Source organism: Faecalibacterium gallinarum (genome assembly GCF_022180365.1).
GTDB classification, from domain to species: domain Bacteria; phylum Bacillota; class Clostridia; order Oscillospirales; family Ruminococcaceae; genus Faecalibacterium; species Faecalibacterium gallinarum.
Window position 1 is genome coordinate 1 of the sequence record NZ_BQKV01000115.1, and the last position, 57,671, is coordinate 57,671.

Sequence of the window (57,671 nt, forward strand, 5' to 3'; positions counted from 1 at the left end):
GGGCCGCGAGTTACGGAAGTATCATTGTCTGGAAGTACCAGGAGGCTGCTTATTCAATTTTCAAGGTCCGCCAGCTTCGGGCTTGTCCTCCCTTTGGGGGGAGTCCCTTGCTGTGACTATATGATACATTAGAAATTTCCGCTGCGGGAGTGACTGGTAGTACACCTTTTGGTGTACTCTTAGTACACCTTCTTACAACATACGCTTTGCCTGCTCAGCCATAGCTACCGCTTCCGCAATTTTCGCTTTGGCAATATCTATCTGAGATCTTTTTCCAAGAATGAGAAAATCCAATGATTCATCGTATGTAAGGGCAATCTGAGCAATCAGATCGAGTGAACAGGCACGACGCCCACGCTCAATAGACTTTAAATGATCCAAACTAATATTCAGCTGCTCTGCGAATTGTGTTTGAGTATAATGTAAATCTTCTCTTAGCGTACGAATTCTAATGCCACATTCGACAACATCAAAGCGCATAAGGATATCCTCCAGATTTTGAAGCGTGTTTTGACGGTCAAAATCCGAAGGTTAGGGGTACTTGGCGATATACGTCTCCCAGCACTGGCGCATACGTCACTCCTGTGTGGCGAGACGGAAGCACCTCCCTGTGCTGTCTGGTAAGATAGGAGAAAATAAAAAAGGCCGACAGACAGCCGCAATTCCGCTGGGGAATTGCTTCCGTCTGCCGGCTCGTCCGGCCTATAGCCGGTTCAGTCCTATCGAACAAACTTTTGACTCCTGATTTGTGTTCTTAAGGGCTTAAACCCAGTTCAACACCTCTACAGTATGTCTCAATACAATATTCACTTGTTGGGTTATGTAATACTTTAATACAATGTTATTTATGCGAGATTAACCGCCAGATCCTCAAAAAATTTGGATGCACGGGTCACAATCACTTTATTATGTTCCATTTCAATTACCCAATGACGTTTGCATTTGGGGCATTGATGATAGCCAATGACTATAATTTTCCCACACATAAGCCGGGTTCCACACTTGGGACAGTTGGACACGCTCAAGTTGATTCGCTGGTCTGAAGTCATTAAAATGCCCCCTTTTCTTTGTGAATTTGATTTTGAGTTTACAGTAGATAGTGCTGATAGCAGGTTAAATTAAGGCTCATTATAGCGGAATATATTTTTTTGTTCAAGGTTTATTCTGTCGAAGTCCGTCGAGACAAAAAATTTTCTTTTTCCATGAAACCTAACCGTGTGTTTGATAATTGCCTACAAGCTCTACTGAACGGAACTCCTCAATTTGTTATACATTGAAGTTCCTTTCATCCACCCAAGTGCTGGAAAAACTGCCTATATCTCATAGAATCAAACCCAGAGATACCCTTAACATACGCTTTTTCAGCATGAAGATTGTTAGACTAAAGCGCGTTTGATTCTCCCAAGGTCATCCTTGGCTGATTTCAGCAGCAACTTATTTTTTGAATTAACTTGCTTTTCCATCCAGCTTAGATATAATATCAATAAAGACTATTTTTAAATTTTGAGATTTATTAGAGTGGTGACGACTTATGGCACGAAAATCCTATTCAGAACAGGAACGGGAACAAGTAAAAGAGGCTTTGATGGCCACTGTACTCCAGTGTATTGTGGACCGGGGTCTAATCCACAGCAGCATTGAGACTTTGTGCCAAAAAGTGGGCATCTCCAAAACCTTTTTCTACAGCCTCTTTGCCTCCAAAGAAGAACTGGTCTGTCAAGCCCTGCGATACCAACAGCCCCGGCTGCTGAATTATGCGCGGCAGCTGATGAAAGATCCCTCCCTCAGTTGGCGGGCAGGAGTGGAGACATTCCTGAAAAACTGCTGCTATGGAGCCAAAAACGGGGTTGCCGTTTTGTCCATTGAGGAAGAACAACAAGTGTACCACTGCCTTTCTGAGGCGAATTTCCAGGCATTCCGGCGGGATCAGATTGTTTTTTATGTCAAGCTGCTCTCTATCTTTGGTCTGCCGGTGGACAGCATAGACCCTCGCCTATTTGGCAATCTGGCTCTGGCTATGATGATGGTTCACAAGGCCATCCCTGACACCATGCCCTTCCTTTTCCCGGAAGTGGCGGAAGATATGGTGGACTTTCAGGTAAAGGCCCTGGTGGATGAGATGCAGCGTATCAAAGAAAATACGCCCCGGGTGGAACAAGATGATTAGAGTTCAATCTCCATGTCCAAGCGGACATAAAACAACAGAATCTCCTCAGGCACACAAGGAACACTGTCCTCGGACAAACGTCCTTGGTTTTGTGCGGCCTTTTCGCGCCCTGTGTCAGTCTGCCCCAGTGACAGGCTGATGCGGGGCATTTTTTATTGTTCAAAAAGAGGTGGCCTGATATGAGTTTGCCAAAGCGCAACAGTGCGGATGGGCGCTGTTACTGGATGAAGCCCGAGGTACAGGAGGAGCTGCAGCCGCTCTTTGACCAGTGCATCCAGGACGCCATTGACGGCAGGATCACACGTCTCGATTCTCTCTGGCCGCCGGTGGTGGTCAGCAGCGAAGGCGCGCCCTTTGATGTGCACGATCTGGTGAGGAAATGGACCGAAACACAGCGGGCTGAGACCCTGGATGCGGAAAAGGCCATTGCCTTCAGCGAAAACCTGCGCCGCCAAAGCCGGTGGGGTGAAATTGACTACTATTTACGTGGTCTGTTGGAACAGGAGCTGCAAGAGAAGTATTTTGTTGTGACAGGCCGTGAAGATGACCACCGCTGGGATCGGGAGTATTCCCTGAAACCAGGCATCCGTGCAGAGCAGGTCCCAGAACCGCTGCTGCGCTTTGCCTGCTATGTGGCAGTGAGCTATAAGGTATATGGTATGGACTTTGAGTATCTGGACACCAATTATCTCTTGGGCTTGGTGGAGAAAGTCCGTCCTGATATGGTGAAAAAGCTCCGGGAAAATGGAACCGGCAAGTTGCCGATCTCTCTGCAAAAGCGGAAAACAGAGCACTTCACCGCATCGGCCAACGATGCCTTTGCCGTTATCCGAATCACTGCCAGGGACAACACGGAGGAATGCTGCCGTGAAGTGCTGAACTACCTGTGCGAGCTTCTGGAACAGGAGGATTTTCCCCGCAGCTATGCAGTGGAGTTCAAAGGACCGGAAAAGAGGTATCTTCCCATCACAGGTCTGCCCAAAAAGGGAGTAAACCAGCTCTTTGCCTGTGCCGTGCAGTACCCCGGCCTCCACCCCCTGATGGAACGGTACGCCCGGCTTGCTATGCGGCAATATGAGCAGTACACCAATCTCAGCGATGAGCAGTGCGCGCTCCCCGGAAGTTTTGCCGTGTTCGCCCTGGGAATGCTGGGGCAAGAGTGGCGGCAGCTGGTATGGGATTATCTTGATTTCTGTGATGATGAGCACTCTCACTTACAGGAAAAATTCCTCCGGGAGTATGCAAAACAGTTCGGCTTTACCGCCGCTACCGTCCCTGTATTTGTCCGTGGGATGCTGTCCATGCAGAACATGAAGTATTCCAAGGACTATGCCGCGTGGATGGCAAATGCAGAAAGCCTGGACGCTCTACTGGAGGCAAAAATCCATCTGTCCGAGATCGTTCCCAGCGGTTTTTCCTCCGACGAGGATGACGAGGACGAGGAACCCACCGAGGAAACAGAAGCCAGCCCGGAGGAAGTGCTACAATACGCTTGGGAAACGGTCTGCTATGTGATCTGGGGCAAAGCCAGCGCCAAGGGTGGTCAGAAGGTGGTGGAAGCCGCTCCGGAGGAGCTGAAGGAGCGCTACCGGCAGATTTTTATTCCGGTAACGGAGAACACGGAAGGATGAGGTGACTGGCAGTGAGTTTACCAAAACGTGACGGCGTGCATGGCCGTTATTATCTGATCCATAAACCGGACACGGACCCCGAAGTGCTGAAACACGCCGATCAGTGCATTCAGGATGTGTTGGATGGAACCGCAAAGGAAAACCACTCCGGCTATCCGGCCGTGGTTCGGAACCAGAGCGGAACCCCCTTTCTCCCCAGCCAGCTGCTGGAGCGGTATCTGTCCAAGCTGCCTTTGAGGGGATTCCCCTATGAGGACGCGGTCGCCTTTTGCGATGCCCTGCGGCGTCTGGTGGGCTGGAAAGAGATTGATCACACACTGGGACAATACATCGAACACCAGGTGCGGGACCGGTACTTTGTGGTCGGAGAGCGGGAGGATGGTTTTACGGTTTTCCCTCCTTGCACCATGCGGCCCGAACTGCACCCGGAGGATGTGGATGATGGGCTGCTGCGCTTTGCCTGCTATGTGGCGGTCTGCTATACCGTGTATGGGCTGAGTTTTGAGTACCTCACCACCGAGCATATCCTCAGCCTGGTTTCCCAGCTCCGCCCGGATATGGTGAAGGAGCTGAAAACGGGCGGCAGCGGCAAACTGCCGCCCAACATCCAAAAGCGGAAAACAAAGCACCTGACTGCATCGGCTAACGACGCCTTTGCCACCATCCGCATCACCGCCAGGGACTCCACCGAGGAGTGCTATGGGGAAATTCTGGACTACCTGTGCGCGGTGCTGGAGCAGCCGGAGTTCCCCCGCAGCTACTCCATCGAGTTCCGCGGGCCGGAGAAGCTCTACTTGCCCATCCCCGGTCTGCCCAAAAAGGGCGTCCACCAGCTCTTTGCCTGCGCCGTGCAGCACCCCAATCTGCATCCAGTTATGGAGCGATACGCTCGCCTGGCTATGCGGGAGTTTGAGTGGTACCAAAACCTCGCGGATGAAGCCTGTGCGATGCCCGGCACCTTTGCCGTGTTTGCTCTGGGGCTGGAGGGAGAACCGTGGGCACCGCTGGTGACGGAGTATCTGGATCTCTGCGATGACGAGCACTCCTCCCTGCAAGGGAAATTCCTTCATGCCTTGATCCGAAAGTTTGGGTTCCAACCATGGACGCTGGGGGTATTGGTGCGGGGCGCATTATCTATGCAGTGGCTGGAGCCTGCCAGAGAATTCCGCAGCCTGATAGCCAATGGGGAAAGCCTGGATGCACTGCTGGCAGTCAAGCGCCGCTTTTCCGCTTATCTCCTGCCGGAAGAAAACGAAGACCCGAAATTCCGGGCCATCGCTTGGCAGAGCCTGCTCTGGGCCATCTGGGGGCAAGCCTCTGAAAACGGCGGCAGCAAGGTCATTAAGACGGCTCCGAAGGAACTGAGAGAAAGGTATCAGGAAATTTTTCAATAGACTATAAGGAGGACTCGGATGAGTGAAGTAAGCTATTCAAATGTACCTCCCATGATGGCTGCCATCAAAAGTGGTGACATAGAGGCGATTCGTTCCCTGCTTCACGCAGGGCATTCTCCCAATGAGCCACAATGCTATCATGTAATGATTGGAGATTGGCCGCGGGATGACGAAGCCTCTCCGCTGGAATTGGCTGTACTGGAAAATCGGATGGACATGGTACAGCTCCTGATCGAATGCGGAGCAGATTTGACCCATAACCCGGAAGAATTGCTTTGTGGTTCCCTGCGCAGTCAAGACCTGACCCTGTTTTCCTTTTTGGTAGATGTGGGAGTCAGAATCCCCGCAACGCAAAGGGATATATGCAGGCTGTTTCTCCACTTGGTGGATCGGGATGAGCCTAATGTACTCCCCATTTTGAAAAGGATGGGCATGGATTTGAAACAATACGGCGGTGAAGCCCTGCGCAGTATGGCGAGCCATGGAAATCAGCTACTGGTGGAGTATCTGATTCAAAACGGGGCGGACATCAACTATCACAAGCCAGATATGGTGTTTCCCTACGCTTCGACTCCTGTCACTGAAGCTGCACGGCACAACGATTTTTCTATGGTGCGCTGGCTTGTGGAACAGGGTGCAGACATCACCATCCCGGATAAATACGGTGACCGGCCCTACACCGTGGCAGTACAGAACAAAAATCAGGAAATGGCCGCCTACTTAAAAGCTCTGGAGCCGGAGGAATGGCATAACGAACAGGAAAAGGCGCGTCAACTCACGCCTTACAAGCTGCCTGCCAAGCTGGTGGAATACTTAAAGACCGGCCCCTTGCGTCTGGAATTTCCAGAGCGGGAACTGGTGAAATGGGCGGAACTGTACCCCTACATGGATGTACAGGAGATGACCTGGAAACGAAAAAAGCTGCTCTCCCTTATGGCGAAAATGGACAATTACAGCGACTATTTGCTGCTGTGGAGTCCCAGAGATAAGAAACTCTGGTATCTGGACATTGAGCATAAGGAGTTTCATCCGTTAGCCAAATGGGAGGAATTTATTGCTGATCCCGGAAAATATCTTAATGGAATGATTGAGGGCGAGTTTGAGGAATAAGGAGAGAAGCAAAATGGAACAGGCATACTGCACCGCAGTTTTCTGGCGCGGCGGAGAAAAGATTGATCTAAATGGACTGAAACCAGATGCAGTACAGTGTCTGTCTGTGACGGGAGAGCGGAAGGTGAATCTGTCCTTCCTACGAGATTACCCCAATCTGGAGGAACTGACCCTAATGGAAAAATGTGAGAGTGTAGAAGTTCTCTCCGAGCTAAAGCAGCTTCATACACTGTCCCTATGGCTGTCGGCCCCTGTTTCCTGGGACACTGTTTCTCTCCCCGGCCTGCGTATCCTCCACCTGCGTGGGGAAAAGAATGGCGACATCACCCCGCTTCTCTCCAGCATTACCTATCTCCATTTGGAGGAAATGCGGAAAACGGAAGATCTCTCCCCTTTTCTGACACCAGCAACACAACTTCAAAAACTCTATCTTCAGTCACTGCCAGCTGTGCAGAAACTACCGGCTCTGGATGGGCTTTCTTCCCTTTATGCCCTGAAACTCTATGAGCTGCATAAACTCAGCGATTTGTCCGCCCTCTCTCACAGCCATTTGCGCTACTTTGCCGCCTCTCTGATTGCGGATCAGCTCTCCGCCCAGGCGCTGGCAGATGCTGTGATGGCGATTCCCAATCTGGAGGCAGCCGCGCTCCAGCTGGCGGATCGCTCCGAGCGGCGCTATAGCGGCGTCCAAAAAACCTTTGCCGCCGCTGGCAAGTCCCCACTGCTGCGGGAGGAACTCAGTGTTTTAACTACATGGCTGTCGCTGTAACCTGGGGATTGGGGGAAGAATGATATGGAACAGTTTTTTGAACATTCCGATTTGGGATTGGGAGCAATGACCTTTCAGAAAGGACCAGGGACCGTCCACTGCTGGACTGGAAGAATCGCAGACACAGAGATCCTGTTTTCCATTATTTTGAACACATCTGAACTCCGGTCGGCAAACCTGGATTTTATCCGTTCTGTGCTTCAAAACTGGCGGGAGTATCTTTCAAAAGCGGAGCATGAGATTCAGGCGCAGATTGGTAAAAGCCCTGAGAAGTTTGGATTGCAGCGCGCTCCATTCCCTGAAACGGAGATTCCCGCCGAGCAGCCGCAATTTCTGTTTTATGATGAGACAGAATGGGGCCTGCACTTTGAGATTTGTACCCTTCCTGTGGGGGAGCCATTTGGACTTATGGTTGAGTTTTCAGGGGATACGCCAACGGATGTATATGGCTTGTCGGAAGCGGAAGAAATAGAAGCGGACATGGAATAATATAAAGGAGCCGATCAGATTGTGTGAGAATGCGAAAATTCTTTGTCCTTACTGTTTGACGAGAGAAATTGACCCGGCACAGGCGATATGCTCTGCTTGTTATTCAAAAGAGGATAAATGGGAGCGAGGCAGTTGGGATGACCTACGCAAGCGCAAGAATGCCGATGAAATCCAGATGTTTACCATAGCCAAAAAAGTAGATGAAGCGTTCCAGATACCAGAAAATGAAGCTTATGCCTGTATAGAGAAACACGAAATGATTCAGGCTGAGGCCTTGGAACGGGAAATGGAGGCTTTTCACCGGCGGCGCATCCTTTGTATGGTGGAGATATTTTCCAAGATTGATTGCGGCGTCCTCTTTTCTGGCTATGTAGAACTGGATACCTATTTCAAGAATGTGTGGGATTATGCCCATCAGCGCATTGCCGCAGAACAGCTCAGAGAGGTTCAGGAGTATCTGCGGTCACAGATTCCATGGAAATCCCTATCCAGTCAGCGGATGGATCTGGGGGCAGAACTTCTCAACTTTTGGTGCGGAGAAGATGAGTTGGATTGGGGCTATTCTCAATATTTTGAGATTGCAGCAGGTAATCTCAAGCCGTTTCTTGCAATGACCTTATTCACAGAGATTCTGTGTAAGCATTTTCCAGATGTAATGTCTGCGCCAGTCAAGCGGCTGAGCAGCAAACTTTGAGGCACTAAAAAGGGGGTACTTTCATGCCAGACTGGGCACAAATCATATCCGATGCGCTGGACATTCTAAAATTTGACGGAGCCGTACAGGACACTCTGGCGGAACTTCGAGAAAAATGGGGCGCACAGGTCCCGGCGCTGCTGGATGAACGCTTTGATGCCGTTGGCGTTCAGTATATGAAACTATCCCATGAAAAAGGAGCGGCGGCCTTGGGGCAGGAGCTGTCTGCCTTCGGCTGGGGACTGTATAACCTGGACGATGAGGACGAGTATCTCTTTGTCCTGATCCCGGAGGAAGAACGCAGCGAATGGGAACGCTACTGCAAAAAGCAGGGGCAATATTGCCACCTGATGAAACAGCAAGGACGAAAATGGGGCGACCATGCCAAGGAGCAGGACCCTGGAAAGCTAATGCCCTGCGAGGAATACATACTTCAGGATGAGTACGATTATTTCTTCAACTCCCTGGCGGGTGATTTTGCGGCGGGCGAATGGAAAAACCAGGATGCAGAAGAATGGAAAAACGGCTGTGTGGCCGATCTGCGCCAGCGTCCGCCCCAGGTGACCCGCGCCCACAGTTTGCCGCATCTTGGGTGCCTCACTTATTCCGCAGAAAATGGACTCTATGCCGCGTCCAGGGCCGCTGGCAGCGGGACTATTGGCCGAGCATTATTGAGCAAGAATCCAGCCACGCTTAACTGGGCCGAACCGTCCCCCATTGGATATGACGGTCCACCCCAGACCCTGTGCTGGGCTGACCATTCCCTCTGGGTGGGTGATCCCACCAACGCTACACGGATTGAACTGACAGACCGGGGCACCTGTCAGGATGTGAAAAACTGGACTCTGCCGGAAGATGGATGGAGCACCAAATACCATTGCGGCATTACGACAGACGGTCTGGGCCGGGTCTACTTTTCCAACGAGTGGTACAAGGGGCAGATTTACCGCTGGGAAAACGGCAAGGTAACAAAACACACCTTCTCACTGGATGGATACGACCATCTCTCCGAGGCCGTTCCCGTTCCCGGCACAGGCCGCATTACCATGATCCACGCAGTCAGTGGCAAGGGGCGGATGGAAGAATGCCTGCTGGAACTGGACATGGACACCGGGCGGTGCCGCATCGCCTCCCTGCCCGGCATGGGCGAGGGGCTGAAACTTCGCTGGTTTACCGGGGACTGGCTGCTGGTGCAGGGAAACGGTGAAATCCTCTCCGATGACTTTGCCCAGCTCATCAATAGGAACACCCGTGAGGTGCTGCGGATCCGTCCGGGCATGTTCGGCGGGGAGAACATGCAGCACATTGGGATGCTCACCGATGGCACGGTGGTCATCGTCACCCGGCGGGACAGGGTTGGGCCGGTATTTCGTTATCCCACCGACTTCTGGGGCTTTTTGCGCTCGGCAAACAAGCCCAAAAAGCTGGAATGGCGGGACTACAAAGAAGTGTACCCGAATCCGCCAATCTATCTTCCGCCCAAGACCACGGAGCGAAAAATCGTGCTCAAAAAAGACAGACTGACCATCCTGGGGTCGGTATTTACGCCGCCGTTTACCCTTTCGCAGATGGCGGAAAAGCTGGGGCCTGCCCGCATAGTCCTGCAAAATGGAACACGGAAAAGCCCCATGACTGGCCGGGAGAGTCCCTATACCCAGGCCCTTGCTTTGTGGGACGAGCTTGGACTCCAGTGCTGGCTGGATGAAGATGAGCAGACCATCAAAACCCTTGGCGTCCGGGTAGCTGAGCAGGGAGAGTATGCGGTTCGGCTGACATTTGACGGAACGGTTTGGATCGGGTCCAAGGACTACCGGGAGGCCAGTTGGAAGGATTTCGCCGGATTTGCCCATACCCTCAAATTAGGCGGCTTTACCGTTTATACCCGCTTGCCGGGTCCTGTTTCAGAGGAGCAGTCAGCGCAGAAAGCAAAGCTGGAGGCCCTCTCCGCCATGGTGCAGATCAGCTGGAAAGAGCCAGAGCAAAAGGCGGCGAAAGCGCAGAAATACAAGTTATCCAAGCCGACTGAACCAGTGCTCACCTTTACCAGTTTCAACTTCAAGCTGGCGGTCATGGAAGTCCTGATGTATGAGAAAGGCTTACTGGCTCCTAAACTGGATGCCCATGAGTTTGCCAGAGATTATCGCCGCCGCAAGATCGACATCGATGCGGAAGGGTATGAACCCATCCCGGAGATTCGGAAGTGGCTGGAACAATACCCGGTTCCGGCGCGGCTGGCCCGGTCGGTCACAGAAATCGAGATGGATGGCGGCAGCGAGATCTATACCCAGCTCTGTCCGTTCTGGGATGGCGAGGATGGAGCCTTTGATCTTAATACCATTACGGAGGCGGAACTGCGCCAGTTCCCCAATCTCAAACATATTACCCTCATGTCCTCCAAGCCGGAACAGGTGCTGCCGATTCTGGAACGGTGCAGTATCAAGGCAGACTTGCTGTGAGGTGAAAGTATGAAAGCGAAACTAAAAGTGCTAAAGAACTGGGAGTTCGAGGAATTTGAACTGACGGGAACTTCCTTCAAATACAGCCCGACTGGATGCAAGGGTATGGTAGCCCGCAACGAGGATGAAATTGTGTTTTGGACCTATCATCTCTTGCAAAAGTGCAGCGGCGTTTTGTGGGTCAAAGGCGAAATTTCCAGGTGGATTCCCAGCCCGGAGCCGAAAGAGCAGCAAGATGTTTGGGAAGTTCCTGTCTTACTCTCATGCGACAGAGGAATCCTGTTGGTTTGCCCGGCCAGTAAATCCCTTTGGTGGATGCCGCAGATGGATGGAGAGTGGATTCCGATCCCCATGAATAACTGGTGTGCCCAGGGCATCCCCATGCCGGTGGCAGTCACCGGAAGCCAGGGCGTTTTCCCTATTGTGTGTCGAGTGGACAACTCCGCTGATGCGACCAACAGTTTTACCCGCCTGACGGTAGACTTTGAAACCATGACCGCACACTGGGCAGAAAGTGGCTCTTGCGTATACAGCAAAGCAGGAACCCGACAGACCCATTTGGCGGCGGTAGAGCGAGCTGGCGGCAATTTTGCCCAGTCAGACTTTCACTACAACTATCCTATGATTGGCTCCATACTGGAACAGAACGGACAGTTTTATGCCTTTTTGGAAAGCAGCACCATCAATCCGGCGGGTCTTTCTCTCATGGGCTACTATTGGTATCTGGAACTGGAGGAAAACGGACTATTCAAAAAGAAACTGTGGGGCAAGGATAATTTAAGCCGCCTGCCCGGAAAACACGGGATGCGTGGAAAATTCTCCGGTGACAGGACTTGCCTGATCCTATCTCCCATTTTTAAGAACGATGACTGGAAGGGTAAACAAAAGCTGCTGCGCCTTTCGGATTTGGTGCTGATCGACCTTGCCATGCCCCGTGGATACGCTTCCTTCCATGTGCTGGATGTATGGGGGAACCGGGCATTTCTCAGTGATGAGAAAGACAAGCTGGTTCTTTGTGAAATGACCTTGGAGTAGTTATGAGGGCTGAGTATGCTTTTCAAGAAAAAGATTGTATTTACAGAAGGAATGAATGAAACCCTTTGTTCTTTCGATGAAATACCCTGGTTTTCCTGTTGTGGAGTTTCGTATGATAAACCATCGTATTACCCATATCTTCAGGAAAAGGACCCAAAACGAGCAGAAAAACTACTGCTGCATACAAAGAACTACTCAGGAACCGTCTGCCTTACAAATTTGTTCAAAGAAGGCATTTGTCGTGCAGATACCTTTATTCTGCAAACGGCTGGGTGGAAGTTTTACCAGAATGAATTTATGCCATGTGTGGAGGCCAGTTGGCGCACTTATGAAAAAAGAGCATCGAAGGCAAATGGCCTCGATCTGAACTCGGCGGAAAAAAGATTCCTGCGTGATTGTGGCTTTCCTGACAGCATAGATCTTCAGTTGTGCCGAATGGTGCAATATTTACTGGTTGAACAATACTTCCTTGAAAGGTTTCCTCAGTTCCCTCTATTTTTCAGCCGGATCATTGATATTTACAAGGATGGGCATATCGTGCTCGGCTGGAATGGAAGATTTGCATCGCATGAGACGAATCTGGAAAATGAAAACGGAACCCCAATCTTACCAACAGACGGAAGTTTGATTATATGGTAAGAAAAGAAGAATTTAATTGCTGTGAGACGAGGGAAAATGATATGGCATTACAGGAAAAGAAAATAATGCCTCCCCCTTGGCTGGCTCACCGGGAGATCGAGCGATACTCTATTGGCTGGCGCATGGGCTATGGGGAGGAAACCATATCCCGCTTTGGCCATTGGCTGGACACCCTCTCCCCGGATGAGCGGACGGAATACCGCACCCTCTTTCCCGAGCCGGTAACCTGGAAGGGCTGGTGGGATGACGAAGATAGCAGCGAAGTGCTGGAACAGGGGGACTTCTGGGTGAATGCGTGGCAGCTGGAAGGAAGCCCTAAGTACACTCGCCAGTGGCTCCAGCAGGAGTTTGCTGCTGGGAGAAAGCGGGAATTTTGCTTATTCTGGGGCCATCAGCCTGCCGAGGACGGCCAGCTGACAAAAAGCTGCCTCAGCCAGTGGTGGATGGAGGATTTCTGGTCCGTTGCCAATACCTATCTTTGCATGGAGCAGTATATGATGGCGGGCAAGGCGGAACTCTTTGGTGATAGTGAAATCCGGGAGCAGATATTGAAGTGTAGCGACCCGAAACAGATCAAGGCCCTGGGCCGCAAGGTGCGGGGGTTTGACCAGAAGGTATGGGACAAGTTCAAATACGCCATTGTATTGAATGGCAACTGGTGCAAATTCAGCCAGAACCGCGACCTGCGTGAATTTCTTCTCTCCACCGGAGATAGTGTGCTGGTGGAGGCCAGTCCATACGATAACATCTGGGGCATTCGTCTCGCAGTCGGCTCCCCGGAGGCCCGGGACCCCATAAAGTGGCGGGGACAAAACCTGCTGGGCTTTGCGCTGATGGAGGTACGGGACGAGCTGCGCCGGGTCACGCAGAATGAAATGTTGTGCGACTGGAACGCAGTCTGAGGTAAAATGATGGAATTATTTGCAAAAAGAATGACTTGGGAGCTGGACAATGAGGAAGGGCTGTCCTGCCTGTTCTTTGAATGGGAGGATGGTTACTTTACACTCTCCCGCAAGACCGGCGCGGAAGCACTCCGCTTGGAAATGAATGATCCAGCCAATGGTCAGTTGATTGACCCGGACTGTTTTGAATATGCCCTTGATAATACCAGGTTTCGTCTAAATATCGTGCGGAACAACCGAAAGGTTCTGCGGTATCTGGAAGAACACCACATCAACACGGAGTTGTATGGAGAAATCGTCCTTCACTACACTCCTCTCAGCAAGCCACAGCTTGAAACATTATCTGCCGTGGTTCTTAGACTATTTTTTGGGGAACTGCTTTTTTAGGCGGAAACAGAAGTGTCGTTGGCAGAAATCATGCGAGGGGATAACTATGGTTAAAATTTATCGTATTTGGTTCAATACGGAGAGAATGGACAGAGAGGATCACTACAAGATTACATTATTCAGTCGCCCTCGTGTATCTATTCATGTGGACGAGTACATTTGGAGTTTCATCGAAGAAAACATTGTGAAGCCACACAAGCTTATGCGCAGTGAGAAGCATGGGTATCTGTTGAACATTTCGTTTGACCAGTTTGACCCGGCAAAACACCGATATTTTCCGCTTTCCCCATACAACGGCTTGCTTCGGGAAGGGGTTGAGATGGACAGCGCAAACAGAAGCTATTTCCGCGAGGATTTTGCAGGCGGCAAGGATCGGACTACCTGGTTCTCTCCCAATAAAATATGGACAAACTGCGGCGACAAGGTTCTGAATGTGGACATCAAAGCTGCCAACGTGAGCGAGAATATTACCCCCAGAGAATACACAGATTTGCTTTTCGATGGAATTGGAGCGGCCTTGGTGTTCAATTTCAAAAGGCTCAAGCGCGAGGAGTTTGATGGGCTGAAGCCCAAGATTGACTGGAGCATCGTAGAAAGCTTCCCCTTTCCCGCACCCTTTGAGGAACAGCGGTACATTGGGGATGGTGGCAAAATTCATGTATATTCCTGGGATGGCCGACAGAAAAAGACTCTTGTAGGCCCCTATTCCGTGCGAGAGTTATATCAGGAGCATTTCGGAGAATCGTGAGGAGGAATTTTGCTGTGCAAAGCTGGTCCAGAATGGATTTTGGCACTGGAAAGATCATCTTTCTGGATATCACACAAAAAGAAGATATGCTGCAAGTGGAATATCCGAACGGCTTTCTGCTGGATATGGGCTGGTATCAGGACCGGTACATCATTTTTGTCATTCATAATTTTGATTGGTCGCATCCAGTCCAGCAGTATGAAACGACAGAAACAAATCAGCTTCCCGCGCTGTTGACGGAGGCGGTTCGCCTTGTGGAAAAGGAATCACAGTCTGCCGGAGCAAATTGAAAGAGGACTTGCTATGAACGAGAATTTATTTCGCCCACAATTTGATGCCTTGAAACTGTCCGATAAGCTCTGGCTGATGCAGACGCTGGCGACTCGTTATTATTTGACATTCAAGGAACTATACGCCTTTTCCCGCTGGGGGCAGAGCTGCACCACCGGCCTGTTTGAAAAAGGCGGCCGGGAGTTTGTCTTTGTCCCGGGCGATACCGTGACCCTTGGCTGGGAGGGCTTTGTCCAAGGGATGGACAAGGCCAACCGGGAGGAACTGGCGGATATTTTTACAGAAATCGAATATGAGGGTACTGCGGAAGAATTTTTCCGGCAGGGCATGACCCCTGTACGCCAAGTGACCATCGGCCCCATGTTCGTGGGCAGAAAACTGGAGGAGATCGGCTGGGAAAGCGTACCCATGAACGACCCACGCATCACCGCCCACCCCGACTGGCTGGAGAACTTGCAGAAGTGGGCGGACCAGAACAGCCAGAGTTTTGAGATACATGAAACTGTCCGTTTTGAACGCAATGGTGATAGCTGGCGAGCGTGGCTGTGCCATCCAATGACCTACCCGGAGTTTCAGCGATCCCTGTTGTGGGAGATGGCAGCCAGCCTTCCCACGCCGGATGAGTGGGCCTATCTGTGCGGAGGCGGATGCCGCACCCTGTTTCCCTGGGGAGATGGACTGGATTACTCCATGCATCTGCACCACTTTGAAAGCGAGGAAGATCAGGGCAAGCCATACGACATGGAGCAGCCCAACTTCTTTGGCCTGTCTATTGCCTACGACCCCTATAAGCGGGAACTGGTAGACGGGAAAACATTGACCACCTGCGGCGGCGACGGCGGCTGCAATGTCTGCGGTGGCATGGGTCCTTTGCTTGGATATTTACCCTGTTCCCCTCACTGTAAACCGGAGGTTCGGGAGGATAATGAGATTCACAATGACTATGACTTTTTCCGTCCTGTTATCCGGGTGCAGACATCCGGGTGGAGAATGGTATCGCCCGGAGATGAGAGGTGATATTACCAGATGATCGAACAGCCGTATAGAAAGCCAAAATAAGGAGGTACTGATATGGATTTATTGAAACAATGCCAGCAATGGTTTGAACAGGATGAAACGCAGGAGGTAATTGACACCCTGGAAGCCATCCCTGCCGAGGAGCGCACTCCGGAACTGGACAGCGAATTGGCCAAGGCATATATTGCCGTTGCAGATATAGGAGAACGGGAGCCTTTTGAAAAGGCGCTGGAACTTCTGGCTCCCCATGAGGAGTATTTTGCCGAAGATCACTGCTGGAATTATCGAATCGCTTTGGCCTATTACTGTCTGGATGAGGAAGGCCCCGCCCTGCGTTACTTTGAAAAGGCCCTGAAAGCCCGCCCCGGAGACAAAGATACTCAGGAGTACATAAACGATTGCCGCCGTCGTTTGTCCCTGCCCCGCTTTGAAAAGAACTTCCGTGAAAGGACGCAGGAAGCATGGGCAGCCTTTTCTCAGATTGAGGCAGAACTGCGTCAAATCATAGATACGGACGAAACACACCAGCGCGGCGAAGAACTGGTTGAAAAATGCGGGAATGCACTCAAGACGGCCCTGCGTGATACTTCCTTCGAGCTGGGCTTCAATGGCGAAAAGTATGAATTGATCCTTAGTCCAGAGGGCCTTCGCTCCCGCCTGTTCCCGTTGGTGTACTTCCAGAAGCAGGCCCCAGAATCGGTGCTTGAGCATTGGAATATCTGGGTAGGCCGCCAGCCCTGTGAGGGGTTCGAGCTGCGGGCTGGAGAGATCGAAGTTCGGGCTGATGATGTGCAGATGTGGGCAGAGGAAACAGAGGATCATCAGGTAAGTCTGGTCCTTTACTGTGAAAAGCTGACGCCGATCTTGAAGGAGGACACAGACAAGGTCTGGTGGGCACTCTCTATGCTGGTGGATCAAACCATCGGAGAAGTTTCCGCTATCGCCTTTGTTGCTGGGTTTGATGTTTATGCTCAGCCGAAAGACGAACCGGCCAAGCTCCTTTCCGAACTGCCGGAGCTACTGCAATCCATGGGCTTTACCCTCTGGCGGGACGGCAGCGACTATCTGGAAAACAGTTATCTTGCCTATGAGCTGGAACCGGTGCAGGACCCCGACGCCGACTGGCGGCTGGATGTCTATGCTGGAAGCAGCCGCCTGCCGGTGCTCATCAACGACTATATGAGCGCCCACAGTGATTTGATGGATGAATACCACCGGGACGGCATCGCGGCCGGCTTCCTCTGTTATCCCCTGTCCAGTTTTACCGGTGAGGAGCGGAGCAAAACCGTTCTGGAGTTCCGAGATGACCTGCGGGATGCCATCCTGCGAGAGGCGGGAGCGGAAGCTGTGACCTTCCTGGGTGGGGCCACTGGTTTGTATTGCGGGTATCTGGATTTCATCGCCTGGGATCTGCCCGCCGTGCTGAACGCGGCACAGGCATTCTTTGAGGGAAGCGGTCTGCCCTGGGCCCACTTCCATACCTTCCGGCGGGATGTGGGCGGCGTGCCGCTGCTGGACGAGAAGGAACCGGAGCCTGAGATTCACGAGGACACCGGTTCCCTGCTCTCGGCTGAGGATATTGAAACGCTGAAATCCTTTGACGATGGGGTTTCCGGCTACTTCTGGAGAATGCTCCAATGGCTGGAGGATTTCATCAAAAATGGTGTAGGAGAAGGAAGATTCAGCGAAAAGCAGGCCCATCAGGATTTGCAGATCGCCCTTTGGTACGCCTTCGCTTGCAATAACATTGATGACTATATCCACTACTATCAAGCAGCAGAGTGGATGAAGGATTCGGAGAAAAATGCCGCAGGCTGCGGCACCTGGTACTACCGGTATTCTGTGGCGCTGATGTACTGCGGCAGGCTGGAAGAAGCGCTGGAATATGCGGAACGGGGCGCTCAGGAGGAACCGGACTACCCCTGGATTTGGCTGCAAGTGGGCAAACTGCGGGCGCATTTTGGTGATACAGCAGGCGCGCTGGATGCCGTCAACCAGGGATTAAAGCTGGAACCTGGCGATTATGAGTTCCTGACCTTGAAAAAAGAGATTAAAGCCGGAGCCACCCTGGAACAGATGGAATACCATTGGATCAACCCCGATGCCGACCAGACCCTCCAGCAGGGACTGGACAAGGATGCGGATGATAAACAGCGCGCCATAGCCTGCATCCGGGTGGACGAAGCAGGGCTTGCTGCATTTTATAAACTGTTCGGCCCAGAGCGGTATGGCTATGAGAAAAACGCCCCCTGCTGTGAATTTCAGTATCCGGTGAAGGAACACCTTGTGGAGCTTTCCTTCCGTATGAACGAAGCCGGGCTCTCCAAGATGGGAACTGACTGGCTGCGGCAGCTAAAAGAGTATCTGGACAGCGGGGAATGGCTGACCCATACCCCTGAAGGGGAGCCGGAAGGAACTTTGGTTGCGGTATTTGTGGAGCAGACCCGCCGGATCAGCCTTGTCTACCAGCAACCGGGAGAGGAGCAATATTTTCAGATTTTCCTGAATCCGGATGGCACAAAGGCAGATGCCATCTGGTCCTCGGCGAAAAACAATCAGCCGGAGATTTATACCGAAGAAGAAATGTCGGCGGTGGAGCAGCACATCAAAAACACCTTTGGCGCGTTTAAAAATGTGTTCCATGAGTTGGTTTCCCCTGATATCCATGTGGATATCTGCGTTGTTCCTCCTTCTGAGGGGCGGGACTATTATACGCTGGTGACGATGGGCATGGGTGCTCACCGGATGAATGTGCCGGAGGAACTGGCGGAATACAAGCTGGAACGGGCGGAACTTGCCATCGCTCTGCCGCCGGACTGGAAACTGGATGAAGAATCCCTCAAGGAGGAACAGTGGTACTGGCCCATCGGCCTCTTGAAAGTGCTGGCCCGTCTGCCCATTGCAGAGGACACCTGGCTGGGTTTTGGCCATACAATGGATAAGCAGTCGCCGTTTGCAGAGGGCACCAAGCTCTGCGGCGCACTTCTGGTGGGCCCGCAGGATATTGTCTGGACAGGCGGCGAGGTCTGCACTTTGCCCAGCGGAGAGGAAGTCAACTTCTATCAGGTGATCCCCCTCTATCGGAATGAGATAGAATATAAGCTGGAGCATGATGCGGACGCTCTGCTTAAAAAGATGGCAGGCATCAGTTTTGTGGTTAATCCTACCCGCCGGGATGTCCTCGCCGAAGACACCCTATGCAACTGAATCCATCATAACCTGGTAATAAAAGTTGGAGTTAACTGTTATGAATAGAGAACAAGAAATGTATTTTGATCAGTGTATAGATTTCCTCGCCCGCATGATTGAAAATACGGCGACCAAGTCAAACTTCCTGATGCACCCGAGCAAGATTCCTCTTATTATATAGCTTCTGATGATGGCCCGATGGGTTGAGACTAGATTCTCCAGAAGGTTGAGTTCATTACTTTAGGACATTTCTAACTTCAATTCGCCAAGTACGATTTGGCAAGCAGGGCCTTTGTATATACAAAGGCGAAATGCTTGTTGGGGCCGTACCCCAAACCCTGTGAACTGTGATGGAACATCACAGGCTGTGCGCTGCGGCGCGTGAGAAGATGAACAAAGCCCCGGCCCAAACACACTTGTGTTCAGCCGGGGCTTTTCACTTTGTTCAGATTCTTTTTCTTATTGCAGTTTACAGCGACTTCATCACATTTAGCAAGCTCTGATAGTTGTCCACATCGTGATACTTCACCTGGCTGGTGGACATTTCATTGAACAGTTTGCGGGCACAGAGGATCTTGGCCTGCTCGATGGGCTTGAGCTGAAGGGTCTCCATAGTTCCTTTGGTTTCTGCCACAAAGAAAATATGCTTTACCGTTCCCTCATAAAAGGCAATCGCCCAGTCCGGAGAATAGTTGCCCACCGGGGTAGGGATATGGAACCCCCGCGGGAGCTTGGCATAGACGCAGACTTCTTCCGCTGCATCCAAATCTTGTACAAAACGCCGTTCCACACTTTTTTCTGCGGTGCCGTCCGTAAACACATAGTCCTGGATCGCTTTGGTGGCGCGGAATGCCTTATCAAAGTCGTATGCGCTTTTTTCTATGGTAAAGATATTATTATCGTACTGGCCTTCAATGGTATCATAGGTGATATGATCCACGATGGTGGTCGCCTTCTGCTCGTTGATGAGGCGCACGATCTTGGTGATAAACTCCTCCGGGTTGTTCTTGAACATATAGAGTTTCTGCGGCCGCAAGCCTTTCAGAATTGCAACGACTGTCCGCCGGGTGAGCACCGTTCCCTGTGCGATTTTTCCAACCAGATCATACTTCAGATGTCCGCCATGCGCCTGGCGAAGGGTCCGTGTTCTGGTTTTCTCTCCCCCAAAGGAATCTCCTCGCCCCAGCTCATGCTCGTTCATCTCATCCTTTTGGCGGCCAACGGTCGTGGTGTACTGGAGTTCCGAAACAAAGAGCCGGTCATTGATGTGCGCGATTGCCTTCTGGATCAGCTCATCGCTGTCAAACTCCACCGTGTAAGCATACTTGTGATTGATTTGCTTCCAGAGCGCCTGGAACTCCTTTTTGGCAAAGTTCTCGTTCAGCGGATTCTCCTTCACCTTGGTTTCGTGGCCGTCGGTGATCATCGCCTTAAGGGCGCTCTCGTCGTATACGGCCTGCACCAGCAAGTGAACGCCTTCGGCCATGGGTGCCAATTCCTCCGGCAGAGGGGCAAGGGTACCCATCTGGACATCGGTGCGGTATTTATCCGTCACCTTACGCTTCATATCCACATAGCCGTTGCTGATCAGGTAGAACTCAATTGCATTGGCTGCCTCTGCATCAATCAGCGTGGGCACTCCATCCACCTTTACATACTTGCCTTTGAAGTATTCGCTGGTGGCGGTGATGGGGCGGTCGTACAGTTCCTTCTTGATGTCGCTTTGCAGGTCTGCAACAAAGGTCCTGTAACTCTCGCTGGCAATGACGGTCAGCATATTGATATCATGCACCTGGTCTCCACAGCTCTGTGCATCCATCCGGTTTCCCCCTTGATTCACACACAGCCGGAGGCCACGGCCCACTTCCTGCCGCTTAGCGGTCTGGTTGTCGGAATGTTTGAGGGTGCAGATCTGGAACACGTTGGGGTTATCCCAGCCTTCCCGCAAAGCGGAATGGGAGAAGATAAACCGGGTAGGCTCTTCAAAAGACAAGAGACGTTCCTTATTTTTCAGAATCAAATCATAGGCCGAAATATCATCCGAAAACTCACTGCCGCGTTTGATCTGACTGTTTACGCTATGCCCGGTCTTTTTGTCGATACTGAAATAACCTTTGTGTGCTTCGGCAGGAGCTGCACACATTTTTCTCAGGTACTCCTGATATGGCGTCTTTTCTAAAGTAAGGTGCTCGTTCAGCGCCTGGAGGTATTCCTCCTCAAACATCTTGCCGTATTCGCCCAGCTGTTCGTTGCCATCCTCGTCATACTGGCGATACTTTGCCACTTCGTCAATGAAGAAAAGCGAAAGGGTCTTGATGCCCAGGTTAAAGAGCCGCTCCTCTTTTTCAAAGTGGGACTGGATGGTCTCTCGAATCTGAATCCGGCGCATATCGGTTTCGGACACATCGCCCACCACATCGCCGGTCCGAATGGTGACGCCATTGGTAAAGGTCACGGTACCGCGCAGCGGGTCGATCTCCGAAATGGTGTAGCCCTTGTACTGCTCCATATTCTGGGAAATGAAATACAAGTTATCATCCACCCCGAGGATGCGGGTTTCACGGTTGATGGACTTGTTATAGCCGATCTCCATTTCGATCCGGGCCATAGGCGGCTTTTTGGGCGAAAGAACGATCTGCTCCAGGAACAGATAGCTGTCGGTTCCCCGCAGGTTTTTCACCTCAAAACCTTTGACCTCGATTTTCTTGACCAGCCGTTTGTTGAACGCATCCAGCGCGTCGAGGACGTAGACCAGATTATGCTGAACCGCATGGGTTGCAGAATAGTTCAGGCTGAACAATGGCTTGAAAGTTTTCAGTGCTTTTTGGGTCACAGCGCCGCCCATCTTCTGGGGCTCGTCCAGAATGATGATGGGCCGGTTGGCCGCAATCACATCAATGGGCCGGCGGGATGCAAATTCGTCCCGCTTGGAATAGATGATGCGGGCCTCCTTGCTCTTGCCGTCCTCTTTCAGGGAAGATGCAAAAGCCTGGGTGTTGATGATCATGACCTGGATGCCGGCACTGGCAGAGAAGTTATCCAGCTGATTCAGATTCTGGCTGTTGTAGATGAAAAACCGGGCCTTCTTACCATAATACTCCATGAAATGGTCCGCCGTGATCTCGAAGCTCTTTTTCACGCCTTCCCGGATGGCAATGGAGGGCACCACCACAATGAACTTGCTCCAGCCGTAGGTTTTGTTCAGCTCAAAAATGGTCTTGATGTAGACATAGGTTTTGCCGGTGCCGGTCTCCATCTCAATATCCAGACTGCACCGCCCCAGACTTTTCACAAGCTCAGGGGACAGTTTGATGTTGTTTTCACTTTGCAGCTTGTGAATATTTTGCAGCAGCTGATCGTCGGTCAGGGAAAGTTCTTCGTTTTTGTAGCCGGTATCATCGTCCGGGTCTGCCTCTGCCGTCCCCTTCATTTCGGTCTGCTCCACATCCGGGACAGTCCGTTTGCCCAGGTCCCGGATGTAGCGAATCCGGTCATGGAACCCCTGCCCGGCAAATACCTTGACCACTGCATCCACGGCGTCGGTCTGGTATTGCTGGATTTTAAAGTTGAATTTCAATGTCAAGACATCCCTTCATATGTATCCCATAAAAATGTTGCAAATGTAATACTACATCCAACTGCCAACTTGGCATGCCTTACCTCCAACTCTGTAAAAGATGCGCTTTTTCCATGGCCGCTTCCATAAGCATTTCTCATTTCAGCCAACTTTGAAGTTATACCTCTTAAATTTCCTAAAACTGCCTTTATTTCATTTGCAAGTGGATCACTATCTGGGATCTGATTTGGTGTCAAATTGAGCAATTTTAAGGTTTCTCCTGTCAACTTACCTATATCCCAATTTTTGTCCCACTCTACACCTAGTTCCTCAAGAATTGTTTTACAACAGCTTTCTATTAGCTCCTTTGCTTTTCCAATCGCATCTGTCGGATTTTCTGTTTGCATCTTAAGCATTAAGTCTATCTGCTTTGAAAGATATTCGCTTGAAAATTTTTGCTGCAACGCCGCGGCATTTGATGACAATGGAGTCACTACATTCAATACTTTATCCATATATGATCGGCACTTATGATACAGCCGTTCATATTCTGCACTGTAACGAGGGCTCTCCAAATCTGCTCGATATTCGGCTTCATAATTTTCCTCATAGTAATCCAGCAAGTCTTTTAAGAGCTTTACTTTATCCTCGTCTGAAGCCTCATTTAGATATGCCGATAGAGACTTTCCTTTCGACATTTTATATTGATCACAAAGGGCTACGCCAACACTTGACATTGTAAAAGCATCAAAGTCATTGGTCGAGAAGTCTAATACATAACCGCCCCGATTGAATAGTCTTGAAAAGGTTCCTAATTCTATATTTGACAGTCGTTCCATTATAGCACCTTCCTTATTGTCTCAGGGCTGTAGGTTGCAAAAATCTGATCAAAGTTGGTTGCGACGCTATCATTGGAAAGAGAGCTGTCACGCATGACAAAATAGATCGGCTTCTCCTTGGCGGATGGCCTCGATGACCTCGTTTGTCACGTCACGGTCAAAGCAGGCCACAAGGAAGTTATCCTCTACCTTGAAAACCTTTTTGCCTGCAATCACCGTCTCCTCGATCTTGCTGGAGAGCAGCACACCCAGGTCCAGCATCACCTGGAACAGCAGATCCTCCGGGGTGCGGTCATCCTTGATGTTGTCTTCTAGCAGATCATACATGGAGGCGTCATATTCGTCGGGTGTGTAATAAACATCCTTCATGTTGGATGTATCGCACTTGAGCACACGGAAACCTACATCCAAATCCACTGTGCCCATAGGGTTCTCTTCCTTGATTTTTGCCCCTGCACGGCGGATACGCTCTTTGCCAATTTCGCAGATGTTTTTGTAGCCGGCCTTGTATGCCTCGCTCTTTTCATCTGTTTTCTCCGGCAGCTGTACCATGATGAATTTGCGCTTGCCGCCGTCTTCGGCATTCAGCTGCATGACGGCATGGGCAGTGGTAGCAGAACCAGAAAAGAAATCCAGAACAGTTTCACTAGGACTTGAAAGCATATTAATAAAATATGTCACCAAATCAACGGGTTTAGGATTCTCAAAAACTCGGACGCCATCAAATAAATCTTGTACACATTGAGTGCCAGCATTGTAAATACTTATCATCTCTTTAGGTATTAGAGTAGATGGAGCCCCCATAGCATCACCCAAATATTTTTTTATATAAATATTCCAGTGTGCTTGTTCTCCATTTGCATCAACGAGAGGACCAGTATTTGTTTTTTTAAATGTAACAGCATTTTGTTTCAGTGCCTCTTGAAATTTGGAGTATATAAATCTATATATGCATCCTTCTTTTGGATATACCACTTGTCCATCCGGGCACTCTATTCCATATTTTTGATTTGGATTCTGTGATTTGTTTTTAAATACAAAGTCCTTGTTTCTATAGAGTCCCTTTTCATCTCTTTGTGTATACATTTTAATTGCTTCAGCAGACAGTGGTGCATATATCATTTCTATCACTTGTTTGTTTTTTCCATAAACAAGTATATACTCATGCGTTTTACTTGCAAATTTTGGTCTTATTCCTCCTCCAGTAGAACAATTCCAAATAAAAACATTAATTAAGTTATTCTCGCCAAAAACTTCATCGCAACATTTCTTCATATTATTCATTTCACTGTCATCGATGCTTATGGCGAGTATTCCATTTTCTTTTAGCAAATCTTTTGCCAGCTTCAACCGCGGATAGATCATATTGAGCCAGTCGGTGTGGAAACGGCCATTGCTTTCGGTGTTTGTGACAAGGCGGTTGCCTTCCTCGTCAAACTGGCCGCTGTTGGCCAGATATTCATCGGTGCTCTGTGCGAAATCATCCTCATACACAAAGTCATTGCCGGTGTTATAGGGCGGGTCGATGTAGATCATCTTGACCTTACCCAGGTAGGTTTCCTGAAGCAGCTTCAGCACCTCCAGATTATCGCCCTCAATATAAAGGTTTTCGGAGTCAAAGCCGCCGGGAGTACCGTCCTTGCCCATACTTTCCTCACGGCAGGGGCGCAGGGTCTTGGAGATGGGCGCATTGGCCAGAAGGACAGACTTTTTCTTGTCCGGCCAGGTGAACTGGTAGCGCTCGTCCTTGCCCTCCACTACCGTGGTGCTAATCTCCTGCATCAGCACATCCTTATCAATGGCGCGAACCACCTCGCCGTTTTCGTTGATGGTCTCGGTCACGGCATTGGGGAACAGGGCCGCCAGCTTGTAGAAATTTTCATCCGCCTTATTCGGCGTGTGCATTTTCAGTTTGTCCATTTAATTTATCTCCTGAATTTCCTTGATGAAAGCATCCAACAAATATTGTGATTTTTGTTCATCGTTTTCCAATTTGAAAATGCGTTGTATCTTATTTTTTAATTCAATCATGTTTGCCTTACAGTGCGCGTCTCCATTCAGTACTGCACCCATTTTGCTGGTATCAACAGCACATTCTCTGTATTTGGGATTACCAAACGAAAATGTAGGAACATAAATATTTGTATAGTCACCTTGAATAACCCACGCAGCTCCCATTTCATTCATACAAGCCGGGCTTTCCAAATACTTATCAGACCACAAAAAAATCATAAAGGTGTTTCCGTTGATGCGTTTTCTTAAATAATCATATATGTTGGCATCAAGCGGAATTTTATGGAGTGGATGTGAAGTGTAAATTAATTGATTGTTTTTTACGCCCAAACCTGTTATGAACTTTTCAAGTGCATCTGCATATTTTTTATCGTCTGATTTATGACTAAGGAAAATAATAGGTTCATTTTTATTTGGCTGTCTGTTTGGCTTCAACAAGAAATCTTCTGTTGTGCTTTCAAACGCTTTTTTGAAGTGCTTTAATTTTGCTATATTTTCGTCATGGCTTTCAGTGTTAACTACAAGATAATTTGAATGTATTCTAGAGATATTTTTTTGATACCATTTTAATATAGCGTTCAAGCAGTATTTGATTTTAACCATATCACCTGAGTTGATTCCTTCGCCCAATTGAGTTAAATAATTGGTGATATTTCCGTCATGCGTATAATCTTCTATTGTTTTTTTGACACCTTGATATTCTAATTTTAATTCTCGAAAACTTTTCTCAAGTTCACTCTCTGTAGCATTTGATTTTTCCATTTCATTAGCTCCTTCATCAATTATGTGCAGTTTTAAAATTCCAATAAGCGTTTCTGCATCTTGATCTGCTACTCGCCACAAAAGCGCATCATCAATCTCAGGCACTTCACCAACAAAAATGCCTCTAATCAAACGAATTTCATCAAATAAATCACCTGATGAAAACTCACCTTCTCCGAATTTTTCCAAGCATGTTTCTAATCTTGAAATGTAAGATTCAATAAATTCTTTCTTCGTCACTTTAGAACCTCTCCAGTTGTTTTTGTAGTTCTTTTATTTTGAAATTCAGCTCAAACTTCTTCTTCGGCTGCTTCTCGGCCCACAGCTGCTTTTGGAGACGTGCAATCTCTTTTTCCAGCTTAGCCTTTTGTTCGTCCTGGGCAATCTGCTGATCCAGCGTATTCCCCTCCTGGACCTGAATCCCGCCGATCTGGACAATGACATTCTCCCATACGGCATCCATGGTCAGACCTTCGACGGCAAGGGAAAGACTGTCCGGGTCCTTCCAAGGGGTTTGAAGCAGCTTGGTGTGGTACACCGCCAGTTTTGCCAGACCGTCATACTCCAGCAGGAGCACCATATTCTGAGGAATGAGTTTGGACAGGACAATTAGCGTCCGCTCATTGAACTCCCGGCGCTTTAGCATCACCTGCAGGACAAAGAACGCCTGAACCTTCTCTCCAGGTGCTATGTTCACTTTGGTTGCAGATACCTCATTGACGATGGTTATTCGGGAGATATCTGCATCAATCTTTGCCTTTTCCGCTGTATCCATCTGAAACTTGGCGTATACAGCGGTCTTTGGCAGTTTCTTATTCAGTTCTGTTGCCTTGGGCAGCCCCAGCATCCTGTTCACCTCTACCGTTTAATCTTCGTATTTTACCACTTTGCAGGGAAGCCCTTCCGCCTTTGCACATTCGATCATGTTTCTGGTGCCTGCGGACTTGCCATCCCAGAATACAATCACGGCATCTGCGAATTGAGCCATTTCCATGTTTCGTTTTGGCCCAGCTGACCTGCCAAAAAGCTCCCAATGCGCCGGAAATTCTTCCACCCTCATTCCATGGTTTCGGGCGTATTCTTCACCAAGACGGTCTGCGCCATCGGCTGTGCCGCTCACAACAATGATTTGTTTGTCCGTGTGGAGTTCTCGGATAAATCCATCTACTGCGCTGGCCAGGCAGTCATAATCCCTGAAATTCCTGCCTCCGGCAATCACCAGCCGCATTTCGTCTTTTACAGAATGCAGCGGAGTTTCATCCCGTACCACCAGGAAGCAAATCAGCTCAAAATCATCCAGCCCCTTGATCTCATTGGATAAGAAGCTGATCTGTTCGCCGCCCAGGAAGCTGTCGATGTCACTTTCTTCCTTCACCTCGATGATGGAAGCGATCGCATCTCCCAGCAGGGAAGAGAGCTGGGACATATCCTTTCCATCCCGGGTTTCCCGGTTGAAGGCACGATACACTTCTGGCAGAGGTTCGGTTTTCCCCTTACACAGGAACCGCATGGTATCCAGCATTTCTTTGGGTGAAAGGTGGTCACAGATCACCTCTCCATCGCTGCTGATGTAAACCATATAGAAGGGATGCAGCCGGTTCTGACTATTGATATTGACGCTATTGGAGCGATTTTTCAGCACATAAATCACACCAGCCGGGGCACCCGGAGCAGATTTTGCTACCGAATGGAGGCCGCAGGGCACCTTGTCGAGGTCGGGATACTGTTTCATATAAGCCAACAGGTCCATATGGAACTCATTCAGGCCCAGGTCCATGATGGAAATGCCGGTGGTCATATCCTCCATGTCCACGACTTCCTCTTTCAGGCGCTTGAGCTGTGCCTTGCGGTACTCAAGGTCGGTTTTTTCATCCTCACTTAAAAGATTATCGTCTCCTGTCGCCGTCATGTCAACAATCTTCATGCGGGTCTCCACCTTGGCCTTCAGGTCGATGTACTCGTCCAGAGTGACGTCCGGCCAGAAGTTTACCAGCTGAATCACCTTGTTCTTACTGCCGATTCGGTCGATTCGACCAAATCGCTGGACAATACGAACCGGGTTCCAGTGAATGTCGTAGTTGATGAGATAGTCACAGTCCTGCAGGTTCTGACCTTCCGAGATGCAGTCGGTTGCAATCAACACATCAATTTCGGTATTGTCTCCCGGCATTAAGAGTTCTTTATCTTTGGAACGCGGCGAAAAGCAGGTCAGCACCGTATTCATATCGCTGTGCAGCCGAGGCACGGTTGTCCGGCCATCCACTGACCCTGAAATCATGGCCGTGTTGAGGCCAAAATTTTTCTTTACATAGGCGCTCACATGCTGGTACAGATAGTCCGCTGTATCGGCAAAGGCGGTAAAAATCAGAATCTTCTTGTTTCCGGGATTGATAGGGTGCTCCATCTTGTCCCGAATGAGCACCAGCAGTTCCTGCAGCTTGCAATCGTGCTCAGGGGTAATGTCTTCTACCATCAGAGTCAAAAGCTCCAGAGTCTCCCGATCCCTTACCAGACTGCGCCGCCAGGACACATAATCCATGTCGGCAATCTCAATTTTGACCTTTTTGCCTATGGTCAGGAAATCCTCACTGTTCTGATCGTCCGAGTCGTAAGCCTCCAGGCCTTCCAACTCTATCGCACTTACCTTGACAGATTTGGATTTATCATAACTGTCAATAACTTCGAGTGTTTCGTCGATAAGATGGATAATCCGTTTAACAGTCAGGTTGAAGGAGTAGGCCGAGCTTTCCATTCGTTTCATCAGGTTAATGGCCATCAGTCGGCGGATGCCCTGTTCGCGGCTTGCCTGGGTAAAGCCCACATTCACCTTATTATCCTGATAAATCTCTGCATACTTGCTGAGTTTGCTGTCCAGGATAAAGTGAGACGGCATATAGATGAACAGTTCCAGGTGCATCAGCTGCTGAAAAATCTCGTTATAGTTGATGCTGTCTTTCAAATCTGTGAGCCGAGGGCTTTTGGAAATCGGCCTGAGCCGCATCGGGAAAGAGCCAATATCCGAAGTATCATAGTATTTTTGAATGTGCTTGCGGGAACGGGCAATGGTGACTGAATCCAGCAGCTCAAAGAAGTCAAAATCCAACATCTTCAAAAGAGCTTCGGTCGTCCGCTGCGGTGCAGAGAGCTTGCTCCAGGAGTTAAAGGCCCGCTGGGCGTTTCGGAAAATCTCGTCAATGGGGTGGGATGTATTCAGCTTGTCATCAATCAGGTCTGCATTTCCTTCATAGGCAAGCGCAAGCTGATTCCGTAAATCTGCAAAACGGTTGTTGACCGGGGTCGCAGAAAGCATCAGCACTTTTGTCTTTACGCCCTGACGGATCACCTTGTTCATCAGCTTCACATAGCGGTTTTCTTTCTCGTTTTCTCCCCCGGAGAAATTGCCGCCATTACGGAAATTATGGGATTCGTCGATCACCACCAGGTCATAGTTGCTCCAAACCAGCCGGTCCAGGTCGTTTCCGTTGGATTGGCCACTTGTACGGCTCAAATCCGTATGGAAAAGAACATCATACCGCAGCCGATCTTCCAATACGGGGTTGTTCTTATAGTTGTTTCGGTAGGTGTTCCAGTTGCCTGCCAGCTTTTTGGGGCACAAAACGAGAACAGACTTGTTCCGGTTTTCGTAATACTTGATGACCGCCAGAGCGGTAAAGGTCTTGCCAAGGCCCACCGAATCGGCCAGAATACAGCCATTGTACTTTTCCAGCTTGTTGATGATTCCAATCGCGGCGTCCCGCTGGAAATTGTAGAGCAGAGACCAGATCTTGCTTTCCTTAAATCCTGTCGCCTCGTTGGGCAGATTGTCCTCTGAAATATCCTCCAAAAACTCATTAAAGATATTGTACAGAGTCACCACATAGATGAACTCAGGCGAGTTTTCCTGATAGGCCGTAGTGATGTTCTCTATTACCTCATCGGTTACATCTTGCATCCGATTGCTGTCTGACCACAACTGTTCAAAGAGCTGTAAGTAAGCAAGTGAAAACGGAACCTCTGTTTTTTGAACCATGTTGTAGGCATAGTTTCCCCGCTCACATCCCAAATCCACTGTTGTAAAACCATTGACAGGCATATAGTTTTTATCATCCACGTTGATAAAACCCATCATGCTCTCGTCCGTGATATTGGATTTGAAAGTAACCTTTTTCCGAATCCACTCTGCACATTCTTTGGCGATTGCCTTTTGATTCAGCTCATTCCGAAGTTTCACCTCAAATTCGGTGCCATACAGGCTTCGCTCACGATTGAGACGCGGAATATAAAACTCACGCTTTTCTTTCTGCGGCTTTTCTCGAATAAATGCTGGTGATGTAAAGATAAATCGCAGTTCTTCAATGTCCTTCAGCTGTTTCTTCAACTCTTGAAAGGCATAGATCGAAAAGCAGGCGGCGGCAATCGAAAGTTTGCTGCCCTTTTTTATTTCCGACGACAAATCATCCCGCAATGTCTTTGTCGTGTTGTTGATCAGTTCCACTTTTACTTCCTCCATCACTCGGCACACCGTGTCCACGTTAAATAGAAAGAATCACAACTGTATCCCATCTCATTCAGACGAATCAACATATCATATTTTATTTATTATATCAAAGCAACTTCCACACTACAACTGGACCATAATATTTCCCCAACAACAAAAAAGCAGGCACAGCAGCCGCATTAATGCGAACTGCTGTGCCTGCCAAATCATTAACTGTGTTCCGGTGCCTTTCTTTCTTCCTGTCGGTGGATTTCGGTTTGCTCCTGTTCTTTGTCATCCAGCATGACCGATACAATCTTCTGAGCCATCAGCCAGTCCTGCATTTGTGCTTTCTGCTGACGGTACTCGGCGTAGTTCTTTTTCTTTCGCTCCAGAAGCTGTGCATACTCGGCGTTCAGGTCCCGGATGCAGGGCAGCTTCTTCAGGTTTCGTTCATTGAAAGCCTCCTTGGCCGCTTTGTGGAGGGTCAGGTCCTGCCGGTGAGATTCAAAATATACCTTGCTGAATCCGCTGGCTTTATAACCCTGATAGATCTCCCGTGTTTTGACATAGTTCAGAATGTGTCCTCGCAACACCGCAATCTCGGCAAGGCGAGCTTCATCGGCTCGGATTGAATCTTTCAATCCTTCTGTTTGCTGTACAATGGCCGTGGTGCGGCCATTCAGCTGGTCCAAGCTCTCAATGCCGTTCTCCTGAAGAAAGAGCAGCGCTTTGGACATCTGCTTCAGGTTGAACACTTTCGCCCAGCGGACATAGCCTGTCCCCTTCCCCGCCTCCATCTTTTGCTGAATGTCAATCAGCAGGTTCATCTTCTGAACGGGCTGTTCTGTTCGTCTGCCGGGCTTACGGGGCTGATGCTCTCGTTCGCCGGTAAAAACGCGCCTCAAATCTTCATGGGTATATCCTTCTCCCAGGGACTTGAACCGAATAAACTTCTTTTGATTTTTACCACGAATCGCCGGATGCTTGCCTTCCTGGTACTCGTATCCTGCCTGCTCAAGGAGGCCCACCAACTCCTGAAAGCTCTGTGGTTTCTGCCGCATAGCAGCATCAATGTCATCGCGGATCTGGTCACGGATGGATGGGCGTTCTGGGTACTTGTACTTTGTGCGTTCCCGATAGGGCTTCGGTGTGATGACGGACAACTTGTGTTCCAGGCAGATCATGTCACTGAGCTTTGACAAAACCATCCAGGACAGATGAAAGTCCCGGAACTTCCGGGTACAATCCAGGGAAGTCGAGTTGAATACGATGTGATTGTGGATATGCGCCCGATCCGTATGGGTAGCTACAATGAAGGCATGGTTGCCCTTAGTAAACCTCTTGGCCAGCTCCTGGCCAATGGCGTTTGCTTCTTCCGGCGTCACTTCTCCGGGCTTGAAGGACTGCCGGATTTGGTAGGCGATCACGTCCCGCTTGTGCCGCCGTCCGGTGATGTGCTCATACTGGCGTTTTGCCAGCAGGAACTCCTGATCCGCCGTCATGGGGTCGCACTCATAAGCGGTGACAAGCTCCCCTTTTTCGGTCTTTTCCGGGTTTTGGGCGTAATCAGTTCGGTCCCGGAGGCACTGGGCAACGCTCTTGCCCTTGTTGATGTGCAGGGCGATCAATCGCGTGGCGGCCATACCATTCACCTCGATTCTATATAGAAAGGGAGCCTAACCATCTGGTCAGACTCCCTTGTGTTTTTTATTTCTTTTCCTCTGGCGGAATGAACTCCAGCAGGTCGCCGATCTCACAGTGCAGGACGGTGCAGATTCTTGCCAGCACGTCGATGTCCAGTCTCGTGATCTCGTTGTTGCAATAGTTGTTGATCTGTGAACGCTGCATTTCTGCTTTATGACTCAGTTTATTTTTACTGATGCCTGCTTTCTGAATCAGTTCGTCCAGCTTAATGCGGATGGTTCCGTACTCCTCCACGTTCTCACCTCAGCTCATTGTTTTGGATACCGGTCGTATTGTTGACAAATCAAGTGTATCCAACTTACAATAGCTTTATAAGATGTAGAAAGTCTTGTTAGACTTCTTACACATGGCAAAAAGTGAATATGGGAGGAAAACTTATGGCAGCACTGCGTTCCTGTGCCTTTACCGGGCACCGTCCGGCTCATTTCAGCTTTCAGTACGACGAGTTGGCCCCTGGCTGTGTTCAGTTAAAATCTGTGCTGGAAAAGCAAATTCTGCGGCTCTATCACCGTGGAATCACTGATTTTTACACTGGCTGCGCCCTTGGAGTTGATCTTTGGGCCGGAGAAGCCGTTCTTTCCCTGAAACGGCAAAATCCCGACCTACAGCTCCATTGCATCATCCCTTTTGAAGGTCAGGAACGACGCTGGAAAGCTGATGATCGGGATCGTTATTCCAGTCTCTTAAAGCAGAGCTATGAAGTGCTTGTTCTAAGCCCCAGGTATTTTTCTGGATGCTATCACGCTAGGAACCGGTTCCTGGTGGATCATACAGATGTTCTGCTCGGCGTATACGATTACAAAAACGAGGAACCCAGTGGCACAGGATACACAGTTCATTATGCTTTGGACCACAATAAACCTGTGCTTCTCATCCATCCCGAGACACTGGCGATCTATGCCAGAACCCCGGGTTCGCGATTAGGAAGCTAAAAAATCGCGCATCCACTTGTGCAAATCTTCTGCATTGGTCACCAGCCAAATCATTAAGAACAGGATCACGAAAAGCCCCAGCACTGTAACTGCAAAGATGGCAAGTTCTGTCCAGCGGGCCTGTACTGCACAGTAAATACAGCATCCCAGACCCAACAGCAACAGTGGAGAAATCACATAAGCGGCAGCCTTATAAGCAATGGTGCCCAGAAAGCACAGCATCCCCAGCAGTAAAGCCATCGGCCAAACGAAAAATTTCAAAATCATCTTCATAGAACTTGCCTCCTTCCCACCTTCATTTTAACGAATATCTTTGCCTGAAACAAGGATCTCGTCTTTATGTAACACGGTATAGCATCATCTGCCATACCGTGTTTGTTATTCAATGCCGGCCAGCTCGGTCAAAAGCTCCTTCTGTTGCTGCCAGATCATATCCATCCGCCGCTGCAAGTCCTCAATGTCTGCCTTGTAGATGGAGCCGGTTTCATTGGCCCGTTTTGCATATTGGTTTAGGTTGTTGCTGCAAATTCGCAGCAGACGATTCAATTCTTTGACCTCCTTTAAATCAAGCCGCACACAGTAACCGTCCAGGGCCATCTTGCGCAGATAGGCGCTCTGGTTGAGAACGCCCATATCCAGCATCTTCTTCCGAATTCGATCCAGTTCTTCCGGGGACACTCTCAGAATGATGACCTCGGATTTTTCCATCATCTTTCCGGCTCCCGCTTCTTATGAGTCGAGGCTTTGGGTACTGTCTGCTTAGGTCCCTGCTTCAAATGTTCCCGCACAGAAGCCCGGGGCTGGCGCTGCTGTTCCTCCCGTACCAGATCAATAAAGCCGTTCAAAACAGCCGGGTGGCATTCCAGCGCATATCCGAGGCGAACCGTATCAGAGTTGTGGTTGGGGATCGTCCTGGCCCAGTCCTTGTTGCTGCGGGAGTAGCGACCGTCCCAGTCCTGGAGCTGGATCGTATTGGCAAGGACCATCGCAACCCGGTCCATACCATAGGTTTCAATTACACCTTTGGCAGCGTCATGGCTGAGATACAGTCCATCGAAATGTTCCCGCACCGCCGTTTCAATGGCTTCCTTGCACTGGATATTGACCCGATTGGACGCCCGGTATTGCTCCAGCTCTCCATGTTCCCGTGCATAATCGGCGTTATGCTGATAGACGGCCACTTTTGCCTCCGCCTGCATGGTTTTGACCTGCTCTGCCCGGCTCTCGAAGCAGGCCCAGACCTCCTCCATGTGGCTGGACTCCATCTTCTCATACTGGTGAAAAAGGTCATCCAGCGGTGTGGGAGAGGCCAGCAGGGCTGCGGCCTGGCTGTTGGTCAGATCGTTGTACTCCAAAGACAGCAGAAAGTCCTCCCGCACCGTATACTCATAACTGTGTTCCAGGATTTTCTCAGGCGGCTGAGTCAACAGCCAGCCTTTGAACTTCTCCTGCTCTGCAAACATCTTCTTGTAGAGGGCCGTGTTCAGTTCTTCGTTGGTCATCGGGCATCAGCCTCCTTTTCGTGGGTCTTAGGCCGGGGTGTCCGGTCAGGCACCGCAGCTTTCAGCTCAGCCAGCACGGACGGCTTGCGGCCTTCCTCTTTTGCCTCCACTTTTTCTTCTCCGGGCGCTTCCTGGCTGGGGCTGTCCTCCATGTTCAGGCGGGCGTCCAGCTCTGCCAGGCGGGCAGATTTCGCGGCCAGTTCATCCTCCTGCGGGAAGGGTTTGCCCAGCTCGGCCTGAGCGGCATCCCGCTGCTGAATCAGGGAGCCAAGGCGGTTCTCGGCCTTTTCAATCCGTTCCGGGAAGTTGTCCAGGGCATTGTCCAGCCGGGTGATGTTGCCCCGGGCATCGGTGCCCAGGAACACATGGTTGGTGGACTGGCCCTTGAAGGCAAGCTCGAACTGATTGTGAAGGGTGCTGAAGGAAAGCTCCATCGGGAAGCCGCGGTAACTGCCGATCTCCACCGCCCCGGCCGAGGGCAGCTCCTGGCAGGCGGCCAGCAGCCGCTCACCGGCTGTGAGTTTATCCTCATAGTGCACTCCTCGGATGACCATGCCACAGAAGCCGTCCTTCACCTGGGGATGTGCTTCTGCGGTTTCTGCGTCCTGCTTCATGCAGGCAATAACCTCTTTTTGGTGCTGGATGGAGGCCGGGAAGGTCTTGAGCAGCTTATCTTCCAGTCGGTACTGCTGGCTCTGGTGGTCCGCTTTGAGAACCTTGAGCCGGGCCACCTCGATATCCAGGTCCATCTTCTCCTTGATAAGCGGATTTCCAGCGCACAGCGCCTTGATCTCGGCATAGCTGAGAGCCTGTTCGTCTACATCGTCACAGGAGCGGACGGGAGATTTCGAGGTCATGATTTGGGAGATGAACCGCTGCTTATTCTCAAGGGTTTGGAACAAGTAGGCATCGAAGGTCCCTTCCGTGACGTAGTTGTAGACCTGCACTTCTTTGTTCCGGTTGCCCTGGCGGATAATACGGCCATTGCGCTGGGTCATATCCGAGGGCTTCCAGCCCACATCCAGGTGGTGGACCGCCACCAGCCGGTCTTGTACGTTGGTGCCAGCTCCCATCTTCTGGGTGCTGCCCAGCAGAACTCGGACCTGGCCTGCCCGTACCTTGGAGAACAGTTCCTTCTTTTTTGCCTCGGTATCGGCGGTGTGGATGAAGGCCACTTCGCTCTCAGGCACCCCTGCTGCCAGCAGCTTCTTTTTGATATCATCATAGACGTTGAACTGCCCATCCCCTTTGGGGGTGGACAGATCGCAGAACAAGAGCTGAGTCAGCTTCTGCTCCTTTCCTTCTTCCCAGATCTTCAGGACATTGCGGACGCAGGCATTCAGCTTGCTGTCCGGGTCATCCGGCAGCAGCGGGTTCATAAGCCGCTGGTCCAGGCCGATCTTCCGGCCATCCGAGGTTATTTTCAGCATGTTATCCTCGGACGGGTCCACGTTGCCAACGTGAACGGCAGCAGCTCGCTTGGAAAGCTCGGCCACCATGTCCTTCTGGATATCCGAGGGCTTCACAACCACCGTTTCAAACTTAGCCTCCGGCACTGGCAGATGGAGTTGATCCGAGGTTTTGATATCGGCCACCTCTTTGAACATATTCATCAGCTCGGGAAGGTTAAAAAACTTAGCGAAGCGGGTGCGTGCCCGGTAGCCGGTGCCTTCCGGGGCCAGCTCGATGGCCGTTGTGGTTTCTCCAAAGGTAGACGCCCAGCAATCGAAATGGGTCAGCCCCTTCTGCTGCAACGTGCCGTACTGCAGGTAGCGCATCACTGTGTACAGCTCAGTCATGGAGTTCGAGACGGGGGTGCCGGTGGCGAAGATCACGCCCCGGCCGCCGGTCAGCTCGTCCATATAGCGGCACTTGCCGAACATATCGCTGGACTTCTGCGCCTCCGAGGTGGAAAGGCCCGCCACATTCCTCATCTTGGTGTACAAAAAGAGGTTCTTGAAACTGTGACTTTCGTCCACAAACAGCCGGTCTACACCCAGCTGCTCAAAGGTCACAACGTCGTCCTTCCGCTCGGTGGCCTTGAGTTTTTCCAGCCTCTGTTCCAGGCCCTTTCGTGTCTTTTCCATCTGCTTGATGGTGAACCGTTCTCCTACACGGTACTTCATCTCTGTGATGGCAGCCTGAATCTCGTCGATCTGCTCCTGGATGATGCGCTCCTGCCGTTCAAAAGAAAGAGGGATTTTCTCAAACTGGCTGTGACCAATGATGACCGCATCATAATCACCTGTGGCGATCCGAGCGCAGAACTTCTTCCGGTTGGCGGTTTCAAAATCCTTCTTGTTGGCCACCAGCAGCTTGGCGCTGGGGTAGAGGTGCAGGAACTCCTGTGCCCACTGGAGGGTCAGGTGGTTGGGCACCACAAAGAGGGATTTCTGACAAAGACCCAGCCGCTTGGCCTCCATAGCGGAGGCTGCCATTTCAAAGGTCTTGCCTGCACCAACCTCGTGAGCCAGCAGAGTGTTTCCGCCGTAGAGCACATGGGCAATGGCGTTTTTCTGGTGTTCCCGCAGGCTGATTTCCGGGTTCATACCCACAAAATGGATATGGCTGCCGTCGTATTCCCGGGGACGGGTGGAGTTGAACAGCTCGTTGTACTGCTTGACCAGGGTTTCACGGCGCTGCGGGTCCTTCCAAATCCAGTTGGCAAAAGCATCCTTGATGGCCTGCTGCTTCTGCTGAGCCAGAGTGGTTTCCTTTTTGTTCAGCACCCGCTGCTGCTTGCCGTTCACATCCTCAACGGTGTCATACACCCGCACATCTTTCAGATTCAGGGTGTCCTCCAGGATTTTATAGCCGTTGGCCCGGCTGGTGCCGTAGGTCTCGTAAGCGGCCACATCATTGAAGCCGGTTTTGGTCTTGCCCTCGATCTGCCACTCGGCTGTAAGGGGTGAAAAGTTCACCTGGATGGCCCGCCGCAGATAGAATGGGACTTGAAAGGTCTCCAGCATAAACTGCTGGATCACCTTGGGGTCCAGCCAGGTGGCACCCAAACGCACATCAATTTCAGAGGCTTCCAGATCACGGGGCTGGGCCTTGGTCAGAGCTTCCACGTTGGGGGTGAACTCTGGGTTGGTCTGGACGGCCAGCTGGGCAATCCGCAGCTTATTACGGACGTTGCCGGACAGGTATTCATCCGCGGTCTGCCAGCCTGCTTCCGGGTCGGTCACATCCTGCGAAGGGTCTTTGAAAATTACGCCCCGCAGGTCGGTGATGATGCTGTCATACTCTCCGGGTTTGCCCAGCAGCTCGGACATATAAGGCAGGTCCACCCGTCCTCGCTCTCCGATGGAGATGGCCAGCGCCTCGCTGGGAGTGGCAGCATGGCTGATGTTCCGTTCGGGCCGGATGGTCCGTTTCGTGAACATATCCGCCTTGCTTTTCAGCTTGCCGTTCTCGTCCAGGTTTTCCAGAGAACAGAGCAGGTAATAGGAAGAATCGTCCTCAAAGAGCCGCCCGTTTTTGCGGTCGTTCAGCAGGCCGTATTCTGCTGCAAACTTATCATAAGCCACATTGAGTTCGGACTGTTTTGCCTGGATGGCGTCATCCGGGCCGTCCTCCATCTGCAGGTCAATCAGCTCGTGGACGATTTGACGCAGTTCCACCATGCCCTTGACCCGTCCCTTGGCCGTGTCATTCAGCTCCAAGTGGGTCATGACCGAGTTCTCGCGGTAGTAAACCTCTCCATCTACCACCGTGTAGGAGAAGTTCTTCACGTTGGGGTCAGCGGGCAGGAAATCGCGGCCCGTCTCAGCCTCTCCCACATCCGGGGCGGTATGCTCGGCCTCCCGGTATTCGCCTTTCAGATGGGAAATGGCCTCCTTAAGCTGTTTGCCCAGGTCTGCACCTGCAATGGGCAGCACGGTGCTTTCCTCCCGGCCATACTGGGTGCTCTCGGTGGTCAGTTCTCCCAGGACCATTTCAGGATGGTCCACAAAATACTGGTTGATAGAGATGCCGCTCTCGGTCTGGCCCAGCTGTACCCAGTCGGGTTCCCGGTCGATGGGCCGGTCACGTTTTTGCAGGAAAATGATGTCGGACACCACATCGGTGCCGGCATTGGCGCGGAACGCATTGTTGGGCAGCCGGATGGCCCCCAGCAGGTCGGCCCTTTCGGCCAAATACTTACGGGCGGTGGAATCCTTGGAATCCATCGTGTACCGGCTGGTGACAAAGGCCACCACGCCGCCCGGGCGAACCTGATCCAGCGCCTTGGCAAAGAAATAGTTGTGGATCGAAAATCCCAGCTTGTTATAGTCCCTGTCATTCACCCGATACTGGCCAAAGGGCACATTGCCGATGGCAAGATCGTAGAAGTCCTGCTGCTTGGTGGTCTCAAAGCCCGCCACCGTGATGTTGGCTTCCGGGTAGAGTTTTTGGGCGATACGCCCCGAGATGCTGTCCAGCTCCACGCCGTACAGGCGGCTGCCTTGCATAGACTCCGGCAGCATTCCGAAAAAGTTGCCCACGCCGCAGGAGGGTTCCAGGATGTTGCCGGTCTGGAAGCCCATCTTCTCCACTGCATCATAGATGGCATGAATGACGGTGGGGCTGGTGTAGTGGGCATTCAAGGTGCTGGCACGGGCAGCGGCGTATTCCTCGGGAGAGAGCAGTTCCTTCAGCTGGGTGTACTCCTTGGCCCAGCTGTCTTTGTCGGGGTCAAAAGCATCTGCCAGGCCGCCCCACCCGACGTATCGGGACAGGGTTTCCTGTTCTTCCGGGGTGGCGTTTCGGTTTTCGTTCTCCAGGGTTTGCAGGGTGCGGATGGCCTCCACATTGCGGGCAAACTTCTGCTTGGGGCCGCCCTCCCCCAGGTGATCGTCAGAGATGCGGAAGTTTTGGGCCGGAGGGGCGGGCTTTTCCTGTCCGGGAGGCTCAATGTGGATTTTTTCGACTACTACATCATAGGGCAGGTTTGTTTCCTCTGCCGGGTAGGACGCCACTTGTTCTGTGGTAAAGGTGGGCTGTTCGGTGAGTTGTCCTTTCCGAGCTTCGATCTGCTCCCAAAGGGCGCTGCGCTGCTCATCACTCAGATTCAGGGTTTCCGCCCAACGGTAATCCAGAGCCACCACTTCAAGGGCGTCTGCATCCGCTGCGTGCTCGATGGATTTGCTCCAGTAATCAAACTCCACCGCTCTGGCCAGCACGTCCTCCAGCTTTTCCAACTCTGGCGGAGACATCTTTTTCCAGACGTCCTCGTTCTGGCCCTGGATGGTAAAACCTTCGCCGTCATCATGCTGGGATACGGTATAAAGGAGGGTGTCCGGCACGCCGTTGATCTTGCAGGACAGCTGATACTCTTTCTCCCGGGAGATTGCCGAGTAGCTGCTGCTTTCCACCCGGATGTCCGTCACATCTTCTGCTGTCAGAGGCTTCTCAGGTTTGGCCGGGGCGGCTTCCTTCTCCAGATACTGACGAATCACCCAAATCGGTTCTGAACGGAAGATCGGGAAGCCGGTGGCCTGGGCAAAGGTCACATCCCGCAGGCTGACCCGCTCCGAATCCAGGTCCACCTGGTCCACGATGAACCGCCGGTCATCCAGGTCAAAGGCGGTTTCGCCCGGAATGAGATTTTGACGGGCGTATTCTGCATCGGACAAGACTTCCGGTTTCGGCTCCTCCGGCACATCAACGGCGGGTTCTGCGGCTGCCTGTTCGGCATCTGCCACCACCTGCTGGATAAAAGGATCACGGTCCAGCTTTTCAAGGTCCACCACCTGGCCGTTTACGATGCCGCGGTCGGCCAGCGTTTCCCGCAAGCCGTGCTGTCTTTCTGCTTCCTGGATTGCATCTTCATCCCGGAACGCCCGGAAGCCATCTGCGCCAAACTCTGCCTCGTGGGCGTCAATGGCCTGCTCCGCTTCGTGGTCAATGGAGAGCATGGAATATTCCCGGCGCTGGGCGCTTCCATTCTGCACAGCAGAAATGGTGAGATCGTGCTTGTCCCGCAGCTGTTCCACAATCTGTTCCAACTGGTTTGCCGGGAAACCGCACATTTCCACCCGGCCCCCGCCCGGAATGGAACGACTGTGCAGAGCCAGATCCAGCTCGGGAGCTGCTATTCGGGCATCTTCGCCGTACAGCTCGAAGAAGTCCCCCATCTGGTAAAGGACCAGATCATCCGGGTGGCGTTCCTTGACGCTGTTGTACTCCCAAATGGTTTCTTCCTGTTTCGGCTTGTCCAGATACTTGCCCGCAGCAACCAAAAGGCTGATCCTTTTTGCCGCATCAGACCAGCTGAACCGCTGTTCCTGTCCCTCGGGATAAGAACGCAGCTTGATGCCGCGGGAATCGTGATCGAGGAAGCCATGACTGCCATCCAGGAAGGTCCAGCTCCGTCCCCCGATGCCGTATTCCTTTTTGAGAAACTCGGCCCGTTCTTTGGGGGTATGGTCCTCCTGGAAGAAGGCGGCGATCCGTTCTTTGCCGTGGACAAACCCGCTGCCGCTGGCCATGGCCAGGGCAATGTCCTCACTGGAAAAAGAAAAAGCGGAGGCTTTTTGTGCCTCCGCTCTGCGGTCGATCTGTTCGATTTGTTCCGCTTCGGTGGGGAAGAAGCTCAGCTGTTGATGAGCTCCGCCATCAGGATTTCCTCGGCCTGTGCCTTGCAGGTGTTCATCAGGCCCACCCACTGCATCGGGTTCCGGGTTTTCAGTTCCTCCGTTGCTCCCGCTTCCTTCGCCAGCTGGGGCATCATCTGCTCCAGCCGCTGGTGCGCTGTCTCGTCCACCTCCTGCAGGTGCGGGAACAGGCTCCCGGACAGCAGCATCTGATTGTAAATCAGGGGCCGGCGTTCCTTCAGATACGCTTTCCGCATCCGTCCATACTTGCCCAGGGGTTTGGCCGGGGCCGGGTCGAGGACTAGGTTCGGAATCAGATAATCCCCGTTCTGAGAATAAGTTAAGCTGCTCATATTCTTGGCTCCTTTCTGCATTTCTGCGCCGGGTGGTGGTCTTGATGGTTCTCTCGATCTGCCGCAGCACCTGACTGCAGCTTTCCGTGACTGCTGTGCCCAGGACGTTCGCGGCTGCCGGGGTGCTGAAGGAATAAACTGCCTGGAAATCATCCCGGTCAAACCATCCTTCCGGGTCGATGCCGCACCGGGACAGAAGCATCCAGGTGATGCTGATGGCACCTGCTGATTTAAATTCCAGCTCCAGGTTAAGATCATCATACCCTTCCAGGAGGGAACCGTCAACGATGTCACGGATGTCTTGGGCATTGTTGTCCCAGTAGTCCTCCACCAGTTTGCCGGAGAGGTTTGCAAGCTGCTGGGCGAAATTGGGGTCACTGACCCCATAGGTTTTCGCCAGCATAGCAGCCACCGGTTCCCGGAAGCTGTAATCCATCTGCCAGAGGTCCGGGTCCAGGGAGTTTCGGCGGGTGCCGGTGTCCGATACATCAAAGACATACCGCAGATACGGGGTGCCGCCGCTGTCATCCAAAAGGGCGATCCCCTTCGCACCCCGCCGGACAAACCGGTTCATCCGGTTGTTCCAGATGTCATACTCAGCGCAGGCGGTGGCGTCCGGGCGCTGGGCGTAAATCAGCAGCTGGTCGGAATAGGGGTACTTGTACAGCCTTCCGGCCAGAGACAAAAAATCCGCCCACCGTTCCCAGTTTCCTGTCAGACGGCGGGCGGTATCGGACGCAAGCTGTGAGTACAGCTCGGCTTTTGTGGGCATGATGGGTCCTCCTTTCCCATTGCAATAGAAAAACGGGGCGTCCAGTCAGATCGCCCCACCAGAGCCTCATGTGATCGGTTTACTCGTCAAAATCCGGGCACAGCTCCAGCTCGGCAAACTCCTCATCGCTCATAGCCCGGAGCTTTTCGAGGGTGTGATCCGTCAGTTCCCGCAGCTCTGTTTCTTCCGGCGAAAGATAGCCGCGCATCTCGGTCAGGACCTGGATTAATCGCTCTCTGTTGTCCTGGTTGTAGATGCAAAGCAGGTTGGTTTCCTCAAACGTGAAGTCTTTCATCTCAAATCTCCCTTTCTGCGCTCTTTTTGGGCGCTGTCTTTTTGCGGTCCGCTCGGGGCTGGGCTTTCAGCTGCTCCACGACGGATTTCTTCTTCTCTTGTTCCTGCGGTTCTTTAGGGCCGTTGTTGATGATGCCGTCGATCATGCCGTAATCATCTTCCACCGACATCTCCGCATTTTTCAGCGGGTTGCCCGGAAGGAATCCGGGGATCTGCTCAAAACCAAAGCTGTCGCAGTAATAACAGGATAACCTACCGCCCTGCCTGATTGCAACGATGTCGCTGACACTCATGGACGGGCTGTGAAAGTCCGTCGGTTTTTGCAGATTGAATTGCTGGTACAGCCGTTCCGGGGTGCCGCCGGAGCCGTTCAGCGGAGCCGTGTACACCAGGTCATAGTTGCTGTGCTGCACCTCCTGCCCGCTGGCTTTGAGCCGTTCCAGGCTCTCATAGCGGATGTCCCGCAGATCATCGGTATGCTTTACCTGATAAATGGCAAAGCAGTCGCCCCCATAGTCGAGGAAGGCCCGCTCCCGTTCTTCCTGATGGTTCATCCGGTCCTGGACTTTTCCATGGAATTCCGAAGTCCGCTCCCATTCGTCGCGGGACAGTGCAAAGATGCCGTCATGGGCGTCCAGGTCGGCGGTGTCAAAAGCCATTTCCGGCTTTTCTCCTTCCTGGATGATATAAACGGTCAGGTCGCGCTCCATCAGCTCATAGGCCCGCTCTTTGGAGAGGAGCAGAAGATCGCTGTCCAGGCAGCTGCACTTCGCCAGTTCTACCTCGGACAGTGCCGGGTCTGGCATGGGATACTCGTCCAAGGCTTGTTCCCTGGCACCGGGGAACTGGGCCGCTGCGGCTTCTGCGGTCTGGTGGTCTGCCACCTCCTGCAATGCCTCGATCATGGACAGCGACGCATACTTGATGGACTTGCGGCCCATGCCGAGATCGTCACAGATATAGGCGACCGCTTCCGCTCGCCCCATATTCGGATCATCCAACTGGCCGCCATCCATCTGCTGCATGGTTGCCGCATCGTAAAGCGTGTAGTCCCATCCATCATCGCAGGGCTGAACATGGAGATAGGCGGTGTCATCCAGCGCCAGCAGGGCCTCCCCGCGCTCTGCGCTGGATTTGGCGGAGAGCTTTTTTTCCGCAGCTTGCCTGGGTGCCTGTTCTACTTCCGGGAGAGCGGTCAGATCAATGCCGCGCTCCTTGCAGATTGCCCTGTAGTTGCGCTCAATCCCCGAGATCAGCTCACAGGAGGTCTTGTTGATGGTTTCCAGGCTGGCCCGCAGTTCTTTCAGTTCCTTGCCCTCGGACCAGGACGCGATATAGCCAAAGCTGTTTTCGCCGGTCTGGATGCCAAAATACTGGCAGACTGCATAGGAGATGCTTTCTGCTTCCACTTCTTCGGTGTTGCGATTTTTGGCGGCCTGTTTTACTGCCGTCTGATCTTCCTCCACTTCCAGCCGCCACTCAAACTGATTCTCGTCCACATAGCGCCATCCATCCTCGGCAGCGGCCTGTTCCGCCTCTGCTTCAGTTGCAAAATCCAAACGATAATCCTTTTTGGTGCCGCCCTCGCTGACCATGACGATCTTCCAGGTCGGCTCCGCCTCATACTTTTTGGAATCGTGGAGCTTGCTGTGTGCCACCTCATGGACAGCGGCAGAGATAGTCTGTACCTCGCTCATGCCTTCCCGAATGGCGATCCGCTGCTGGTCAGAGGAAAAATAGCCGTCCAGGTTCTCGGCCATCGGCTCAAACTCGATGGGGACCGGGGCAGTGCGGCGCAACGCCTCCAGAAATGCCTCATAGTTCGGCACCGTCCCGGACAGGCTGGAAACCAGCTCCGGCAGAGGTTTGCCGTCTGTCTGAGACACATCGAACACCTTGACGGGACGGAACATGGGGATTTCGACCTCCCGTTCTTCCATAATGGCTTGTCCGTTCGCGTCCAGAATGGGAGCCTGAGTATCCGGGTCCCGCTTCATTTCCTCGATCTTCTTTTTATACAGCGTGGGAGCGATGATGGTAATGCCATGCTCTCCCTTTTTCACATGGCGGCCAAACTGGTTTTTCCACTTGTTGTACCCAGCTACCAGAGTGGCATCCGGGCGCTGCATATAGATCAGCATGGCGTTGTTGATGGAATAGCGGTGAAACTTGGACATGACGGACAGATAGTGCGCATATTTCTCGCCCTGGAACAGTTCCTTGATGCCCTGCTCGATGCCCGCCGTGATCTCCTGCAGCCGCTCCCGGTTGGTGGGCTTGTCAGCCATGAATTTCACTCTCCTTTCCAAATCATCAATTTCTGATAAATGTTCAGCGATCCACTGCTTGTGTTCCTCTCGGCTGTACTCCCGAAAAAAGTCCAGAAGAAAGCCCACATAGCTCTTTTTCTGAACTGCTTCTTTAAAACGGGGATGCAGCTCTTCCTCCGGGGATTTCGGCGGATAAGCGGCTTCCCATTTTTGGAGCATCTGATGATAGTCCTTCAAGACACGAATGCTGCGCTCCCGGTCCTCCCTGAATTTCTGCGCCTCTGTTTTTTGCCGGACATAACGCCGTCCGGGAGGGGCATGACCGCTATAATTCAGGCCAATGTCATGGGCCAGCTTTTCCGCAGCCTCCCTGCGCGTCAGATCATAGAGCCGGGCTGTAAAGTCGATCACATCCCCGGTGGCCCCGCAGCCAAAGCAGTAGAAATAATCTTCGTTCAATTTCAGACTTGGGTTTTTGTCATCATGGAACGGGCAGCAGGCCATGCCGTTCCGGCCGATCTCGATTCCATAAAGCTCCGCGGCCTCTCTGAGGGAAACGGAGCGCCGAACGATTTCAAAGATCGTTTCCGTCATTCTCGTTCGCTTGTTTTGCTTCGATGCTTTTTCTGCGGCTTCTTCGGTTCCGGCGCTTTTTTCAGCTCCTTCAGCACCGATTTCCTCAGCATCGGTTTGAGGGGATGTTTCCACCGGCTGAAAGCCATGTCCTTGGGGCCGGTGAAGCCGCCATAGGCGTCCCGCTCATAGACCCGGACACGGTCGAAGCCCAGGTCTTTCCGCATTTGGCGCAGAATGTCCATCACCTCGGGACTTTGATTCACTGCCTCCATCCGGGTGTAATCGTCCACCAGGTAGTTCTTGCCCTGGCGAACCTGGAGCAGGTCAGCGGCGCTGGGCGGGTCCTCCCGCTGGACCCCAAAGGTCAGCCGGGCGGCAGGCAGATCTTCGCTGTTGTAGGGTTCGGACCGCAGCTCCTGGAACCGGGCCGCCGCCTGTTCGTAGCTGTCGTAGAACTCGATGGGGGTGTGATCGGATGCGGCTGCTCCCGTCCAGGAGGCAAGGTCGGGGATGATATAGCATTGCCACTTGCCGTCTTTCTCGTCTGCCATAGGCCCTCCTCACATGAAGTCCGGGTACAATTCCAGCGCGTCGAACTCGGCGTCGCTCATCCCAGCCAGCTTGTCGAGGGTGCTGTCGGTCAGGTCCCGCAGCTCCGTTTCCGACCAGGTGAGATAGGTCCGCATCTCGGTCAACACTTCGATCAGCCGTTCCCGGCTGCCGCTGTTGTAAAGCGCCATCAGGTTGACTTCTTCGTAGGTGAAATTCATGTTTTTCCGCCTCCGTTCTCAAATTCCAGGCTGAACTGCGCCCGACCGTCGGCCTCGGTGGTCATCTGAACTGCGGCGTTGTAGGTCTTGCCGGTGCGCTGACTCTTGCAGTCCTTGAGGCGGGCGCGGCTATCCCGCAGCAGCTTATCCACCAGCTGCCCCGTGATATGCTTGCCCAGCCGCTTGAAGAAGGCGTTGTCCTTCCAGATCACAAACCGGCACTCCCGGTTCGTGCAGAACCAGCCCTTTTCCCGCTCGGCCACTTCGGCACCACAGTGGGGGCAAACACCAACGATTTTCCCATTGTTCTTCATAAGCATACTCGCTCCTTTCACGGCCTCGCTGGTTTGGACCAGAGAGGCGACCATCTGTTCAATTTCATCCATAAAGGTTTCGGGGTCCAGCTCGCCCCGCTCGATCTGCAGGAGCTTCTGCTCCCAGTCGGCAGTCATGGCGGGAGACTGGATTTCTTCGGGCATAACAGAGATCAATGCCCGGCCCTTCTCGGTGGGAATCAGGTTTTTGGTCTTACCGCTGCCCTCACGGGTGAGAAAGCCTTTCTTTACCAGCTTTTCAATGATTGCAGCTCTGGTAGCAGGGGTCCCGATGCCCCGGCGCTCGGCTTCCTTCGGCAGTTCCTCTTTCCCGGCAGTCTCCATAGCCGACAAAAGGGTATCCTCGGTGTAGTGCTTGGGTGGGGACGTTTTGCCCTCTTTCAGCTGGGCATCCAGGACAGACATGGTTTCCCGCTCCTGCACCTCGGGCAGAATCTCCAGTTTTTCCTTGTCTTTTTCAGCGGTATCCCCAAGGACGGCTCGCTCGACCGCCTTCCAGCCCTCGGCCAGAACGGTCTTGCCCTTGGCCGTGAAGACGGTTCCAGCACACTCCATCTGCACCGTGGTTTCCGCATAGCGGTACGGCTCTCCCACGGCAGCCAGCAAGCGGGCCGCGATCAGGCGGAGGACATGGGACTCACCTGCGGGCAAAGAAGAAAGGTCAGCGTTTGCCATGCTCCTGGTGGGCAAGATTGCATGGTGGTCGCTGACCTTTTTGCTGTTGATGACCTGTTTTGCGTGGATGGGGATTTCGCCGGTCACACCGAAGTGGAAAGCGGTCTGACGAACCAGGTCCGGCAGACACGGCTCCATATCCTCGGTCAGATACCGGCTGTCGGTACGGGGATAGGTCACCAGCTTCTTTTCATAGAGAGCCTGGGTGTAGTCTAGGGTCTGCTGCGCCGAATAGCCCAGCAGTCGGTTGGCATCCCGCTGGAGGGATGTCAGGTCGTAGAGGGCGGGCGGATGTTCCGTTTTCTCCTTTCGTTCCGTCTTTTGCAGGACAGCCTGGCTTGCTTTCCGGCACTCTGCCAGCAACGCCTCAGCTTGAGACTTGTCCTTGAATCGTTCACTGGATGCCATACAGTCCTCCATCTTGAGAAGCACCGTGTAAAAGGGGTCAGGCCCGAACGTATCAATGGCAGCTTCCCGGCTCACCGTCATGGCAAGCGTTGGGGTCATGACCCGTCCTACATTGAGCGGCTGACCATACAGGCACGAAAAAAGCCGGGTGGCGTTGATACCGACCAACCAGTCGGCACGCTCCCGGCAAAGGGCTGCTTTGTACAAAGCATCGTATTCAGTTGAGGGTTTGAGGTGGGCGAATCCATCCCGGATGGCGGCATCCTCCATGCTGCTGATCCAGAGCCGGGTAAAGGGTTTCTTGCATTTGCACTGGTGATAGACAAGTCGGAAAATCAGCTCGCCCTCCCGTCCGGCATCGGTGGCACAGATCAGGCTGTCCACGTCAGGCCGGGCCATGAGGCTGCGAAGGACCTCAAACTGCTTTTGGGTTCCGGGCGACACCAGGTACTGCCATGTTTTGGGCAGAATGGGCAGGTCTGCCCTGGACCATTTGACCAGCTTGGAATCGTAGCTCCCGGGCGGAGCCAGCTCCACCAGATGACCGACACACCAGCTGACGAGATAGTTTCCTCCCTCCAGATAGCCGGTCCGGCGTTTGGTGATGCCCAGGGCCTTACTAATGGATTGGGCTGTCGAGGGTTTTTCGGTTACGATCAGATTGGGCAAAGTTCAGTCTCCTTTCTATCTTGAAAATAAAAACAGCCCTGTGTGATACACAGAGCTGCCAAACGATTATTCAAGCGTTTCCCAGGGTTCAAGGCCCATTTCTTCCCAAGTCACACCATACGGTGCTCCACCAGAAGTGTAACCGGCAATAAAGAAAAATCGATCATCCTGCCAGTCTGGAAGGGCATTAGCCTGTTCCTGCTGCTTTTTAAGTTTTTTCTTTTTTGCTTTTCGTTGAGCTTTCTTCAAAGCCAACTTTTCTGCCTCGGTCTTTTTAACTTTTGGTTTTCGCGGCTCGGGAATTCCATTCTTTTCAATTCGTTCTGCAAAATGAGCCTGTTTTTTCCGAAACACAGCCAGCAAATCTTCAAAGGACACTTTTGGAACCATACCGTGAAGCATTGGAAACATCTCGCGACATATCGCTTCCAGCTCATCCTCCGGCGGCATTGCCTGATGCTCAGTGTAATATTTGCACACCACGTCAAACATCCGATTGGAAATTCTGGCCTTTTGTGTTTGTTTCAGCTTTTTGTATGGAACTTGGGGGATTATCTTTTTATGTTTTTGCCGGACTGTTTTTTCTTTCTCATCAGTGCAAATGATAATCGCCTCCTTATATTAAGATTATATTGAAAGCCGAAAAAAAACGCAATCTATTTTATGTATGGGCGGCATTGCCGCCCTTTTTTGTTATACGTCCTCGTACCCGTCGCTGGTCTGGTATGCCTTGCGCTCGGTTTCCTCGCTCGGCTCATCCGCCGGTTCTTCCTCCAGCGGGAGTTCCAGCTCCTCCTCGCCCTCGCGGTAGTCGGCATCCGGGTCTACGCTTTCTTTTTCGGCCTGTTCCTTTTTCTTCTTCTGGATGAAGAAGTAGAACCCGCCGCCAGCGACCAGACCGACCAGAGCTACAACGCCCAGGAATTTGCTGGCAAGACCAGTGAGGTCAAAGTCCTTGTCCTCCTTTTCAGCCTTGGCTGCTTCTTCAGCAGCCTTTTTGGCTTCCTCCTCGGCTTTCTGCTTTTCCAGCTCTGCCTGGGCTGCTGCCTCCTTTTCGGCGTTGTAGGCTTCGGCCTGCTCTTCCTCCATGAGGGCCAGCAGGTCCGCTTCGTCCACGAGGTTCATAAAGTGAACCGTCTGGTCCCCGTCGGCGGCCCGGTCGATCACCAGGTAGAAATAGGCCCCGGACTTGCTCACCAGGGTGATGAACTGCTGGCCGGAGCCATCCGAATAGGTGGTGTGGTAATCATCCACCAGGGTCAGGTTGCCCTCCGGCGTCAGGGGGCCAGTGACTTCTTCCTGTACCGTCACCGGGGCTTCTTCCGCAGGCTCCGCGGTGGGAACTGTGACGGGAGTCGGGGCCGGGTCGGGGGCGGGGTCCGCCGTTTCAGTCCCATAGGCAAAGGCCGGGGCGGCCAGACTGCCCATCAGCAGCGCCATCGAAGCCAAGGCGCAGCAGAACTTATTCCATGCTTTCATCCATGTCCTCCTTGTTGTCAAAAGTTACCCCAGCAGCAGCCAGGGCCGCAGGGTTCGGGGCTACACTGGCCGCCTGCTTCAAGAGCATGGCCAGCTGCTCCGGCGTGACATTCGCGGTGCGCACCATCTCGGCCACCTCCACCTTCTCAGCCTCTGCAATCCGGCGTTCCAGCAGCTCAATACGATTGTTGAGTTGGATACGGCGTTCCTTGGCTCTGGCCAAGTCTGCCCGCATCTTATCAAGTTTTTCGCTCATATTTCCTCCTTGTCACTTCGGGATTCTTCCAAATCCCAGCAGATGTTTGTCCCAGTAACTGGAATGGATATTCGAATACTTGATGGGGTCGCCGGCAGAGATCATCATGCCGTTCCCCACATAAATGCCCACGTGGCTTGCGCCGGGGGTGTCATAGGTGCCCTCAAAGAAAACCAGGTCACCGGGTTTTGCCTCTGCCTCAGAGATTTTCGTGGCCTGCTGCCACAGGCCGTTTGCCGTGGTGCGACCCACATTCCAGCCAGATTCATTGAGCACCCAACAGACATAGCCGGAACAGTCAAAGCCGGTTTCAGGAGTAGAACCGCCCCAGACATAGGGGGTGCCCAGGTATTTCTCGGCTTCTTCCAGCATGGCGGCAAATTCCGGGTCCGTCAGGGCCTCGGCGGGCACCTGGTAGTCGATGCCGGCCTCCCCGGAACCATCTGAGCTCCCCCAGGACAGGCTCCCGTTGAACAGATAGGGCCGGCCGCCCTTGGTGTCCTGGAGAATCTCGTACCGCTTCCACTGGTCATCGTCCAGCTCTTCCCGGATGACTGTTTCCAGCCCCCGGTTTTCCAGCTCCACATGGAGGATCAGGTACACATAAGGTTCCAGCGTGGTCGTAAAATAAGGCGGCACCGGGCTTGGGATAATGACCACCCGATACCGGATTTGTGGTTCAACCCAGGTTTTCAGCTTGTACTGCTTTTCAAAGGTATCCTTCAAGGTGCCCTGAACCTCGCTGCGGGTGTAGTCATCGTGCAGGGTGGTCAGGTAGGAGGTCAGCTCCCAGGGGTCGTGCTCAATCGGGTCAAGGTCGTACTGGTACTCGTCCATACCAGGATGGGTGATCTCCATCATGTCGATTTCCAGCTGCAGCTGCCGTTCCAGCTGCTTGTAGTCCTCCTCTGCACCCCGGATGTCCTCATCCTCAGCGGTATAGGTGGTTTGACCCATCACATGGGTGGTGCCCCCGAACAGAATAGAGCACGACGAGAACGCCGACAACATAAGGAGCAGCAGCATCGCCAGCACACCGCCGATCACCAGCAAATGCGCATGGCTTTTTGCAAAGACGGCTGCCCCTTTGGCCACGCCGCCCACCACCTCTTTGCCCTTTGTGACTACGCCGTTTACACCCGATTTCACCTTGCTCGCACCAGATGCGGTCGCTTTCTGGCTCCCGGCAGCTTTGCTGGTCTGGGCAGCCTGCGCCACCACTCTGGCCTGCTGCTGGTATGCCTGGCGCTGTTTCGCCTTGGAGATGGGGTTAGAACCGGCTTCGCCAGCCTTTTCCGCCGGCTGTTTTCCGGCGGCAGCCTTCTGCTTTGCGGCTTTGCTCTCCAGCTTTTTCTTCCGCTTTTTCAGCTTTTTGGCATAACGGGAATCGGATACCCGTCCGGCCAGCTCTGCGCCCTTTTCGACCTCGTGGGCACTCTTGATGCCCACATTGTCGTCCTCGTACTCCTCGATCTTGCGATGGACCGCCGTCAGGAGGGCCGCCGAAGCGTACATCTCCCGCTTCTGTTCCTTGGTCATCCGGGAGGCTTCATCCACCGTGATGTCTGCCTTGCCAAACCGCAGCTGTTCTGCCCGCTCTTTGGCTTTCTGTGCATCGCTTTTCAGCTTCCGGGGCTTACGCTTTTTCTCTCCGCCCCGGCTTCCGGGAGGGGCGCGGCCTTTGGTTTGGCTGCCCTCATCCACGAAGTTCAGCCGGGAAGGCTTGGACTTGTCCTGCCGCTGCTGCACTTTACCCATTCTGCGGTGCAACCTCCCCCAGCTTGGTAGTCATGATCCGGTAGAGTTCCAGATCCTGCGGGAAGCGGTCCACGAAGGGCAGAATCACATTGCCAAAGAAAAGCAGCCCTTCACCCTCGCCCGAGTGTGTCACATAGGACAGCTGGTGGGGCGAGATGTTGAGTTGCTTGGCGAGAATCTGCCGGTCGCCTGCGGCCTGGTTTAGCATGATAATCATGTCGCTGTTCTCGAAGATGTTTTCGACTTCACGCGAAGCAAGGAGGTCTTTGACGTTTTGGGTCAGCCCTGTCGGAATACCGCCCCACTTCCGGAACCGCTTCCAGATTTCCACCGAGTAAGCGGCGGTCTGCTCTTCTTTTAAGAGAAGGTGCATCTCGTCCATATAATACCGGGTGGATTTTTTCAGATTTCGGTTGGCGGTCACGCGGCCCCATACTTGGTCCTGAATCACCAGCATCCCGATCTTCTTCATCTGCTTGCCCAGTTCCTTGATGTCATAGCAGACCAGCCGGTTTTCCACATTCACATTGGTTCGATGATTGAACAGATTCAGGCTGCCCTTGACGTAGATTTCAAGGGCGGTGGCAACATGGTGGGCTTCCTTTTCCTCCTGCTGAAGCAGGGCGTTGTACAGGTCCTCCAGAAGCGGCATATTCTCAGGCCGGGGATCGTTGAAATAGCGGTTGTAGATCTGGTGGACGCAGCGGTCGATGACCGTTTTCTCCACCGGCTGCAAGCCCTCCTTGCCGCCCACCACCAGCTCGCACAAAGAGAGGATGAAGTCTGCTTTCAGGGCAATGGGGTTATCTTCCTCCGAGTAGTTGGCGTTGATGTCCATAGGGTTGACATACTGGTCGCTGTTGGGAGAAATTTTAATAACCTGACCTTTCAGGCGATTTACCAGCGGAGAGTATTCTCCTTCGGGATCGTTCACGATGATATCATCATCTGTTACCAGAAAGGCGTTTGCGATTTCCCGCTTGGCGCTGAAGGATTTGCCGGAACCGGGAGTACCCAGAATCAGGCCATTGGGGTTCTTGAGCTTCTTCCGGTCCACCATGATGAGGTTCTGGGACAGGGCGTTCAGGCCATAATAGAGGGACTCTTTACCGCTCTGGAACAGTTCCTGGGTGGTGAACGGGATGAAGATGGCGGTGGAACTGGTGGTCAGGCCACGCTGAATCTCAATCTGGTTCTCAGCCAGGGGCAGGCTGGACATGAGGCCCTGCTCCTGCTGATAGTCCAGCCGGCAGAGATTGCAGTTGTGCTTCTGGGCGATGCTGGATGCCTGGAAGATGTTGGTTTCCAGTTCCTGCTCGGTGCGGCCCGTGTTCAGGATCAGGAACGTGACCAGGAACATACGCTCGTTCTGGCTCTGCAGCTCCTTCAGGAGAGCTTTTGCATCCCGGCCATAAGTGGCCAAATCCGACGGAATTATGTCCATATCATATCCGGCGCGGACTGCTTTTTTCTGTTCCTCGATCTTCGATCTATCGAGTTCGGTGATGGTGCGCTTGACCGTCTTGATGGCCTTGTTCTGGTCCACGGACTGGATGTGCATGGTCACAATCTGGCTGGAATCCATCTCCAGAAAGTCCTTCAGGAGCTGGTCGCTGAGGTCAGAGGCCGTGATGGAGAGAAAACTCATGGCCCCATACAGCCCGCCCATCTGGAAGCAGCGGCTGTTCTTGAAGGCGAACACGGTGGGGGCAATGGCGTCCTTCACCGAGAGGCCGCTCCGGGTGAAGGTGTTCCAGTCAAACTCAAACTTTTCCCCACCGTCCATGTGAAAGATATGGTGCATCAGCTTGAGCCGTTCCTTGCCGTTGAGGGGCTTTGCGGTCACGCCCAGCCGGTGGAAGTTGTTGAGCAGGTCATTCTGGACGTGTTCCAGCCTGGGCTTGGCCAGCTTCATGCTGTCAGCCTCGATGCCGAAGGTAATGAACTTGGTCTTGGTCAGGCCGTTGTTGCCTTTGGCCAGCTGCTGACGCAGCATCTGGCTGTACTCGGCCCGCACATCATCGAAGCCGTCCTGCTGGAACGGGATACGGATGCTGCGCTCAAAGTCGGCGGCATCGGTGGCGACGTTGACAAAGGACAGTTCAAAGTGGATAGAGCTGTCAAAAAAGTTGAGGAAGGAGCACCATTCTTCAAAAATGGCCGTCTTGTCCTCCTGCTGGGCCAGCTGGTAGTTGATGTCCTGAAACTGGATGGTGCGGGTGTAGTAGTTGGAGCGCACCCGACAGGTCCCGTCCTCAAACATCCGCTGGAACGGGATGGACTGCTGGGCCGTCCTGGGCGGCCCCGTCGGCTTGCGCTTGTGGATTGCGGCTTGAATCTGCTTGTTCTGCTGGGGCGTCAGGGCATCAGCCTTTTTCTTTCGAGGAAAGGGAAACAATCGCATCGACCTCCTGTTCCAGCTCCGCCTGCTGCTGGAGCAGGGCGAAGTAGTTTGCGGTGCGGTAGGGCCGCACCTTGGGACGGATAAACCGGGCCTGGATATAGTGGTTCAGAAACTTCTCCAGGGGCTGGCCATTTTTTTCATACATGGCGAGGAAAAACAGCGGCAGCATCAGGATCATCATGCCGAGGGTGGCGAGGGTATTCCCGCCGTACTCCCGGAGCAAAAAGAAAGACGGTACTCCGATGAGTACCGCCGTTCCGAAGCAGATGCACTGCCGCTTGGTGAGATTCATGAAAACCTTGGATTTGACCCGTGTGAGGTCACGGGGAACCGAAATATAAGCTGCCATAACAAAACTCCTTTCTTTAATGTGCGTTCAGGACGCTTTTGGCAATCGAGCTGGTCTTGAACAGGGTGAAACAGAGCAGAACCGTGTAGCCGACAATGCCCCAAATAGAGGCAATGGCATCGTCAGAGACAGCCACCGACTGGATGAGCACAGCATAAATGCCCACACAGATCAGGATGAGGAAGCCCTGGAAACCCAGGGCAAAGAGGCTGCGCAGATAGTTCTGGCCCATCTGGCTCTGTTCATGGCTGCCGAAAGTGGAAAATGGGATGGGCGCCAGACTGACTGCCATATAAATCTCGATCATACGTCCATAAACGATGACAAAAATCACGATGGACAGGATGCGCAGGGTGATCCCGATGAAGAAGGACTGCAAAAACAGTCCAAACAGCGGCCCCACATCCATCTCCATCAGGCTGGCTTCCAGGTTTGCCAGGCCGGCTTCATTGACTGCCGTGTTTCCTGCGACGATGCCGCTGGATTCAGCAATCACCCCCTGCGCCAGATCAAAAACACCCATGACAATATCAAAGGTGTTGGAGATCAGGTAGACGGCGCAGCCGGTCTTGATGATCCATTTGGTAATCAGGGCAGGCTCAAAGCTGGCCAGGTTGTTGTGCTCGGTGACCATTTGCACCAGCTCATAGCAGGCCACCAGGGTCAGGAAAACACCCGCAATGGGAAGAATTGCGGAATTGGATACCCCGCGGATCATCTCAAATATACGGGGTTCAAAGTCCGCAGGACTTGTGCCCACCTGCGTGGCAATCTCACCCACCTGCTCGTTCACCGAATCGAACAGGCCGGAGAGGTTGGACATGATTGCGCCGGCCAAAATACCTTTGATCCAGTCCGCAATCGCGTTGAGTACGGTTTCCAAAGGGCGTCACCTCCCCTTAGAAGAAATGGTTGATAAGGGTCTTGAGCATATTCAGCAGGAAGATAATGTTGGTGAGAATTTCCATAGCGTTCATCCTTTCTATTATAATAAGGTAAGACGGAAGCCGTATCGCAATCGCCCATGGCATCTGTTTCTTGGATGCCGCTTGCCGCGGCGGGGCTGATGCTGGGTCGAAAGGTAGCACGGCTTGCTCCAGATAGGAGCGATGTAAATGGGCGGAAGCCCGCCCAAGCCGGATTTAGACTGCCCGGAAACAGTTGTTTGGACTCAGCCGAACAGACCGCTCAGCAGCGGGATCAGGGTGGTGCCAATCAGGGCGACACCGCCACCGGCCATCAGCTGTTTCATACCCAAATAGGTGTAGGAAACCGGCTCGATGGCGGGCGGCGGCGTGTCAAGAAATATCTATGGAGTTTTTTTAGAACCGCCCCGGCGGGGCAGGTCAGGCTGTGACCTGCTCCACTTCCGGGAGGGGTTTGAGATTAAAATGAATTTCGATAGAAATGTGTCTTGTTTTATCGCTGTCTATGCTCTCATGGACAACGATTTCTTTAATCAGGCGATTAAGGGTAGCTGCGTCCAGTTCCGTGATGTCGGCGTATTCCTGAATGGCTTCTACCCACTGGCGGGCGTCATACGCAAGCCGGATTTCATCGGCCAGCTTCTTCCGGCCTTCCTCAACCCTCGCCTTCAACTCGGCCTGTTCCTTCTGCGTCTTTTCCATCAGCAGATTGAAGTTTGCTTCGCTGATACGTCCGGCAACCATATCCTCATACAGCCGCAGAACCATCTTTTCCAGAACGTCAATCCGTTCCTCGTCTTTGGCAAGGGAGCGTTCCAACGCTTCCCGCTGGCCTTTCTGCTCGGCTTCGCAGGTGTCGGACAGCTTCCCGGCAACGGCTTCCCCGTCCATCAGGGCGGCTCTGGCACACTCCCGGATTTTGTTCAGTACAAGCCGGTACAGGGTGTCGTACTCAACCCGGTGCTGGGAACAGTGCTGTTTCCCATAGGCATTGTAGGTCTTACAGGAATAAATCTGCTTCGGGTGCTTCTCGTTGGTGTAGCGGATAGTCAGCGACTTCCCGCACTCGCCGCATTTGATAAGCCCCGCAAACAGGCTGATTTCCCCGGTCTGGCGGGGGCGCTGCCGGGATTTCAGCTTGCGCTGCACGATGTCAAAGGTCTTGCGGTCAACAAGCGGCTCATGCTGGTTCTCCACGACAATCCATTCCTCCGGCTTCTTCTCCCCGATGGTTCCGATTTTGAAGCGGTATTCCTTCTTCTGGGAAGCGATAGCGCCGGTATAGACGGGATTCATCAGGATGTCCTTAATCACGGTAAAGTCCCAGATATACCGCCCATTTACCGGGTCTTTCTTTTCCCACTTGGTTGACACGTTCCGAAAGCCCCGTACCCGGTTCCAGTAGGTCGGGCAGGGGATTTTTTCATCTTCCAGCCTGCGCCGGATGTAGTTGGGGCCGTGTCCTTCCAGCGCCCACGCAAACAGACGCCGGACAATGGGAGCCGTTTCCTCATCAATCAGCAGATGGTTTTTGTCCTCCGGGTCTTTCCGGTAGCCGAAGGGGGCAAGGCAGCCGGTAAACTGGCCTTTCTGCGCTTTCAGCAGATAAGAGGAATGAACCTTCTTGGAAATGTCCTTGCTGTACATCTCGTTGAGGATGTTCTTGAACGGCGCTATGTCGTTGTTGTCCCGCATGGTGTCGATACCGTCATTCATGGCGATATACCGCACGCCGTTGCGGGGGAAGAAATCTTCAATCAGGAAGCCGGTCTGCAAGTAATTCCTACCCAGTCTGGATAGGTCTTTCGTGACCACAAGGTTTATCTGCCTGCGCTCGATGGCTTTCAACATCCGTTTCAGGTCGGGACGCTCCATGTTCAGCCCCGTGTAGCCATCGTCCTGATAGACTGCAACAACCTCCCATCCCTGCTTCTCGCAGTAGGTTTCCAGCATATCCCGCTGGTTTGCAATGCTGGCGCTCTCCCCGTCAAGGTCATCGTCCTTGGAAAGCCTGCAATAGATAGCCGCCCGGAAGCTGCCCGCCAGTATTGCGTCCATGCCTGTATATTCAAATCCGTTCATCATAACCGTTT

46 protein-coding genes and 1 pseudogene (1 of these 47 running past the window's edge) are annotated in these 57,671 nt (G+C 52.4%); 17 read left to right on the forward strand and 30 right to left on the reverse strand.

Annotated features, from left to right (window positions below):
- Positions 1–192: 192 nt before the first annotated feature.
- Positions 193–480, reverse strand: coding sequence for a helix-turn-helix domain-containing protein (locus tag JCM17207_RS13220; protein WP_238318091.1), 288 nt, complete (start codon positions 478–480; stop codon positions 193–195).
- Positions 481–1,531: 1,051 nt separating this feature from the next.
- Here JCM17207_RS13220 and JCM17207_RS13225 point away from each other — a divergent pair.
- The 16 genes from JCM17207_RS13225 to JCM17207_RS13300 all read left to right on the forward strand — a co-directional run bounded on the left by JCM17207_RS13225 (position 1,532) and on the right by JCM17207_RS13300 (position 18,936).
- Positions 1,532–2,167, forward strand: coding sequence for a TetR/AcrR family transcriptional regulator (locus JCM17207_RS13225; protein ID WP_238318092.1), 636 nt, complete (start codon positions 1,532–1,534; stop codon positions 2,165–2,167).
- A 179-nt stretch (positions 2,168–2,346) separates the two neighbouring features.
- The gene (locus JCM17207_RS13230) at positions 2,347–3,798 is read left to right on the forward strand and encodes a DUF6138 family protein (protein ID WP_238318093.1); all 1,452 of its coding nucleotides are present in this window, start codon (positions 2,347–2,349) and stop codon (positions 3,796–3,798) included.
- Between the two features lie 11 nt (positions 3,799–3,809).
- A complete protein-coding gene (locus tag JCM17207_RS13235; protein WP_238318094.1) occupies positions 3,810–5,192 on the forward strand; it encodes a DUF6138 family protein in 1,383 nt (460 codons plus the stop codon).
- An 18-nt stretch (positions 5,193–5,210) separates the two neighbouring features.
- Positions 5,211–6,302 (forward strand): ankyrin repeat domain-containing protein, encoded by a 1,092-nt coding sequence (locus JCM17207_RS13240; RefSeq protein WP_015565824.1) that lies wholly within the window; start codon positions 5,211–5,213, stop codon positions 6,300–6,302.
- Between the two features lie 13 nt (positions 6,303–6,315).
- Positions 6,316–7,071 carry a hypothetical protein gene (locus tag JCM17207_RS13245; protein ID WP_238318095.1) on the forward strand — a complete coding sequence of 252 codons (756 nt, stop codon included), beginning with the start codon at positions 6,316–6,318 and terminating at the stop codon, positions 7,069–7,071.
- A gap of 24 nt (positions 7,072–7,095) precedes the next feature.
- Positions 7,096–7,560: a hypothetical protein gene (locus tag JCM17207_RS13250; RefSeq protein WP_238318096.1), complete on the forward strand. Its 465-nt coding sequence runs from the start codon at positions 7,096–7,098 to the stop codon at positions 7,558–7,560.
- 19 nt (positions 7,561–7,579) lie between these two features.
- Complete coding sequence (locus JCM17207_RS13255; RefSeq protein ID WP_238318097.1) at positions 7,580–8,254, forward strand: hypothetical protein; 675 nt, start codon at positions 7,580–7,582, stop codon at positions 8,252–8,254.
- A gap of 23 nt (positions 8,255–8,277) precedes the next feature.
- Positions 8,278–10,710, forward strand: a complete 2,433-nt coding sequence (locus JCM17207_RS13260) for a DUF6892 domain-containing protein (protein ID WP_238318098.1) — start codon at positions 8,278–8,280, stop codon at positions 10,708–10,710.
- A 9-nt stretch (positions 10,711–10,719) separates the two neighbouring features.
- Positions 10,720–11,745, forward strand: a complete 1,026-nt coding sequence (locus JCM17207_RS13265; protein WP_238318099.1) for a hypothetical protein — start codon at positions 10,720–10,722, stop codon at positions 11,743–11,745.
- Positions 11,746–11,760: 15 nt separating this feature from the next.
- Complete coding sequence (locus JCM17207_RS13270) at positions 11,761–12,384, forward strand: hypothetical protein (RefSeq protein ID WP_087291745.1); 624 nt, start codon at positions 11,761–11,763, stop codon at positions 12,382–12,384.
- Positions 12,385–12,425: 41 nt separating this feature from the next.
- Positions 12,426–13,286: a riboflavin biosynthesis intermediates N-glycosidase gene (ybiA, locus tag JCM17207_RS13275; protein WP_238318100.1), complete on the forward strand. Its 861-nt coding sequence runs from the start codon at positions 12,426–12,428 to the stop codon at positions 13,284–13,286.
- A 6-nt stretch (positions 13,287–13,292) separates the two neighbouring features.
- Complete coding sequence (locus JCM17207_RS13280) at positions 13,293–13,673, forward strand: hypothetical protein (protein ID WP_238318101.1); 381 nt, start codon at positions 13,293–13,295, stop codon at positions 13,671–13,673.
- Between the two features lie 46 nt (positions 13,674–13,719).
- Entirely contained in the window at positions 13,720–14,421 is a 702-nt protein-coding gene (locus JCM17207_RS13285) for a hypothetical protein (protein WP_238318102.1), read from the forward strand.
- A gap of 14 nt (positions 14,422–14,435) precedes the next feature.
- Positions 14,436–14,711: a hypothetical protein gene (locus JCM17207_RS13290; protein WP_238318103.1), complete on the forward strand. Its 276-nt coding sequence runs from the start codon at positions 14,436–14,438 to the stop codon at positions 14,709–14,711.
- A 13-nt stretch (positions 14,712–14,724) separates the two neighbouring features.
- Positions 14,725–15,729: a hypothetical protein gene (locus tag JCM17207_RS13295; RefSeq protein ID WP_238318104.1), complete on the forward strand. Its 1,005-nt coding sequence runs from the start codon at positions 14,725–14,727 to the stop codon at positions 15,727–15,729.
- Between the two features lie 54 nt (positions 15,730–15,783).
- Positions 15,784–18,936 carry a suppressor of fused domain protein gene (locus JCM17207_RS13300; RefSeq protein WP_238318105.1) on the forward strand — a complete coding sequence of 1,051 codons (3,153 nt, stop codon included), beginning with the start codon at positions 15,784–15,786 and terminating at the stop codon, positions 18,934–18,936.
- Between the two features lie 451 nt (positions 18,937–19,387).
- Here the strand turns inward: JCM17207_RS13300 and JCM17207_RS13305 are convergent, their stop codons facing one another.
- The 8 genes from JCM17207_RS13305 to JCM17207_RS13340 form a co-directional block, all read right to left on the reverse strand.
- A complete protein-coding gene (locus tag JCM17207_RS13305; protein WP_238318106.1) occupies positions 19,388–22,495 on the reverse strand; it encodes a type III restriction-modification system endonuclease in 3,108 nt (1,035 codons plus the stop codon).
- Positions 22,496–22,497: 2 nt separating this feature from the next.
- Positions 22,498–23,313, reverse strand: coding sequence for an abortive infection family protein (locus tag JCM17207_RS13310; protein WP_238318107.1), 816 nt, complete (start codon positions 23,311–23,313; stop codon positions 22,498–22,500).
- An 87-nt stretch (positions 23,314–23,400) separates the two neighbouring features.
- Positions 23,401–25,233 carry a site-specific DNA-methyltransferase gene (locus tag JCM17207_RS13315; protein ID WP_373871972.1) on the reverse strand — a complete coding sequence of 611 codons (1,833 nt, stop codon included), beginning with the start codon at positions 25,231–25,233 and terminating at the stop codon, positions 23,401–23,403.
- Complete coding sequence (locus JCM17207_RS13320; RefSeq protein WP_238318108.1) at positions 25,234–26,328, reverse strand: toll/interleukin-1 receptor domain-containing protein; 1,095 nt, start codon at positions 26,326–26,328, stop codon at positions 25,234–25,236.
- Between the two features lies 1 nt (position 26,329).
- The gene (locus JCM17207_RS13325; RefSeq protein WP_238318109.1) at positions 26,330–26,935 is read right to left on the reverse strand and encodes a DUF4391 domain-containing protein; all 606 of its coding nucleotides are present in this window, start codon (positions 26,933–26,935) and stop codon (positions 26,330–26,332) included.
- Positions 26,936–26,953: 18 nt separating this feature from the next.
- Positions 26,954–30,583 carry a helicase-related protein gene (locus JCM17207_RS13330; protein ID WP_238318110.1) on the reverse strand — a complete coding sequence of 1,210 codons (3,630 nt, stop codon included), beginning with the start codon at positions 30,581–30,583 and terminating at the stop codon, positions 26,954–26,956.
- 212 nt (positions 30,584–30,795) lie between these two features.
- Positions 30,796–32,211 carry a relaxase/mobilization nuclease domain-containing protein gene (locus JCM17207_RS13335; protein ID WP_238318111.1) on the reverse strand — a complete coding sequence of 472 codons (1,416 nt, stop codon included), beginning with the start codon at positions 32,209–32,211 and terminating at the stop codon, positions 30,796–30,798.
- A gap of 64 nt (positions 32,212–32,275) precedes the next feature.
- A complete protein-coding gene (locus JCM17207_RS13340) occupies positions 32,276–32,506 on the reverse strand; it encodes a helix-turn-helix domain-containing protein (RefSeq protein ID WP_238318112.1) in 231 nt (76 codons plus the stop codon).
- 143 nt (positions 32,507–32,649) lie between these two features.
- Between JCM17207_RS13340 and JCM17207_RS13345 the strand changes: the two genes are divergently transcribed.
- Positions 32,650–33,204: an SLOG family protein gene (locus JCM17207_RS13345; protein ID WP_238318113.1), complete on the forward strand. Its 555-nt coding sequence runs from the start codon at positions 32,650–32,652 to the stop codon at positions 33,202–33,204.
- Here JCM17207_RS13345 and JCM17207_RS13350 read toward each other — a convergent pair.
- From JCM17207_RS13350 to JCM17207_RS13450, 21 genes and pseudogenes are all read right to left on the reverse strand, one after another.
- Positions 33,193–33,477: a hypothetical protein gene (locus JCM17207_RS13350; protein ID WP_238318114.1), complete on the reverse strand. Its 285-nt coding sequence runs from the start codon at positions 33,475–33,477 to the stop codon at positions 33,193–33,195. The two genes, JCM17207_RS13345 and JCM17207_RS13350, sit on opposite strands and share 12 nt — an antisense overlap.
- Before the next feature lie 105 nt (positions 33,478–33,582).
- The gene (locus JCM17207_RS13355) at positions 33,583–33,915 is read right to left on the reverse strand and encodes a plasmid mobilization protein (RefSeq protein ID WP_238318115.1); all 333 of its coding nucleotides are present in this window, start codon (positions 33,913–33,915) and stop codon (positions 33,583–33,585) included.
- Complete coding sequence (locus JCM17207_RS13360) at positions 33,912–34,706, reverse strand: DUF3849 domain-containing protein (RefSeq protein WP_238318116.1); 795 nt, start codon at positions 34,704–34,706, stop codon at positions 33,912–33,914. Before JCM17207_RS13360 ends, JCM17207_RS13355 begins: the two co-directional genes overlap by 4 nt.
- Positions 34,703–41,179 carry a helicase-like domain-containing protein gene (locus tag JCM17207_RS13365; RefSeq protein ID WP_444979642.1) on the reverse strand — a complete coding sequence of 2,159 codons (6,477 nt, stop codon included), beginning with the start codon at positions 41,177–41,179 and terminating at the stop codon, positions 34,703–34,705. Before JCM17207_RS13365 ends, JCM17207_RS13360 begins: the two co-directional genes overlap by 4 nt.
- Before the next feature lie 104 nt (positions 41,180–41,283).
- Positions 41,284–41,637, reverse strand: a complete 354-nt coding sequence (locus JCM17207_RS13375; RefSeq protein WP_238318117.1) for a TnpV protein — start codon at positions 41,635–41,637, stop codon at positions 41,284–41,286.
- An 851-nt stretch (positions 41,638–42,488) separates the two neighbouring features.
- Entirely contained in the window at positions 42,489–42,704 is a 216-nt protein-coding gene (locus JCM17207_RS13380) for a transposon-transfer assisting family protein (protein ID WP_238318118.1), read from the reverse strand.
- 1 nt (position 42,705) lies between these two features.
- A complete protein-coding gene (locus JCM17207_RS13385) occupies positions 42,706–45,567 on the reverse strand; it encodes a YodL domain-containing protein (RefSeq protein ID WP_238318119.1) in 2,862 nt (953 codons plus the stop codon).
- On the reverse strand, positions 45,564–46,100 hold the full coding sequence (locus JCM17207_RS13390; protein WP_238318120.1) for a hypothetical protein: 537 nt from the start codon (positions 46,098–46,100) through the stop codon (positions 45,564–45,566). The genes JCM17207_RS13385 and JCM17207_RS13390 overlap by 4 nt, the downstream gene beginning before the upstream one ends.
- Positions 46,101–46,109: 9 nt before the next feature.
- A complete protein-coding gene (locus JCM17207_RS13395; protein WP_238318121.1) occupies positions 46,110–46,319 on the reverse strand; it encodes a transposon-transfer assisting family protein in 210 nt (69 codons plus the stop codon).
- Positions 46,316–48,406 carry a DNA topoisomerase 3 gene (locus tag JCM17207_RS13400; RefSeq protein ID WP_238318122.1) on the reverse strand — a complete coding sequence of 697 codons (2,091 nt, stop codon included), beginning with the start codon at positions 48,404–48,406 and terminating at the stop codon, positions 46,316–46,318. Before JCM17207_RS13400 ends, JCM17207_RS13395 begins: the two co-directional genes overlap by 4 nt.
- A 66-nt stretch (positions 48,407–48,472) precedes the next feature.
- Entirely contained in the window at positions 48,473–48,898 is a 426-nt protein-coding gene (locus JCM17207_RS13405) for a hypothetical protein (protein WP_238318123.1), read from the reverse strand.
- A gap of 201 nt (positions 48,899–49,099) precedes the next feature.
- Complete coding sequence (locus JCM17207_RS13410) at positions 49,100–49,885, reverse strand: DUF4366 domain-containing protein (protein ID WP_238318124.1); 786 nt, start codon at positions 49,883–49,885, stop codon at positions 49,100–49,102.
- A complete protein-coding gene (locus JCM17207_RS13415; protein WP_238318125.1) occupies positions 49,869–50,141 on the reverse strand; it encodes a DUF4315 family protein in 273 nt (90 codons plus the stop codon). The genes JCM17207_RS13410 and JCM17207_RS13415 overlap by 17 nt, the downstream gene beginning before the upstream one ends.
- Positions 50,142–50,153: 12 nt before the next feature.
- Positions 50,154–51,899 carry a C40 family peptidase gene (locus JCM17207_RS13420; RefSeq protein WP_238318126.1) on the reverse strand — a complete coding sequence of 582 codons (1,746 nt, stop codon included), beginning with the start codon at positions 51,897–51,899 and terminating at the stop codon, positions 50,154–50,156.
- Positions 51,892–54,303: a VirB4-like conjugal transfer ATPase, CD1110 family gene (locus JCM17207_RS13425; protein WP_373871973.1), complete on the reverse strand. Its 2,412-nt coding sequence runs from the start codon at positions 54,301–54,303 to the stop codon at positions 51,892–51,894. Before JCM17207_RS13425 ends, JCM17207_RS13420 begins: the two co-directional genes overlap by 8 nt.
- Positions 54,266–54,652, reverse strand: coding sequence for a PrgI family protein (locus JCM17207_RS13430; protein WP_238318127.1), 387 nt, complete (start codon positions 54,650–54,652; stop codon positions 54,266–54,268). Before JCM17207_RS13430 ends, JCM17207_RS13425 begins: the two co-directional genes overlap by 38 nt.
- 16 nt (positions 54,653–54,668) lie before the next feature.
- Positions 54,669–55,535: a VirB6/TrbL-like conjugal transfer protein, CD1112 family gene (locus JCM17207_RS13435; RefSeq protein ID WP_238318128.1), complete on the reverse strand. Its 867-nt coding sequence runs from the start codon at positions 55,533–55,535 to the stop codon at positions 54,669–54,671.
- A 16-nt stretch (positions 55,536–55,551) separates the two neighbouring features.
- On the reverse strand, positions 55,552–55,683 hold the full coding sequence (locus JCM17207_RS13770) for a hypothetical protein (protein ID WP_282449986.1): 132 nt from the start codon (positions 55,681–55,683) through the stop codon (positions 55,552–55,554).
- A gap of 140 nt (positions 55,684–55,823) precedes the next feature.
- Positions 55,824–55,907 (reverse strand): annotated as a pseudogene (locus JCM17207_RS13440) (Maff2 family mobile element protein); the annotation flags it as partial.
- 91 nt (positions 55,908–55,998) lie between these two features.
- A complete protein-coding gene (locus tag JCM17207_RS13445) occupies positions 55,999–57,663 on the reverse strand; it encodes a recombinase family protein (RefSeq protein ID WP_238318129.1) in 1,665 nt (554 codons plus the stop codon).
- 6 nt (positions 57,664–57,669) lie between these two features.
- Positions 57,670–57,671: a 2-nt sliver of a hypothetical protein gene (locus tag JCM17207_RS13450; protein ID WP_055271298.1), read on the reverse strand. 196 nt of this gene lie beyond the right edge of the window; only 2 of the gene's 198 nt are visible here; its start codon lies off the right edge, out of view; its stop codon straddles the right edge of the window (only 2 of its three bases are visible, at positions 57,670–57,671).

Coding starts and splice junctions, on each gene's coding strand:
- JCM17207_RS13430 (WP_238318127.1), bottom strand. CDS start 54,652: ATGGCAGCTTATATTTCGGTTCCCCGTGACCTCACACGGGTCAAATCC.
- ybiA (WP_238318100.1), top strand. CDS start 12,426: ATGGCATTACAGGAAAAGAAAATAATGCCTCCCCCTTGGCTGGCTCAC.
- JCM17207_RS13405 (WP_238318123.1), bottom strand. CDS start 48,898: ATGTTTGACGTGGTGTGCAAATATTACACTGAGCATCAGGCAATGCCG.
- JCM17207_RS13425 (WP_373871973.1), bottom strand. CDS start 54,303: ATGCGATTGTTTCCCTTTCCTCGAAAGAAAAAGGCTGATGCCCTGACG.
- JCM17207_RS13385 (WP_238318119.1), bottom strand. CDS start 45,567: ATGACGGAAACGATCTTTGAAATCGTTCGGCGCTCCGTTTCCCTCAGA.
- JCM17207_RS13225 (WP_238318092.1), top strand. CDS start 1,532: ATGGCACGAAAATCCTATTCAGAACAGGAACGGGAACAAGTAAAAGAG.
- JCM17207_RS13230 (WP_238318093.1), top strand. CDS start 2,347: ATGAGTTTGCCAAAGCGCAACAGTGCGGATGGGCGCTGTTACTGGATG.
- JCM17207_RS13315 (WP_373871972.1), bottom strand. CDS start 25,233: ATGGACAAACTGAAAATGCACACGCCGAATAAGGCGGATGAAAATTTC.
- JCM17207_RS13325 (WP_238318109.1), bottom strand. CDS start 26,935: ATGCTGGGGCTGCCCAAGGCAACAGAACTGAATAAGAAACTGCCAAAG.
- JCM17207_RS13285 (WP_238318102.1), top strand. CDS start 13,720: ATGGTTAAAATTTATCGTATTTGGTTCAATACGGAGAGAATGGACAGA.
- JCM17207_RS13300 (WP_238318105.1), top strand. CDS start 15,784: ATGGATTTATTGAAACAATGCCAGCAATGGTTTGAACAGGATGAAACG.
- JCM17207_RS13380 (WP_238318118.1), bottom strand. CDS start 42,704: ATGAAAGACTTCACGTTTGAGGAAACCAACCTGCTTTGCATCTACAAC.
- JCM17207_RS13770 (WP_282449986.1), bottom strand. CDS start 55,683: ATGCCATGGGCGATTGCGATACGGCTTCCGTCTTACCTTATTATAATA.
- JCM17207_RS13250 (WP_238318096.1), top strand. CDS start 7,096: ATGGAACAGTTTTTTGAACATTCCGATTTGGGATTGGGAGCAATGACC.
- JCM17207_RS13240 (WP_015565824.1), top strand. CDS start 5,211: ATGAGTGAAGTAAGCTATTCAAATGTACCTCCCATGATGGCTGCCATC.
- JCM17207_RS13220 (WP_238318091.1), bottom strand. CDS start 480: ATGCGCTTTGATGTTGTCGAATGTGGCATTAGAATTCGTACGCTAAGA.
- JCM17207_RS13390 (WP_238318120.1), bottom strand. CDS start 46,100: ATGGCAGACGAGAAAGACGGCAAGTGGCAATGCTATATCATCCCCGAC.
- JCM17207_RS13295 (WP_238318104.1), top strand. CDS start 14,725: ATGAACGAGAATTTATTTCGCCCACAATTTGATGCCTTGAAACTGTCC.
- JCM17207_RS13355 (WP_238318115.1), bottom strand. CDS start 33,915: ATGATGGAAAAATCCGAGGTCATCATTCTGAGAGTGTCCCCGGAAGAA.
- JCM17207_RS13375 (WP_238318117.1), bottom strand. CDS start 41,637: ATGAGCAGCTTAACTTATTCTCAGAACGGGGATTATCTGATTCCGAAC.
- JCM17207_RS13335 (WP_238318111.1), bottom strand. CDS start 32,211: ATGGCCGCCACGCGATTGATCGCCCTGCACATCAACAAGGGCAAGAGC.
- JCM17207_RS13410 (WP_238318124.1), bottom strand. CDS start 49,885: ATGAAAGCATGGAATAAGTTCTGCTGCGCCTTGGCTTCGATGGCGCTG.
- JCM17207_RS13265 (WP_238318099.1), top strand. CDS start 10,720: ATGAAAGCGAAACTAAAAGTGCTAAAGAACTGGGAGTTCGAGGAATTT.
- JCM17207_RS13245 (WP_238318095.1), top strand. CDS start 6,316: ATGGAACAGGCATACTGCACCGCAGTTTTCTGGCGCGGCGGAGAAAAG.
- JCM17207_RS13280 (WP_238318101.1), top strand. CDS start 13,293: ATGATGGAATTATTTGCAAAAAGAATGACTTGGGAGCTGGACAATGAG.
- JCM17207_RS13310 (WP_238318107.1), bottom strand. CDS start 23,313: ATGGAACGACTGTCAAATATAGAATTAGGAACCTTTTCAAGACTATTC.
- JCM17207_RS13345 (WP_238318113.1), top strand. CDS start 32,650: ATGGCAGCACTGCGTTCCTGTGCCTTTACCGGGCACCGTCCGGCTCAT.
- JCM17207_RS13365 (WP_444979642.1), bottom strand. CDS start 41,179: ATGGCCAGCGGCAGCGGGTTTGTCCACGGCAAAGAACGGATCGCCGCC.
- JCM17207_RS13360 (WP_238318116.1), bottom strand. CDS start 34,706: ATGACCAACGAAGAACTGAACACGGCCCTCTACAAGAAGATGTTTGCA.
- JCM17207_RS13420 (WP_238318126.1), bottom strand. CDS start 51,899: ATGGGTAAAGTGCAGCAGCGGCAGGACAAGTCCAAGCCTTCCCGGCTG.
- JCM17207_RS13395 (WP_238318121.1), bottom strand. CDS start 46,319: ATGAATTTCACCTACGAAGAAGTCAACCTGATGGCGCTTTACAACAGC.
- JCM17207_RS13350 (WP_238318114.1), bottom strand. CDS start 33,477: ATGAAGATGATTTTGAAATTTTTCGTTTGGCCGATGGCTTTACTGCTG.
- JCM17207_RS13415 (WP_238318125.1), bottom strand. CDS start 50,141: ATGAGCGAAAAACTTGATAAGATGCGGGCAGACTTGGCCAGAGCCAAG.
- JCM17207_RS13445 (WP_238318129.1), bottom strand. CDS start 57,663: ATGATGAACGGATTTGAATATACAGGCATGGACGCAATACTGGCGGGC.
- JCM17207_RS13260 (WP_238318098.1), top strand. CDS start 8,278: ATGCCAGACTGGGCACAAATCATATCCGATGCGCTGGACATTCTAAAA.
- JCM17207_RS13270 (WP_087291745.1), top strand. CDS start 11,761: ATGCTTTTCAAGAAAAAGATTGTATTTACAGAAGGAATGAATGAAACC.